The 57671-nt window shown below is 55.3% G+C and carries 47 protein-coding genes and 1 riboswitch (2 of these 48 cut by a window edge); of the genes, 27 read left to right on the forward strand and 20 right to left on the reverse strand.

Annotated elements, in window-relative coordinates; all coding sequences use genetic code 11:
- The 5 genes in view from apaG to lptD are tightly spaced (at most 53 nt apart) and all read right to left on the reverse strand, a layout consistent with a single transcriptional unit that may run on beyond the window.
- On the reverse strand, nt 1–109 hold the 5' end (the start) of the coding sequence (gene apaG / locus F384_RS00270; RefSeq protein WP_046475370.1) for a Co2+/Mg2+ efflux protein ApaG. Its footprint begins 269 nt before the window's first position; only the first 109 of its 378 coding nucleotides appear in the window; the start codon lies at nt 107–109; its stop codon lies beyond the left edge, outside the window.
- A gap of 2 nt (nt 110–111) precedes the next feature.
- Nucleotides 112–933: a 16S rRNA (adenine(1518)-N(6)/adenine(1519)-N(6))-dimethyltransferase RsmA gene (gene rsmA, locus F384_RS00275; RefSeq protein ID WP_046475372.1), complete on the reverse strand. Its 822-nt coding sequence runs from the start codon at nt 931–933 to the stop codon at nt 112–114.
- On the reverse strand, nt 930–1919 hold the full coding sequence (gene pdxA, locus F384_RS00280) for a 4-hydroxythreonine-4-phosphate dehydrogenase PdxA (protein WP_046475375.1): 990 nt from the start codon (nt 1917–1919) through the stop codon (nt 930–932). Before pdxA ends, rsmA begins: the two co-directional genes overlap by 4 nt.
- Nucleotides 1919–3205, reverse strand: coding sequence for a peptidylprolyl isomerase SurA (gene surA / locus F384_RS00285; protein WP_046475377.1), 1287 nt, complete (start codon nt 3203–3205; stop codon nt 1919–1921). Before surA ends, pdxA begins: the two co-directional genes overlap by 1 nt.
- A 53-nt stretch (nt 3206–3258) precedes the next feature.
- Nucleotides 3259–5613, reverse strand: a complete 2355-nt coding sequence (gene lptD / locus F384_RS00290; protein WP_046475380.1) for an LPS assembly protein LptD — start codon at nt 5611–5613, stop codon at nt 3259–3261.
- A 255-nt stretch (nt 5614–5868) separates the two neighbouring features.
- Here lptD and djlA point away from each other — a divergent pair, with 255 nt between their 5' ends.
- Nucleotides 5869–6684, forward strand: coding sequence for a co-chaperone DjlA (gene djlA / locus F384_RS00295; RefSeq protein WP_046475383.1), 816 nt, complete (start codon nt 5869–5871; stop codon nt 6682–6684).
- A 91-nt stretch (nt 6685–6775) separates the two neighbouring features.
- Here the strand turns inward: djlA and rluA are convergent, their stop codons facing one another.
- The 6 genes from rluA to araB all read right to left on the reverse strand — a co-directional run bounded on the left by rluA (nt 6776) and on the right by araB (nt 16942).
- Nucleotides 6776–7435: a bifunctional tRNA pseudouridine(32) synthase/23S rRNA pseudouridine(746) synthase RluA gene (rluA, locus tag F384_RS00300; protein WP_046475384.1), complete on the reverse strand. Its 660-nt coding sequence runs from the start codon at nt 7433–7435 to the stop codon at nt 6776–6778.
- A gap of 11 nt (nt 7436–7446) precedes the next feature.
- Nucleotides 7447–10353, reverse strand: a complete 2907-nt coding sequence (rapA, locus tag F384_RS00305) for an RNA polymerase-associated protein RapA (RefSeq protein WP_046475387.1) — start codon at nt 10351–10353, stop codon at nt 7447–7449.
- A gap of 134 nt (nt 10354–10487) precedes the next feature.
- Nucleotides 10488–12839, reverse strand: coding sequence for a DNA polymerase II (gene polB / locus F384_RS00310; protein ID WP_046475390.1), 2352 nt, complete (start codon nt 12837–12839; stop codon nt 10488–10490).
- Nucleotides 12840–12923: 84 nt separating this feature from the next.
- Entirely contained in the window at nt 12924–13619 is a 696-nt protein-coding gene (araD, locus tag F384_RS00315) for an L-ribulose-5-phosphate 4-epimerase (RefSeq protein ID WP_046475393.1), read from the reverse strand.
- Nucleotides 13620–13719: 100 nt separating this feature from the next.
- Nucleotides 13720–15222: an L-arabinose isomerase gene (araA, locus tag F384_RS00320; RefSeq protein WP_046475396.1), complete on the reverse strand. Its 1503-nt coding sequence runs from the start codon at nt 15220–15222 to the stop codon at nt 13720–13722.
- 10 nt (nt 15223–15232) lie between these two features.
- The gene (gene araB / locus F384_RS00325) at nt 15233–16942 is read right to left on the reverse strand and encodes a ribulokinase (RefSeq protein WP_046475398.1); all 1710 of its coding nucleotides are present in this window, start codon (nt 16940–16942) and stop codon (nt 15233–15235) included.
- A 339-nt stretch (nt 16943–17281) separates the two neighbouring features.
- Here araB and araC point away from each other — a divergent pair, with 339 nt between their 5' ends.
- Nucleotides 17282–18160: an arabinose operon transcriptional regulator AraC gene (gene araC, locus F384_RS00330; RefSeq protein WP_046475401.1), complete on the forward strand. Its 879-nt coding sequence runs from the start codon at nt 17282–17284 to the stop codon at nt 18158–18160.
- Between the two features lie 85 nt (nt 18161–18245).
- Nucleotides 18246–19013 carry a DedA family protein gene (locus tag F384_RS00335; RefSeq protein WP_046475404.1) on the forward strand — a complete coding sequence of 256 codons (768 nt, stop codon included), beginning with the start codon at nt 18246–18248 and terminating at the stop codon, nt 19011–19013.
- A 65-nt stretch (nt 19014–19078) separates the two neighbouring features.
- Here F384_RS00335 and thiQ read toward each other — a convergent pair whose 3' ends face one another.
- The 4 genes from thiQ to sgrR form a co-directional block, all read right to left on the reverse strand.
- Nucleotides 19079–19780, reverse strand: a complete 702-nt coding sequence (thiQ, locus tag F384_RS00340) for a thiamine ABC transporter ATP-binding protein ThiQ (RefSeq protein WP_046475407.1) — start codon at nt 19778–19780, stop codon at nt 19079–19081.
- The gene (thiP, locus tag F384_RS00345; RefSeq protein ID WP_046475408.1) at nt 19764–21374 is read right to left on the reverse strand and encodes a thiamine/thiamine pyrophosphate ABC transporter permease ThiP; all 1611 of its coding nucleotides are present in this window, start codon (nt 21372–21374) and stop codon (nt 19764–19766) included. The genes thiQ and thiP overlap by 17 nt, the downstream gene beginning before the upstream one ends.
- On the reverse strand, nt 21350–22333 hold the full coding sequence (gene thiB / locus F384_RS00350; protein WP_046475411.1) for a thiamine ABC transporter substrate binding subunit: 984 nt from the start codon (nt 22331–22333) through the stop codon (nt 21350–21352). The genes thiP and thiB overlap by 25 nt, the downstream gene beginning before the upstream one ends.
- A 32-nt stretch (nt 22334–22365) precedes the next feature.
- Nucleotides 22366–22466, reverse strand: a riboswitch (TPP riboswitch).
- 35 nt (nt 22467–22501) lie between these two features.
- Nucleotides 22502–24157 (reverse strand): HTH-type transcriptional regulator SgrR, encoded by a 1656-nt coding sequence (sgrR, locus tag F384_RS00355; RefSeq protein WP_046475413.1) that lies wholly within the window; start codon nt 24155–24157, stop codon nt 22502–22504.
- Nucleotides 24158–24250: 93 nt separating this feature from the next.
- Here sgrR and sgrT point away from each other — a divergent pair, with 93 nt between their 5' ends.
- Together sgrT and F384_RS00365 are read left to right on the forward strand one after the other, a co-directional pair.
- A complete protein-coding gene (gene sgrT / locus F384_RS00360) occupies nt 24251–24373 on the forward strand; it encodes a glucose uptake inhibitor SgrT (protein WP_046475415.1) in 123 nt (40 codons plus the stop codon).
- Between the two features lie 104 nt (nt 24374–24477).
- Nucleotides 24478–25656 carry a sugar efflux transporter gene (locus F384_RS00365; RefSeq protein ID WP_046475418.1) on the forward strand — a complete coding sequence of 393 codons (1179 nt, stop codon included), beginning with the start codon at nt 24478–24480 and terminating at the stop codon, nt 25654–25656.
- Between the two features lie 89 nt (nt 25657–25745).
- Here the strand turns inward: F384_RS00365 and leuD are convergent, their stop codons facing one another.
- The 5 genes from leuD to leuL all read right to left on the reverse strand — a co-directional run bounded on the left by leuD (nt 25746) and on the right by leuL (nt 30603).
- Nucleotides 25746–26351 (reverse strand): 3-isopropylmalate dehydratase small subunit, encoded by a 606-nt coding sequence (leuD, locus tag F384_RS00370; RefSeq protein ID WP_046475421.1) that lies wholly within the window; start codon nt 26349–26351, stop codon nt 25746–25748.
- Nucleotides 26352–26361: 10 nt separating this feature from the next.
- Nucleotides 26362–27762 (reverse strand): 3-isopropylmalate dehydratase large subunit, encoded by a 1401-nt coding sequence (gene leuC / locus F384_RS00375; protein ID WP_046475423.1) that lies wholly within the window; start codon nt 27760–27762, stop codon nt 26362–26364.
- A 2-nt stretch (nt 27763–27764) separates the two neighbouring features.
- Nucleotides 27765–28856 (reverse strand): 3-isopropylmalate dehydrogenase, encoded by a 1092-nt coding sequence (gene leuB / locus F384_RS00380; RefSeq protein WP_046475426.1) that lies wholly within the window; start codon nt 28854–28856, stop codon nt 27765–27767.
- Nucleotides 28856–30427, reverse strand: a complete 1572-nt coding sequence (leuA, locus tag F384_RS00385) for a 2-isopropylmalate synthase (RefSeq protein WP_046475428.1) — start codon at nt 30425–30427, stop codon at nt 28856–28858. Before leuA ends, leuB begins: the two co-directional genes overlap by 1 nt.
- A gap of 89 nt (nt 30428–30516) precedes the next feature.
- Complete coding sequence (gene leuL, locus F384_RS28335; protein ID WP_052746863.1) at nt 30517–30603, reverse strand: leu operon leader peptide; 87 nt, start codon at nt 30601–30603, stop codon at nt 30517–30519.
- 659 nt (nt 30604–31262) lie between these two features.
- Here leuL and leuO point away from each other — a divergent pair.
- The 22 genes from leuO to secA form a co-directional block, all read left to right on the forward strand.
- Entirely contained in the window at nt 31263–32213 is a 951-nt protein-coding gene (gene leuO / locus F384_RS00390) for a transcriptional regulator LeuO (RefSeq protein ID WP_046475430.1), read from the forward strand.
- 318 nt (nt 32214–32531) lie between these two features.
- Nucleotides 32532–34256 carry an acetolactate synthase 3 large subunit gene (ilvI, locus tag F384_RS00395; protein WP_052746864.1) on the forward strand — a complete coding sequence of 575 codons (1725 nt, stop codon included), beginning with the start codon at nt 32532–32534 and terminating at the stop codon, nt 34254–34256.
- Nucleotides 34257–34258: 2 nt separating this feature from the next.
- Nucleotides 34259–34750 carry an acetolactate synthase small subunit gene (ilvN, locus tag F384_RS00400; RefSeq protein WP_046475433.1) on the forward strand — a complete coding sequence of 164 codons (492 nt, stop codon included), beginning with the start codon at nt 34259–34261 and terminating at the stop codon, nt 34748–34750.
- Between the two features lie 180 nt (nt 34751–34930).
- Nucleotides 34931–35935, forward strand: a complete 1005-nt coding sequence (gene cra, locus F384_RS00405; protein ID WP_046475435.1) for a catabolite repressor/activator — start codon at nt 34931–34933, stop codon at nt 35933–35935.
- Nucleotides 35936–36544: 609 nt separating this feature from the next.
- Complete coding sequence (gene mraZ, locus F384_RS00410; protein WP_044255498.1) at nt 36545–37003, forward strand: division/cell wall cluster transcriptional repressor MraZ; 459 nt, start codon at nt 36545–36547, stop codon at nt 37001–37003.
- Nucleotides 37004–37005: 2 nt separating this feature from the next.
- Nucleotides 37006–37947: a 16S rRNA (cytosine(1402)-N(4))-methyltransferase RsmH gene (gene rsmH, locus F384_RS00415; protein WP_046497544.1), complete on the forward strand. Its 942-nt coding sequence runs from the start codon at nt 37006–37008 to the stop codon at nt 37945–37947.
- Nucleotides 37944–38309 carry a cell division protein FtsL gene (ftsL, locus tag F384_RS00420; protein WP_046475442.1) on the forward strand — a complete coding sequence of 122 codons (366 nt, stop codon included), beginning with the start codon at nt 37944–37946 and terminating at the stop codon, nt 38307–38309. The genes rsmH and ftsL overlap by 4 nt, the downstream gene beginning before the upstream one ends.
- Nucleotides 38310–38324: 15 nt before the next feature.
- The gene (gene ftsI, locus F384_RS00425; protein ID WP_046475445.1) at nt 38325–40091 is read left to right on the forward strand and encodes a peptidoglycan glycosyltransferase FtsI; all 1767 of its coding nucleotides are present in this window, start codon (nt 38325–38327) and stop codon (nt 40089–40091) included.
- On the forward strand, nt 40078–41565 hold the full coding sequence (gene murE / locus F384_RS00430; RefSeq protein WP_046475447.1) for a UDP-N-acetylmuramoyl-L-alanyl-D-glutamate--2,6-diaminopimelate ligase: 1488 nt from the start codon (nt 40078–40080) through the stop codon (nt 41563–41565). The genes ftsI and murE overlap by 14 nt, the downstream gene beginning before the upstream one ends.
- Nucleotides 41562–42920: a UDP-N-acetylmuramoyl-tripeptide--D-alanyl-D-alanine ligase gene (gene murF / locus F384_RS00435; protein ID WP_046475450.1), complete on the forward strand. Its 1359-nt coding sequence runs from the start codon at nt 41562–41564 to the stop codon at nt 42918–42920. Before murE ends, murF begins: the two co-directional genes overlap by 4 nt.
- On the forward strand, nt 42914–43996 hold the full coding sequence (gene mraY / locus F384_RS00440) for a phospho-N-acetylmuramoyl-pentapeptide-transferase (protein WP_042323857.1): 1083 nt from the start codon (nt 42914–42916) through the stop codon (nt 43994–43996). Before murF ends, mraY begins: the two co-directional genes overlap by 7 nt.
- Nucleotides 43997–43998: 2 nt before the next feature.
- Nucleotides 43999–45315 (forward strand): UDP-N-acetylmuramoyl-L-alanine--D-glutamate ligase, encoded by a 1317-nt coding sequence (gene murD / locus F384_RS00445; protein ID WP_046475453.1) that lies wholly within the window; start codon nt 43999–44001, stop codon nt 45313–45315.
- On the forward strand, nt 45315–46559 hold the full coding sequence (gene ftsW, locus F384_RS00450) for a cell division protein FtsW (RefSeq protein ID WP_046475456.1): 1245 nt from the start codon (nt 45315–45317) through the stop codon (nt 46557–46559). Before murD ends, ftsW begins: the two co-directional genes overlap by 1 nt.
- Nucleotides 46556–47623 carry an undecaprenyldiphospho-muramoylpentapeptide beta-N-acetylglucosaminyltransferase gene (gene murG / locus F384_RS00455; RefSeq protein ID WP_046475459.1) on the forward strand — a complete coding sequence of 356 codons (1068 nt, stop codon included), beginning with the start codon at nt 46556–46558 and terminating at the stop codon, nt 47621–47623. Before ftsW ends, murG begins: the two co-directional genes overlap by 4 nt.
- A gap of 53 nt (nt 47624–47676) precedes the next feature.
- A complete protein-coding gene (gene murC / locus F384_RS00460) occupies nt 47677–49152 on the forward strand; it encodes a UDP-N-acetylmuramate--L-alanine ligase (RefSeq protein ID WP_046475461.1) in 1476 nt (491 codons plus the stop codon).
- Complete coding sequence (locus F384_RS00465) at nt 49145–50065, forward strand: D-alanine--D-alanine ligase (RefSeq protein ID WP_046475463.1); 921 nt, start codon at nt 49145–49147, stop codon at nt 50063–50065. Before murC ends, F384_RS00465 begins: the two co-directional genes overlap by 8 nt.
- Nucleotide 50066: 1 nt before the next feature.
- Nucleotides 50067–50897, forward strand: coding sequence for a cell division protein FtsQ (ftsQ, locus tag F384_RS00470; RefSeq protein ID WP_046475466.1), 831 nt, complete (start codon nt 50067–50069; stop codon nt 50895–50897).
- Nucleotides 50894–52156 (forward strand): cell division protein FtsA, encoded by a 1263-nt coding sequence (gene ftsA / locus F384_RS00475; protein ID WP_003018755.1) that lies wholly within the window; start codon nt 50894–50896, stop codon nt 52154–52156. The genes ftsQ and ftsA overlap by 4 nt, the downstream gene beginning before the upstream one ends.
- Nucleotides 52157–52217: 61 nt before the next feature.
- Nucleotides 52218–53369, forward strand: a complete 1152-nt coding sequence (gene ftsZ, locus F384_RS00480) for a cell division protein FtsZ (RefSeq protein WP_004857884.1) — start codon at nt 52218–52220, stop codon at nt 53367–53369.
- A 100-nt stretch (nt 53370–53469) separates the two neighbouring features.
- Complete coding sequence (gene lpxC / locus F384_RS00485; protein ID WP_046475491.1) at nt 53470–54387, forward strand: UDP-3-O-acyl-N-acetylglucosamine deacetylase; 918 nt, start codon at nt 53470–53472, stop codon at nt 54385–54387.
- Between the two features lie 275 nt (nt 54388–54662).
- Nucleotides 54663–55169 carry a secA translation cis-regulator SecM gene (gene secM, locus F384_RS00490; RefSeq protein ID WP_046475494.1) on the forward strand — a complete coding sequence of 169 codons (507 nt, stop codon included), beginning with the start codon at nt 54663–54665 and terminating at the stop codon, nt 55167–55169.
- A 63-nt stretch (nt 55170–55232) separates the two neighbouring features.
- Nucleotides 55233–57671: the 5' portion of a preprotein translocase subunit SecA gene (gene secA / locus F384_RS00495; protein WP_046475497.1), read on the forward strand. It continues 267 nt past the right edge of the window; only the first 2439 of its 2706 coding nucleotides appear in the window; its start codon is at nt 55233–55235; the stop codon falls past the right edge of the window.

The raw sequence follows: 57671 nt of genomic DNA on the forward strand, positions 1-57671 counted from the left end.
TGCGGATGGTTACGGTGTAGGCAAAAACGTAACGTTCATCATCAGGTGAGGATTGCGCCTCAATATAGACGCTCTGGACCTGAATACACACTCGGGGCGAATTGATCATGCTTAACTCTCCTTCGATGGCGCATTTTCTGACAGATAGTTCGCCATCTGGCAGTACTGCGCGACAGAGATATTTTCCGCTCGCATTGCCGGGTCAATACCCAGTTCCGTTAAGACCTCGACGCTGAACAGATTGCCGAGGCTATTACGAATCGTTTTACGACGCTGGTTGAACGCTTCTGTGGTAATGCGGCTCAACAGGCGAATATCTTTTACCGGGTAGGGCATCGTGGTGTGCGGCACCAGGCGCACCACGGCGGAATCCACTTTTGGCGGCGGTGTAAAGGCGGATGGCGGCACTTCAAGCACCGGGATCACGTTGCAATAATATTGCGCCATCACACTTAAGCGACCATACGCCTTACGGTTTGGTCCTGCAACCAGACGATTCACCACCTCTTTCTGCAACATAAAGTGCATATCGGCGATGGCATCAGTATAGCTAAACAGGTGGAACATCAGCGGTGTAGAGATGTTATAGGGCAGGTTGCCGAACACGCGTAGCGGTTGTCCCATCTTTTCAGACAACTCGCCAAAATTCATGGTCATGGCGTCCTGCTGATAGATGGTCAGCTTGGGGCCCAGGAAGGGATGTGTTTGCAGACGCGCGGCCAGATCGCGGTCAAGTTCAATGACCGTCAACGCATCCAGACGTTCGCCAACCGGCTCCGTCAGCGCAGCCAGACCGGGGCCGATTTCGACCATCGCCTGACCCTTTTGCGGGTTAATGGCGGAGACAATACTGTCGATCACAAACTGATCGTTGAGGAAGTTTTGCCCGAAGCGTTTACGGGCTAAGTGGCCCTGATGGACTCGATTATTCATTGGGTATTAACAATCATTTTGATGGCGAGATTAAGCGCCGTAATAAAACTGCCGACATCAGCTTCACCCCGACCCGCCAGTTCAAGCGCGGTGCCGTGATCAACCGAGGTACGAATAAAGGGCAGGCCCAGCGTGATATTCACGCCACGACCAAATCCCTGGTATTTTAGCACGGGGAGACCCTGATCGTGGTACATTGCCAACACCGCATCGGCATGTTGCAGATATTTAGCCTGAAACAGCGTGTCGGCCGGAAGCGGACCCACCAATTTCATCCCCTGCGCGCGTAGCGTGTCGAGCACCGGAATGATCGTGTCATTCTCCTCGCTGCCCATATGCCCCCCTTCACCGGCATGTGGGTTCAGACCACAGACCAACACGCGCGGATCGTCCACACCAAATTTGGTGCGCAGATCGTGATGCAAAATGCCAATCACTTCATGCAGCAGCGCGGGGGTAATCGCGTCAGCGACGTCGCGCAGCGGCAGATGGGTGGTCGCCAGCGCCACGCGTAACTCCTCGGTCGCCAGCATCATCACCACTTTTTTCGCCTGCGCGCGTTCTTCAAAAAACTCGGTGTGACCAGTGAAAGGCACGCCCGCGTCGTTGATAACGCCTTTATGCACGGGACCCGTAATCAGCGCGGCAAATTCACCCTGCAAACAGCCGTCACAGGCGCGAGCCAGCGTTTGCACCACATACTCGCCATTCTCCACGGCTAGCTGTCCAGGAAAGACAGGCGCACGAAGCGCGACCGGTAACAGCGTGAGCGTGCCGGCAGCCTGCGGTTTGGCAGGGTTTTGTGGGGAGTAGGGGAGTAGCGTGAGGGGGAGACCGAGCATTGCCGCCCGGTCGACCAGTACCGTGGCGTCAGCACAGACCACCAGTTCAACGGGCCAGTCGCGCTGGGCAAGTTGAACGACGAGATCCGGACCAATCCCGGCGGGCTCGCCGGGAGTGATCGCGACACGTTGAGTAACGGCCATTAATTGCTCAGGATTTTAACGTAAGCGCTGGCGCGCTGTTCCTGCATCCAGGTTGCGGCTTCTTCCGAGAACTTCCTGTTCATCAGCATACGGTAAGCCCTGTCTTTCTGCGCGGCGTCGGTTTTATCAACGTTACGCGTATCCAGCAGTTCGATCAGGTGCCAGCCGAAGGAGGAGTGCACGGGGGCGCTCATCTGGCCTTTGTTCATGCGGGTTAACGCATCGCGGAAGGCCGGATCGAAAATATCCGCTGCCGCCCAGCCCAGATCGCCGCCCTGGTTAGCAGAGCCCGGATCCTGAGAGAACTCTTTCGCTGCGGCAGCAAAGGTGGTTTTACCGCTCTTGATATCTGCCGCGATCTGCTCAAGCTTCAGACGCGCCTGCTGATCGGTCATGATCGGCGACGGCTTCAGCAGAATATGACGAGCATGCACTTCGGTCACGGAGATGCTCTGGCTCTGGCCGCGCAAATCGTTCACTTTCAGGATATGGAAACCGACACCGGAACGAATCGGGCCAATAATGTCGCCTTTCTTCGCGGTGCTCAGCGCCTGGGCAAAAATGCCCGGCAGTTCCTGAATACGCCCCCACCCCATCTGGCCGCCTTTCAGCGCCTGTTGGTCAGCCGAGTAGGTGATCGCCAGTTTGCCAAAGTCGCTGCCGTTACGGGCCTGATCCACAATGGAACGCGCCTGAGATTCTGCGTCGTTCACCTGATCAGACGTTGGATTTTCCGGCAGTGGGATCAGGATGTGGCTCAGGTTCAGCTCCGTGCTGGCATCATTTTGATTGCCAACCTGCTGCGCCAGCGCATCGACTTCCTGCGGCAGGATCGTCACGCGGCGGCGCACTTCGTTGTTACGCACTTCAGAGATAGTCATCTCTTTACGGATCTGATTACGATAGGTTGAGTAGCTCAGACCATCGTAAGCCAGACGGCTGCGCATCTGATCCAGCGTCATGTTATTCTGTTTAGCGATATTGGCAATCGCCTGATCAAGCTGTTCATCAGAGATTTTTACGCCCATCTTCTGACCCATTTGCAGGACAATCTGATCCATGATCAGACGTTCCAGGATCTGATGACGCAGCGTCGCGTCGTCCGGAAGTTGTTGACCTGCCTGGTTGGCGTTCAGTTTGACAGACTGCATCAGGCCATCAACGTCGCTTTCCAGTACGACACCGTTATTTACGACGGCTGCGACTTTATCGACTACCTGTGGGGCAGCGAAACTGGTATTCGCGATCATGGCGATACCGAGAAGCAGCGTTTTCCAGTTCTTCATACTTTTTCCATTTCAATTAACCGCACTGCGGATTACGTGGTAAATCAATCAGATCACAAAGAGTTTTGATATGGCAAAATGTTGGAACGCAACATCTCGCTCGTGCCGAGACCATAGTTGGAGCTCAGACCACGAAGTTCGATGTTAAAGCCAATCACGTTGTCATATATCGCGTGTTCTTTATCGCTATCCCAACCGTTCAGCTTACGCTCGTACCCGACGCGGATTGCATAACAGCAGGAGTTGTACTGCACGCCCAACATCTGGTCGGCAGGTTTATTCACATTCGTATCAAAATAATATGCGCCAACAATGGACCAGCGGTCAGCAATTGGCCAACTGGCGACGGTACCTATCTGGCTGATCCCGTTTTTGTACTGTTCCGCCGTAGAATATCTCGCTGGCAATGTCGCCTGAATATACTCCGGGCTGGCGTAACGGTAGTTCAACTGAACCAGACGGTCTTCATCGCGACGGTATTCAAGACTGGAGCTGCTGGTGGCGACGCTATCCAGACGGGTGTCGTACTGAATGCCGCCACGCAGACCCCATCGATCCGATATACGCCAGTAGGTATCTCCAGCCCACACCAGCGAGCCGGTTTGGTCATCGTTCTCCCATTTAATGTTGTCATCGCCAGTGCGAGACTCCGTGAAATAGTAGATTTGACCAACAGAAACGTTAAAACGTTCAACCGCAGCGTCATCATAAACGCGAGATGTGACGCCGGTCGTGACCTGGTTGGCGGAAGCAATGCGGTCCAGACCGCCATAAGTACGATCGCGGAACAGGCCGGTATAGTCAGATTGCAGCAGGGAAGAGTCATAGTTGTAAATGCCGCTCTGGTCGCGATATGGCACGTACAGGTACTGCGCGCGCGGCTCCAGCGTCTGGGTATAACCCGGCGCGAGCATATTCATATCACGTTCAAACACCATCTTACCGTCGACTTTAAACTGCGGCATCACGCGGTTGGCGGAATCATCCAACTGGTTTGTGTAAATGCTGTTATACCAGTCCAGATTGGTCTGCTGATAATGGGTCGCCAGCAGTTTCGCTTCGGTGTTGATGCTGCCCCACTGGTTCGACAGCGGCAGACTGACGGTCGGCTCCAGGTGCAGACGCGTCGCTTCCGGCATGTTGTCTCTGGTATTTACAAAGTGCACGGCCTGACCGTAAATACGGGTATCAAACGGCCCCAGATCGTTCTGGTAGAAGTTGACGTCTAACTGCGGTTCAGCGGAGTAGCTGCTGGTGCTCTGATCGCTGAATACCTGGAACTGCTTGGTTGAGACCGTGGCGTCAAAGTTCTGCACCACGTAGCCAACGCTGAATTTCTGCGTGGCGTAACCGTCGGTACTGGAACCGTACTTGTTATCGAAATCATTAAAGTAACTGGAGTCACTGACCTTGGTGTAGTTGACGTTGAAGCGCCACACCTGATCCATTACCCCTGAGTGTTGCCAGAAGAATAACCAGCGGCGTGAATTGCTATCGTTCGGATGTTCATCGTCATAGACGCGGTCGGAATTCAGATAGTCGAATTCCATTATGCCAGCGCCTGCCCGGCTCAGGTACCGGAATTCGTTCTCCCACATCACGCCGCCGCGGCGGTGCATATAGTGTGGCGTCAGGGTCGCATCCATGTTAGGTGCGATGTTCCAGTAATACGGCAGATAGAACTCAAAATAGTTCTTTGTGGTGTACTTGGCATTGGGGATCAGGAAACCGGAGCGGCGTTTATCCCCCACCGGCAACTGCAAATACGGACTGTAAAAGATCGGAACCGGACCCAGCTTAAAGCGGGCGTTCCAGATTTCCGCGACCTGTTCTTCGCGGTCGTGAATCACTTCGCTACCGACGACGCTCCAGGTATCAGAACCCGGCAGACAGGAGGTGAAGCTCCCGTTCTCAAGAATGGTATAGCGGTTCTCGCCGCGCTGTTTCATCAGGTCGGCTTTACCCCGGCCCTGACGGCCCACCATCTGGTAGTCACCTTCCCAGACGTTGGTGTCTTTGGTATTCAGGTTCGCCCAGCCTTTCGGTCCTTTCAGGATAACCTGGTTGTCATCATAATGGACGTTGCCGAGCGCATCGACGGTACGCACGGGCTCAGGCTGACCCTGAGCCTCTTTCTGATGAAGTTGCACCTCATCGGCCTGCAGACGACTGTTGCCCTGCATGATGTCCACATTGCCGGTAAACACCGCGTCATCGGGATAATTCCCTTTCGCGTGATCGGCATTAATTGTGACGGGGAGTTCATTTGTCTCGCCCTGCACCAGAGGACGGTCATAGCTTGGCACGCCTAACATACATTGTGAGGCGAGACTGGCTGCCAGACCCTGTTGACTGTAAAGGGCAGTGGCAATCATGGTGGCCAGGAGGGTGGGAATACGTTTTTTCATACGTTGTATTTTATTGTTCCATCATCAGTAGCGTCGCGCGTGACAAACCGCCACAGCCTAACTTACTCATGTTCGTAGCGCTAGTGTTAATCCTGCCGCTATAGCGTCTGTGGTGTTAGTCACGGCTGTGAATGACAGGTATGATAATGCAAATTATAGGCGATGTCCCACAATTGACCGTAGGCGTAAGATCGTAAAAAGCCGCTTATTTTGTGGGACCTGGCCTCACCGGGAGTGAGACAAATTGGGGAGTCTATGCAGTACTGGGGAAAAATAATTGGCGTGGCCATGGCTCTGCTCATGGGCGGCGGCTTTTGGGGCGTGGTTCTGGGGCTGTTGATCGGTCACATGTTCGACAAGGCCCGCAGCCGAAAAATGGCGTGGTTTGCCAACCAGCGTGAGCGTCAGGCGCTGTTTTTTGCCACCACCTTTGAGGTGATGGGGCACTTAACGAAATCGAAAGGGCGCGTCACCGAAGCGGATATCCATGTCGCTAATGTATTGATGGACCGGATGAATTTGCACGGTGAATCGCGATCGGCTGCGCAAAATGCGTTCCGCATCGGAAAATCAGATAATTACCCGTTACGTGAAAAAATGCGCCAGTTTCGTAGCGTCTGTTTTGGTCGCTTTGATCTTATTCGCATGTTTCTCGAAATTCAGATTCAGGCGGCCTTTGCCGACGGGTCGCTGCATCCCAACGAGCGAGAAGTGCTGTACGTGATTGCCGAAGAGTTGGGCATTTCCCGTACTCAGTTCGATCAGTTCCTGCGAATGATGCAGGGGGGCGCGCAGTTTGGCGGCGGCTATCAGCAGCAGTCCGGCGGCGGTGGCTGGCAGCAGGCGCAGCGTGGCCCGACGCTGGAAGACGCCTGCAACGTACTGGGGGTTAAACCCACCGACGATGCGACCACCATCAAACGCGCTTACCGTAAACAGATGAGCGAGCACCATCCGGATAAGCTGGTGGCGAAAGGTCTGCCACCTGAAATGATGGAGATGGCGAAGCAAAAAGCGCAGGAAATTCAGAAGGCATACGAGCTGATCAAAGAACAGAAAGGTTTTAAATAATGGTTTTGCCGGATGGCGACGCAACGCGTCTTATCCGGCCTACCAAGCCCGGGCGTAGGCCTGATAAGCGTAGCGCCATCAGGCATTATTGTTAAAAATCCGCCGGTGCTTTAAACGTCATGCTGTTGCCGTACGCGGGGTGGGTGATGGTCAGCATCTCGGCATGCAGTTGCAGTCGGGGGGCCACCGCCAGCGCGTCGGCTGACGCATAAAAGCGGTCACCGAGAATCGGATGACCTAACGCCAGCATATGGACACGCAGTTGATGCGAACGTCCGGTGATGGGCTTCAACACCACTCGCGCGGTGTTATCTGCCGCAAACTCCACCACTTCATATTCGGTCTGCGCCGCTTTGCCGGTTTCATAGCACACTTTCTGTTTCGGGCGATTCGGCCAGTCGCAGATCAGCGGTAAATCCACCAGTCCCTCTGCGGGAGCGGGATGTCCCCATACCCGCGCCACATACTGTTTTTTCGGCTCGCGCTCGCGAAACTGACGCTTCAACTCCCGCTCTGCCGCTTTGGTGAGGGCCACGACAATCACACCGCTGGTCGCCATATCCAGACGATGCACAGATTCTGCCTGCGGATAGTCGCGCTGAATACGCGTCATCACGCTGTCTTTATGTTCTTCAAGACGCCCCGGCACGGACAACAGGCCGCTCGGCTTGTTGACCACCATAATGTGCTCATCCTGATACAGGATAACCAACCAGGGATCCTGCGGCGGATTGTAGTTTTCCATCGCCATAGTCGACTCCGTTACTGATGCGTGACGACGATAAGACGCAGCGCATCCAGACGCCATCCCGCCTGATTCAGGCTTTCCAGCACCTGCTGACGGTTGCTTTCAATCGCCGCGAGTTCGTCATCACGTATGTTCGGGTTGACGGCGCGCAGCGCTTCCAGACGAGACAGTTCGCCAGACAGTTTTTCATCCGCTTCATTACGCGCAGCGTCAATCAGGGCGCGGGCAGACTTCTCAACCTGCGCCTCACCCAGTTGCAGAATCGCATGAACATCCTGCTGCACCGCGTTAACCAGTTTGCTACCGGTGTGGCGGTTAACGGCGCTCAACTGGCGGTTGAAGGTTTCAAACTCCACCTGTGCGGCGAGATTATTGCCGTTTTTATCCAGCAGCATGCGTATCGGCGTCGGCGGCAGGAAGCGGTTAAGCTGAAGCTGTTTCGGTGCCTGGGCTTCCACAACGTATACCAGTTCCAGCAGCAGCGTTCCAACCGGCAAGGCTTTGTTCTTCAGCAACGAAATGGTGCTGCTGCCGGTATCACCGGAGAGGATCAGATCCAGACCGTTACGAATCAGGGGGTGTTCCCAGGTAATAAACTGGGCATCTTCACGCGACAGCGCCACGTCACGTTCAAAGGTAATGGTGCAGCCGTCTTCCGGCAGGCCCGGAAAATCCGGGACCAGCATGTGATCGGACGGGGTGAGCACAATCAGGTTTTCGCCGCGATCGTCCTGATTAATCCCCACGATATCAAACAGGTTCATGGCAAAGGCAATAAGGCTGGTGTCGTCATCCTGCTCTTCAATGCTTTCAGCCAGTTGCTGCGCCTTTTCGCCACCGTTGGAATGGATCTCCAGCAGGCGGTCACGGCCCTGCTCCAGTTGCGACTTCAGCGCTTCATGCTGTTCGCGACAGGTTTTGATCAGCTCATCAAAGCCGTCGGTCTCTTCGGGTGCCGCCAGATAGTTGATCAGGTTGCTGTAGACCGTGTCATAGATGGCGCGACCGGTCGGGCAGGTATGTTCGAACGCATCCAGGCCTTCGTGATACCAGCGAACCAGCACCGACTGGGCGGTTTTCTCTAAATACGGGACATGGATTTGGATATCGTGCGCCTGACCAATACGGTCGAGACGGCCAATACGCTGCTCCAGCAGGTCCGGGTTGAACGGCAGGTCGAACATCACCAGGTTGCTGGCAAACTGGAAGTTACGCCCTTCCGAGCCGATTTCTGAACACAACAGCACCTGCGCGCCGCTGTCCTCTTCACCAAACCAGGCGGCGGCGCGGTCGCGTTCGATAATCGACATGCCTTCATGGAAGACGGCGGCGCGGATACCTTCACGTTCACGCAGCACTTGCTCCAGTTGCAGGGCGGTTGTCGCTTTCGCGCAGATCACCAGCACTTTCTGCGAGCGATGGCTGGTCAGGTAGCCCATCAGCCACTCAACGCGCGGGTCGAAGTTCCACCATGTGCCGGTATCACCTTCAAATTCCTGATAAATCTGTTCCGGATAGAGCATATCGCGCGCTCTGTCTTCGGCGTTTTTGCGGGCACCCATGATGCCGGACACTTTAATGGCAGTCTGATACTGCGTCGGCAGCGGCAGCTTAATGGTGTGCAGTTCGCGTTTCGGGAAGCCCTTCACGCCATTACGGGTGTTGCGGAACAGCACGCGGCTGGTGCCGTGGCGGTCCATCAGCATGGAGACCAGTTCCTGACGCGCGTTCTGCGCGCCGTCGCGGTCGCTATTCGCGGTTTGCAGCAGCGGCTCTATATCCTGCTCGCCGATCAGTTCACCCAGCATGTTGAGTTCTTCATTGCTGAGTTTGTTACCGGCCAGCAGCATGGCGACGGCGTCGGCAACCGGACGATAGTTTTTCTGCTCTTCAACAAATTGCGCGAAATCGTGGAAACGGTTGGGATCCAGCAGGCGCAGACGCGCAAAGTGGCTTTCCATACCCAGTTGTTCCGGGGTGGCGGTCAGCAACAGTACGCCTGGCACACGTTCCGCCAGTTGTTCAATCGCCAGATACTCGCGACTCGGTGCCTCTTCGCTCCAGACAAGGTGGTGGGCTTCATCGACAACCAGCAGGTCCCACTCGGCATCACACAGATGTTCCAGGCGCTGTTTGTTGCGGCGGGCGAAATCCAGTGAGCAGATAACCAGTTGTTCGGTTTCAAACGGGTTTAGCGCGTCGTGCTGTGCTTCGGCGTAGCGCTCGTCGTCAAACAGGGCGAAATGCAGATTAAAACGGCGCAGCATTTCGACCAGCCACTGATGCTGTAAGGTTTCCGGCACAATAATCAGCACGCGTTCTGCCGCGCCGGAAAGCAGTTGTTGATGCAGGATCATCCCGGCTTCAATGGTTTTCCCCAGCCCCACTTCATCCGCCAGCAGCACGCGCGGTGCATGACGACGACCCACGTCGTGGGCGATGTTTAACTGGTGAGGGATCAGACTGGTGCGCTGTCCGCGCAGGCCGCTCCACGGCATACGGTACTGTTCGCTCTGAAATTTACGCGCGCGATAGCGCAGCGCAAACCGGTCCATGCGGTCAATCTGACCGGCAAACAGACGATCCTGCGGTTTACTGAACGTCAGCTTACTGTCGAGCAGAACCTCACGCAGCGTCACGCCGGTTTCTTCGGTATCAAGACGGGTACCAATGTAGGCAAGCAAACCGTTTTCTTCTTTTACTTCATCGATTTGCAGTTGCCAGCCTTCATGACTGGTAATGGTATCGCCAGGGTTGAACATCACGCGGGTCACGGGGGAGTCACTGCGCGCATACAGACGGTTTTCGCCAGTGGAGGGAAAAAGCAAAGTGACGGTGCGCGCATCCATGGCGACGACGGTTCCAAGTCCCAGTTCGCTTTCTGTATCGCTGATCCAGCGTTGACCAAGTGTAAAAGGCATATTTGTTCGGCTCTATTTCTTTAATTGCAGGCAATAATCACCCTCTGCCAGGGAGATGCTATGGCAGAACGGTAAATTGGGTCCAGGAATGGAAAGGGCGCTATGGTAATGGATGGCGATGGATTCGTCACGCGTCAAAATAACCCTAATTGGCCTGTCAGTAGTGTAGCAAAGTTATCATCAATAAAGGGAAGAATTCCTTCCGCGACGGGCTGAAGCTGGCGCGTCAGGTAATGTTCATAATCCAGCGGCGAGTGTTGATAATCCTTTGGCTCCGGGCCATTCAACGTCCAGACATAGTGGATAGTGCCTCGGTTCTGGTACTGCGCCGGACGTCCCCGCTTCTGGTTTTCTTCGTCAGCCAGTCTGGCGGCGCGCACGTGCGGCGGAACGTTACGCTGATATTCGCTCAACGGTCGACGCAGGCGCTTGCGATAGACCAGACGATCGTCCAGTTCGCCTGCCATCAGTCGATCAATGGTGTCGCGAACGTAATCCTGATACGGTTCGTTACGAAAAACGCGCAGATACAACTCCTGCTGGAACTGTTGCGCCAGCGGCGTCCAGTCGGTGCGCACGGTTTCCAGACCTTTAAACACCATCCGCTGGCGCTCTCCTTCCTGAATCAGGCCCGCATAGCGTTTTTTGCTGCCGGTATCCGCCCCACGGATGGTGGGCATCAGAAAGCGGCAGAAATGCGTTTCATACTCCAGTTCCAGCGCGCTGGTGAGATTCTTCTCTTGTAGTGACTGCGTCCACCAGGCGTTGACATGTTCCACTAACGCGCGGCCAATCTTCGCCGCGTCCTCTTCCGTGTGGGCGCGTTTCAGCCAGACGAAGGTGGAATCGGTGTCACCATAAATCACGTCATACCCCTGGGCTTCAATGAGCGCTTTGGTCTGGCGCATGATCGCATGACCACGCATGGTGATCGACGAGGCCAGGCGGGGATCGAAGAAGCGGCAGGCCGTCGTGCCGAGCACACCGTAAAAGGCGTTCATGATGATCTTCAGCGCCTGAGAAAGTGGTTTGTTGCCGTGCCGTTTGGCGTCGTCGCGACCGTGCCAGATATTCGTCACGATCTCCGGCAGGCAGTGCTTTTCCCGCGAGAACCAGGCGTCGAGGAATCCTTCAGTGCTGTGTTCGGGATCCGGATGTGCCATCCCTTCCACCAGACCGACGGGGTCTATCAAAAAGGTGCGAATGATCGAGGGGTACAGGCTTTTATAGTCCAGCACCAGCACGGAGTCATACAAACCGGGACGCGAATCCATCACGTAACCGCCGGGACTGGCGTGAGGCGGGACTTCACCGAGGTTCGGCGCAACGTACCCGACGCGGTGCATGCGCGGAAAATAGAGGTGGCCGAATGCGGCGACTGAACCGCCGTGACGATCGACCGGTAATCCGTTAACCGTGGCACGTTCTAACAGGAACGGCACAATCTCGGTTTTATGAAAGATTCGCGTCACCAGCTCACAATCTTTCAGGTTATACGTAGCGAGGGCGGGTTTATCCTCGGCAAAACGTCTGTCGATCTCATCCATGCGATCCCACGGATTATCGATTGATTTGCCCTCTCCGAGCAGTTCCTGCGAAACGGTCTCCAGCGAAAACGACGAGAAATTCCAGAAGGCAGACTTCAGCGCCTCAATGCCGTCAATAATCAGCCGACCTTTGGCCTGGGCGAAAAAAACGCCATTTTTAAAACCGTGTTCACGCCATTCGATTTCGCTGTTATCGCGGCCAAAACGCAGCGGGATACGGTAGCGCTCAGCATGTTTTTGCAACACGCGCAGGTCGAACTGCACCAGATTCCAGCCGATGATGAGGTCGGGATCGTGGCGGGCAATCCACTCGTTCAGCTTTTCCAATAGTTGTGGGCGGCTGTTGACGTACTCAAGCTGGAAATCGAGCGCTGACGCCTCGCCATTTTCGGGGCCGAGCATATAGACAACGCGCTGCCCGCAGCCTTCAAGCCCAATGCAGTACAGCTCGCCGTGGCGGGTGGTCTCAATATCCAGAGAAAGCCACTTGAGCGGCGGGCGATAGTCGGGATGGGGTTTTAATCGCGCGTTAACGATAGCGCCGTTGCGCGCCTCACCTTCGACCCACACCGGCGAGGTGATAAAGCGCTCCATCAGATAGCGCTCCGGCGGGCGAACATCGCCTTCATAAACCGTCACGCCGTTCTCACGCAACAGCTTTTCCAGACGCATCAACTGGCGGTGCGAGCGACAGTAAAGACCCGAAACCGGCTGACGATGAAAATCTTTGAGGTCGAGCGGCGTCAGGCGGTAGCCATTTTCAGTGCGTAATAGCGACGTGGCGCGGGCGGTAAGCGCGGTGGGGATAAACGCAACGGATTCCTGCGGCGCAAGCGTAACCTGCAAAGGCCCGCTGTCTGTTGCCAGCCAGAAGGAAACTTCTGTTCCCTGCGACGTATCCCGCCAGTGCCGGGTTAAGATAAAACCTGCCTGCGCCACGCTGTTTATCCATCAAAAAAACCAGGCATGATTATAGCCTGGTTCAACGTGTTTTGCTGGGGTTTTATACAGTTATTGGTGCTGCTACTGCCCGTAATAGGCTTTAGCCCCGTGCTTGCGCAGGTAATGCTTGTCCAGCAGCGTTTGCTGCATGTCCGGTAGCTGCGGCGCGAGCTGGCGGCAAAAAATGCCCATATAGGCGACCTCTTCTAAGACGATGGCGTTATGCACGGCGTCTTCGGCATTTTTTCCCCACGCGAAGGGGCCGTGTGAATGCACCAGCACCCCAGGCATCTGTGCGGCATCGATGCCCTGTTTTGCAAAAGTTTCGACAATCACGTTGCCGGTTTCCCACTCATATTCGCCGTTGATTTCGCTGTCGGTCATTTTGCGGGTGCAGGGAATTGAGCCATAGAAATAGTCGGCGTGCGTCGTCCCCGTTGCCGGAATGGGCTGTCCGGCCTGCGCCCAGATGGTCGCGTGGCGCGAATGGGTATGCACGATACCGCCAATAGTGGGAAAAGCCTGGTACAGCAGGCGGTGCGTCGGCGTATCGGACGACGGCTTTTTCTTGCCTTCAACCACTTCCCCTGTCGTGATGCTGACAACCACCATATCTTCTGCGGTCATCACGCTGTAATCGACGCCGGAAGGTTTGATAACAAAGACGCCGCGCTCGCGATCGACCGCGCTGACGTTCCCCCAGGTGAGGGTGACCAGGTTGTGCGTTGGCAGCGCCAGATTCGCTTCCAGCACCTGACGTTTGAGATCTTCTAGCATGTTTTTCTCCCTGCCTGATGACAGCGTAAACGCCTTATCAGGCCTACGCAGAGAGGTAGGCCTGATAAGGCGTTTACGCTGTCATCAGGCAACCATTCGCTTAACGTTTAAAGCCGTAATACACCTCGTTCCAGCGCAGCGCGTCTTTGAAGGCGGGCAGGCGGGTGTCGTTATCAATCACGGTGATTTCGATATCGTGCATTTCGGCGAACTGACGCATGTCGTTCAGATCCAGCGCATGACTGAAGACGGTATGGTGCGCGCCGCCGGCCAGGATCCACGCTTCAGACGCGGTCGGTAGATCCGGCTGCGCTTTCCACAGCGCGTTCGCGACAGGCAGTTTTGGCAGCGCGTGCGGGGTCTTCACGGTATCGATGCTGTTGACCAGCAGACGGTAGCGATCGCCCAGATCGATCAGGCTGGCAACGATCGCCGGACCGGTTTGGGTGTTGAAGATCAGGCGAGCCGGGGCGTCTTTACCGCCAATGCCGAGATGCTGAACATCGAGGATCGGTTTGTCTTCCACGGCGATCGTCGGGCAGACTTCCAGCATATGGGAGCCGAGTACCAGATCGTTGCCTTTTTCGAAGTGATAGGTGTAATCCTCCATAAAAGAGGTGCCGCCCTGCAGACCGGTTGACATCACCTTCATGATGCGAAGCAGAGCGGCGGTTTTCCAGTCGCCTTCGCCAGCAAAGCCATAGCCCTGCTGCATCAGACGCTGTACGGCCAGACCCGGAAGCTGTTTCAGACCGTGCAAATCTTCAAAGGTGGTAGTAAACGCGTGGAAGCCGCCCTGTTCCAGAAAGCGCTTCATGCCTAACTCGATCCGCGCCGCTTCCAGTACGTTCTGGCGTTTTTCGCCGTGAACCTGAGTGGCGGCGGTCAGGGTATAGCTGCTTTCGTATTCATCAATCAGGGCGTTGATGTCACCGTCGCTGATGGAATTGACCACCTGTACCAGATCGCCGACCGCCCAGGTGTTGACCGAGAAGCCGAACTTGATCTGCGCAGCGACTTTATCGCCATCGGTGACCGCCACTTCACGCATGTTATCGCCAAAGCGGCAGACTTTCAGATGACGGGTATCCTGTTTCGATACCGCATGACGCATCCAGGAACCGATGCGCTGTTGCGCCTGCGCGTCCTGCCAGTGACCGGTGACTACCGCGTGCTGTTGACGCATACGCGCGCCGATGAAGCCAAACTCACGACCGCCGTGCGCGGTCTGGTTCAGGTTCATAAAGTCCATATCGATGCTGTCCCACGGCAGGGCGGCATTGAACTGGGTGTGGAATTGCAGCAGTGGCTTGTTGAGTGTCGTCAGGCCGTTGATCCACATTTTGGCCGGAGAGAAGGTATGCAGCCAGACCACCAGACCCGCACAGCGTTCGTCATAGTTTGCGTCACGGCAAATGGCGGTGATCTCATCCGGTGTGGTCCCCAGCGGTTTTAATACCAGCTTGCAGGGCAGTTTGGCTTCGCTATTCAGCGCTTTGACGACGTGTTCAGCGTGCTGAGTCACCTGACGCAGCGTCTCAGGGCCGTACAAATGCTGGCTGCCAATTACAAACCACACTTCATAGTTATCAAAAATAGTCATTGTCGTGTCCTTAGTGAGTCAGGGTTGCCTGGTCAGCCGGCGCAGTATTTACCGGGGTGGCAGTCGGAAGATAATGTTGCTCAGCGCTTACCGCCCACTGCTGGTAGCGGCGATAGAGCTGTTCAAAACGTTGCGCTTGTTCGGGGCGAGGTTGTAGCGTGTTTTCCACCGCACTGGCCATTTTCTGCTGGGCCGCCGGGATATCGGCATGTACGTTGGCCGCCACGGCGGCGAAAATGGCCGCACCGAGTGCGCAGCACTGATCGGAGGCGACGATTTGTAGCGGACGGTTCAGCACATCGCAGCAGGCCTGCATAATGACCTTGTTTTTCCGGGCGATACCGCCCAGCGCCATCACGTTGTTGACCGCAATGCCTTGTTCGGTAAAGCATTCCATAATGGCCCGCGCGCCAAAGGCGGTCGCCGCGATCAGCCCGCCAAACATCGCTGGGGCGTCTGTGGCCAGATTCAGATCGGTCATCACCCCTTTCAGACGCTGGTTTGCGTTCGGCGTACGGCGACCGTTAAACCAGTCAAGCACCACCGGCAGGTGATCCAGCGACGGGTTCTTCGCCCAGGCTTCGGTTAATGCCGGCAGCAGTTGCTTCTGGCTGGCGCTAATCTGGGCTTTCAGCTCCGGGTGCTGCGCGGCGAGTTGCTCCAGCGGCCAGCCAAGAATGCGGCCGAACCAGGCGTAGATATCGCCAAAGGCAGACTGGCCCGCCTCCAGGCCGATAAATCCAGGCACCACGCTGCCGTCGACTTGCCCGCAAATGCCTTTCACGGCGCGCTCGCCGACGCTCTGTTTATCCGCAATCAGGATGTCGCAGGTTGAGGTACCAATCACTTTCACCAGCGCGTTGGGCTGCGCACCCGCGCCGACGGCGCCCATGTGGCAGTCGAACGCGCCGCCGGAGATGACGACGTTTTGCGGCAGACCGAGGCGCTGGGCCCACTCGGCGCACAATGTCCCAACCGGCAGATCGGCGGTGAACGTGTCTGTAAACAGGGGATACGGCAAATGCTGGTTAATCAGTGGATCGAGTTCGTCGAAGAAACTGGCGGGCGGCAGACCGCCCCAGCTTTCATGCCACAGCGATTTATGCCCGGCGCTGCAGCGACCCCGGCGGATGTCCTGTGGACGCGTGGTGCCAGAAAGCAGGGCTGGCACCCAGTCGCACAGTTCAATCCAGGAGACGGCGGCCTGGGCGACCGCGCTGTCTTCGCGGGTAACATGAAGGATCTTTGCCCAGAACCATTCGCTGGAGTAAATGCCGCCGATGTAGCGGGAGTAATCGACCTTGCCCGGCGTATGGCACAGACGGGTTATCGCTTCGGCTTCTTCCACCGATGTGTGATCTTTCCACAGGACGAACATCGCGTTCGGGTTTTCCGCAAATTCTTCCCGGAGCGCCAGCACGTTGCCATCGGCGTCAATCGGCGCTGGCGTTGAGCCCGTACTGTCGACGCCAATCCCAACGACCTCCGCGCGCTGCGCCTCGCTCAGTTCAGCCAGCACGCTTTTCAGCGCCGCTTCCATCGATTCCATGTAGTCGCGCGGATGATGGCGGAACCGGTTGTTCGGCGCGTCACAAAAACGTCCTTCCTGCCAGCGTGGGTACCACTCTACGCTGGTGGCGATCTCTTCGCCGGTGGCGCATTCCACTGCCAGCGCGCGCACTGAATCACTGCCAAAATCGAGGCCAATTGCAATTGCCATCCTCTTACTCCATCCAGAAATACGGGTATGGAGAAACAGTAGTGAGTGGGGATAAAAACCGTCAGGTAGGATTCGCTAATCTTATGGATTAAAATGCTATGACATCGCAAAGTGTGACGCTGTGCAAATAATCAATGTGGACATTTCTGCTCTAGTTATAGACACTTTTGTTACCCGTTTTTGTCGCAGTCACCGCGTGGAGTGGTTACATAATGCTTTTCACACGCGGGATTGATGGTTTGCCAATGACATTGCGGCGGCGAAGCAGGGCGCAAACAATGCCGCCTTGCGTAATATGGACAATTTGTTTCCTCACTGAACCTCGGGAGTCGTGAAATTATGGCTGAACCGCAAAATGACCCTCTCCTGCCGGGGTACTCGTTTAACGCGCATCTGGTTGCCGGTTTAACGCCGATAGACGCCAACGGATATCTGGATTTTTTTATCGACAGGCCGTTGGGGATGAAAGGTTACATCCTTAACCTTACGATTCGGGGGGAAGGGGTGATCAAAAATCACGGCAGGGAATTTGTCTGCCGACCGGGGGATATTTTGCTGTTCCCGCCAGGCGAAATTCATCACTACGGGCGTCACCCGGATGCCAGCGAGTGGTATCACCAGTGGGTTTACTTTCGTCCTCGCGCTTACTGGCAGGAGTGGCTGACCTGGCCGTCCATCTTTGCGCAGACCGGTTTTTTTCGCCCGGACGAGACGCACCAGCCGCACTTTAATGAACTGTTCGGTCAGATCATCAGCGCCGGACAGGGAGAAGGCCGCTACTGCGAGCTGCTGGCGATCAACCTGCTGGAGCAGTTACTGCTGCGGAGAATGGAAGCAATCAACGCATCGCTGCACCCGCCGATGGATAACCGCGTGCGCGATGCCTGCCAGTATATTAGCGACCATCTGGCGGACAGCCATTTTGATATTGCAAGCGTAGCCCAGCACGTCTGCCTGTCGCCGTCGCGCCTGTCGCACCTGTTCCGTCAGCAACTGGGCATCAGCGTGTTGAGCTGGCGTGAGGATCAGCGCATCAGCCAGGCGAAGCTGCTGCTCAGTACGACACGCATGCCGATTGCCACCGTCGGACGCAACGTTGGGTTCGACGATCAGCTCTATTTCTCCCGCGTCTTTAAAAAATGCACCGGCGCCAGTCCAAGCGAATTCCGCGCTGGTTGTGAAGAAAAAGTGAATGATGTGTCCGTAAAGATGTCATAGCCTGTAACTATTCAGACAATTGATGGCTTGACGAAGCAGGGATGGGTTAGCAGAATCCCTGTTTCGTAAATCTGACGGACGCATTATGCAAGCATTGCTGGAACATTTCATTCTCCAGTCCGCCATGTACTCTTTGATTGCTGTGGCGCTGGTGGCCTTCCTGGAATCGCTGGCGTTGGTGGGGTTGATTTTACCGGGAACGGTAATGATGGCCGGGCTGGGCGCCCTGATCGGTAGCGGGGAGCTTAATTTCTGGCATGCCTGGCTGGCGGGAATTATCGGCTGTCTGCTTGGCGACTGGATCTCGTTCTGGCTGGGCTGGCGCTTCAAAAAGCCGCTGCATCGCTGGTCGTTCATGAAAAAGAACAAGGCGCTGTTAGATAAAACCGAGCACGCGCTGCATCAGCACAGTATGTTCACGATTCTGGTGGGACGTTTTGTCGGACCGACGCGCCCGCTGGTGCCGATGGTCGCCGGGATGCTGGATCTGCCGGTGGCGAAATTCATCACGCCAAATATTATTGGTTGCGTTCTCTGGCCGCCGTTTTACTTTCTGCCGGGGATTCTGGCTGGCGCGGCAATTGATATTCCGGCGGGAATGCAAAGCGGCGAGTTTAAGTGGCTGCTGCTGGCGACGGCCATTCTGCTGTGGCTTGGCGGCTGGCTCTGCTGGCGGCTGTGGCGCAGCGGAAAGGCCGCGACGGACCGTTTAACGCACTACCTGCCAAAAGGACGCCTGCTCTGGCTGGCGCCAACGGTGCTGGGGATGGGGATTGTCGCGCTGGTGACGTTGATTCGCCACCCGCTGATGCCGGTGTATATCGATATTCTGCAAAAAGTGGTGGGCTACTGATATTCCTGCTGGATGGCGTGTATCTCGTAGGCCGGATAAGCGTCAGCGCCATCCGGCAACACCATTCAGTTAGCCTTAATCCCCAACAGCGCTGAGGCGCTGGCTCTGCCACTCAGCAATTCATCCGTTTTACCCTGCCACGCGATGCGACCATCGGCGACGACGACAGCGCGCGGGGCGATGCGCGCCGCATCTTCGACGCTGTGTGAAACCATCAGCAGCGTCAGTTGGCGGGCGTGACAGATATCGCTTACCAGCGTCAACATCTCCTGGCGCAGCGCGGGGTCGAGGGCTGAAAAGGGTTCATCCAGCAACAGGACCGGCTGTTCGCGCACCAGACAACGAGCCAGTGCCACACGCTGGCGCTGACCGCCGGAAAGCTCGCCGGGCAGGCGAGCCATCAACGTCTCGATCCCCATTTGCTGCGCGATATGCCGGCGCTTCTCTTTCTGTTCGGCGCTCAATTTCAGTCCGGGATCCAGCCCCAGCCCGATGTTTTGCTCAACGTTTAAATGGCTGAACAGATTGTTTTCCTGAAACAGCATCGAAACCGGACGGCGTGACGGCGGCGTGGTGGTGTGGTCTTCCCCTTCGATCAGCAGGGTGCCGCGGGCAGGCGTGAGAAAACCCGCGATCAGACTCAGCAACGTACTTTTCCCTGCGCCGCTTGGCCCCAGAATCGCCACCTGTTCACCGCGTGCCACGGACAGCGTAAAGCGCATGGGCAGATGGTGATAAAGCCAGGTGATATCAGTCAGTTTTAGCATTTCGCCCCGGTAACGTCTCAATAACGGTAAATAAAATAAAGCACAGGATCAGCAGTAAGAGCGCAGTGACGGCACCGTCCTGGCTGCGATAAGAGCCAATCTGCTGATACAGATAAAACGGCAGGGTGCGGAAGTCATCGTTGCCAAACAGCGCCACCACGCCAAAATCACCGATCGACAGCACGCTGGCAAAGGCCAGCGCCTGCGCCAGCGGGCGTTTCAATGCCCGCAGTTCTACGACTTTTAGCCGCTGCCAGCCTTCAATCCCCAGCGACTGACACAGCATCGTGTAGCGGGTGGTAATATCGCGCATCGGGTTTTCCAGCACTTTCAGGGCGTAGGGAATGGCCATCAGCGCATTGGTGAAAATGACGATGCCGTCAGCGGACTCCGGCAGGCCGATGCTGTTGTTGAGCAACAGGAAGAAGCCGGTGGCCAGCACAATGCCCGGCATCGCCAGAATAAGCATACCGCTTAGCTCCAGCGCTTGTCCTGCCAGCAGGTGCTGACGGGCGCGCAGTTCGCGACTGCTCCACAACAACATCATCGTCAGGATCACACACAGCAGACCCGCCGCCAGCGCAATGCGCAGCGAAGTCCACACCGCCTGCCACAAAATGGGCTGAGCAAGCACGTCCAGCAGATGGCGATTCACCCCGTCGACCATCACGGCCAGCAGGGGGGGGAGCAACAGCAGAAGCGCAATAACGATCAGCAGGACATCGGTTAAACGGCTGTATAGCCGATCGTCCGGATCGCGCCAACCCTGAACCAGCGTAGTACCCGGAGCGATAGCTTTACTTAATCGTTGACTGAGCAGCACCAGCCCCAGACAGCACACCATCTGGATCAGCGCCAGCATGGCGGCGCGGGCGGGATCGTAGTCGAAATTCAGCGCCTGATAAATCGCGAGCTCAATGGTCGTTGCCTGCGGCCCGCCGCCCAGCGACAGGACAGTCGCGAAGCTGGCAAAACAGAGCATAAAAATCAACGCGGCGACCGGCGGTATCTGGCGGCGCAGCCACGGCCACTCGACAAAACGGAAAAACTGCCAGCCGCGAATACCCAATTGTGCGGCCAACTGACGCTGCTCGCCGGGGATATTTTCCAGCGACTGCAACAGCAGGCGGCTTGCCATCGGCATATTAAAAAAGACGTGGGCCAGCAGAATGCCCTGCAAGCCGTAAGGCGAAAAGGTCCACTCCATCCCAAGCATGTGCCAGAGCGAGGCCAGCCAGCCCTGGCGTCCGTAGACGCTGAGAATACCAAACACCGCGACCAGCACCGGGAGGATGAGCGTCATGGCACACAGGCGCAGCAGAGCCAGACGCCCCGGAAAGCGGCGTCGGTACAGCGCGCGAGCAAGGAAGATGGCCGGAACGACAGAAAGCACCGCCGACAGGAAGGCCTGCCAGAAGGAGAAGCGCACCACGTGCCACAGGTAGCTGTCCTGCCAGAGCGAGGACCACGCCGCCTGCGGCGCGTTGAACCACAGTGCGAGAAAGGCGGCCACCGCCACCGCCGCCATCAGCGTGGCGGCGAAAAGGCCTGGGATCAGCCAGCCAGCAATTAACGGCTGACGGCGCGTTGCCATTCGCTAATCCATGCCTGACGTTGTGCCGCCACTTCTGCGGGGGTGAACTCCAGCGTGGCCGCGGGTTTAGTCAGTTGTTCGAACCCGGCGGGCAGGGGGACATTCACCACCGGATACATCCAGTTGCCGGTCGGGATAGCATTCTGAAATGCGGGCGAGACCATGAATTTGAGAAACTTTTCCGCCAGTTCAGGTTGCTTACTGGCCGCGGTACGCGCGGCGACTTCCACCTGCAGGTAATGGCCTTCGCTAAAGTTGGCCGCTGCGTAGTTCTCTTTTTTCTCTTCGATGATGTGATACGCCGGGGAGGTGGTATAGCTCAGCACCAAATCGCTTTCACCTTTCAGGAACAGGCCATAGGCTTCGCTCCAGCCTTTGGTGACGGTGACGGTTTTTGCCGCCAGCTTCTGCCATGCCTGCGGCGTTTTATCGCCATACACTTTCTGCATCCACAGCATCAGCCCAAGCCCTGGCGTACTGGTGCGTGGATCCTGATAAATCACCCGCCATTTCTGGTCGCTCTCGACCAGTTCCTTCAGGCTCTTCGGTGGATTTTTGAGTTTGTTTTTGTCATACACGAAAGCGAAGTAGCCGTAATCAAACGGAACGAAGGTGTCATTCTTCCAGCCGCCAGGCACATTGACTGCTTCGCTGGCGACACCGCTTTTCGCGAATAACTGGGTTTGCGTCGCCGCTTCCAGCAGGTTGTTATCCAGCCCAAGCACCACGTCGGCCTTACTGTTTTTCCCTTCCATGCGCAGGCGGTTGAGTAGTGAAACGCCATCTTCCAGCGCCACCAGTTTCAGTTCGCAGTTACAGTCGGCTTCAAAGGCTTTTTTCACCGCCGGGCCAGGGCCCCAGTCTGCGGCAAATGAGTCGTAGGTATAGACGGTCAGGACCGGTTTTGCGAAGGCCGGCGCTGCGCACAGCACCAGTAAAGGAAGACATTTTTTTAACACTTTGCACCTCAGTAAAAGAGTGGCAAAGGATTTTGAGCGGTAGCCTCAAATCCCTTCGCCGGCGTTATCCGGATCAGGTTCGACGGGTATTTTCTCAGCCCACGCCTCTGGCGCAGCACCCCGTTGAGAACGGCACATTGTAATGATTACGTGAAGAGATCAAAAGGATTAAGGATCCGGCGGGGCAAACCACGCGGATTTAAAGTCGAACCAGCCGAGGGTGTTCATGCGCAAGCCGCGCATACTGCGCTGCCCCTGAATAATCAGCCAGTGGTGAATCAGCGGCACAATCGCTTTACTGGCGAGCAGTTGCTGGCACCACGCGGCCAGATTCATCTCGCCGGTGCGCCAGCGGGCGGCGTCGGCTTCCCAGTCCAGCGGAATGCAGTGCTGCAACAGCGGGACTTCGCACAGATGCGCGAACAAAGAGAAGTCGAGCGGCAGGGTGAAATTGGCGCTGTTAAGCCAGATGTCGCTCTCAATTTCTCCGGCATGCCATTGATCGTAGTCGATCTCCTGAATGTCCAGCTTTACCTGATGTTCAGCCAGCAACTGACTCATGATCTGCGCAATCACCTGGTGTTCGATGTGTTCGTGATAATAGGTCAGCGTGAGCGTCTCCAGCCCGGCGGGTTTCTCGCCGTGGCCCGGTCGCGCGTGATGCCAACGGGGCAGCAAACCGTAGGCCGGGAACCAGTGGCGCTGATACTGCTCATCGGCGTAGTAAAGCAGGTTGCTCGGTGACAGTACGCGACTGACCCACTCTCTGACCTCCTGATTGGCACCGCGATGGGTCCGGCCGTCGAACAGCAGGTAATAGCACCCCTCTTCCAGGCGGCTTTCGATCGCCTTCTCACCTTCCGTGGGGCCTTTCAGCGTCAGGCCGCCGTTCGGCTCGTCGCCGATATCCGGCAGTACCCAGACATTCACTTCATCAATCAGTGCCCGAAAACCGAAGAAATCGTCAAAGGCGTGTATTTTTAGCTGATTACGTGTATTTCGTATCACGGCGTAAGGGCCGGTGCCAATCGGATGGCTGGAGAAATTGCTCAGGGTTTCCCATTCGCGTGGCAGGATCATCGCCGGGACCTGGCCCAGTAGCCATGGTAGCCAGCGATCGGGTTGCGAAAGGTGAATGTCCAGCGTCCAGGGCGTTGGCGAGACGATCTCGCTGATGTGCGAATAGAGCGGTAAGACGTTAATGCGCGTCAGTGATGACACCACATCGTCCATTTCCAGTTCACGACCATGATGAAAATGGATCCCCGGACGCAGGAAAAAGCGCCAGTGCAGGGGAGTAATTTGTTGCCAGTGGTGGGCGATATCCGCTTCCAGTTCCCCATTTTCCTCATTTACGCGGGTCAGGGCGCTGAAGATTTGGCGGGCAATATGGGTTTCTGAGCGCCGCAGCGCACTGCCAGGCAGCAGATTTTGCATTGGACGATAGTAAAGAACACGCAGGATGTGGCGACCCTGGCGGAAACTGCGGCCCAGATGGGAAACCAGCATCTGCCGCACGGCCGTTTTGTCACCCACCAGTTGCACCAGTTGATCGATGCGATCCTGCTCCAGCAGATCTTCCGCGCGCTGCTGCTGGAGCGCCAGTCCGGTATACAGAAAGGTTAAGCGTGAACGTTTTCCGCGTCCAACCTCGGCCTCCCACGTCAGCCAGCCGCGTTCCTGCATGGTATTGAGCAGCGTACGCATATGACGACGGGAGCAGCTCAGGAGCTCCGCCAGTTCGTTAAGCGTGGTGTCCTGTGTTTTGCCGTCGCAGCATTGCCACAAGCGGATGAACTGTTGTTGCAGACGGCCAGAAGACATAAAAGGGGAACTCCTGCGGAAAACTCAGCAATTTTATTATCCCTATATTAGGCCAATAATACCTTCCGATGAAGCACTATGAAGGGGTCATCTATGCGCCAGTTTTATCAGAAGTACTTTGCCGCGACAGAAGGGGTGTCCTGGTTGGCTTGCCTGAGCGCGCCGCAGCGCTTAAAGATGCTGGAAGAACTGATGCAGTGGGAGGTGACAGCCTGACCCTGGAGTAGCAGACATCATGTGTGACTGAGTATTGGTGTTAATCGCCGCGCCAGCAGGTATCATCTGCTGGCTTTTTTTATTCTTTCGCGAAAGGATTTCAGATGCTCTGGATTATGACGATGGGACGACGTCTCAACGGTGTGTACGCGGCATTTATGCTGGTTGCCTTTATGATGGGCGTGGCGGGGGCGCTACAGGCCCCGACGCTGAGCCTGTTTCTCAGTCGCGAGGTCGGGGCGCAGCCGTTCTGGGTGGGGCTGTTTTACACCGTTAACGCCATCGCCGGGATTGGCGTGAGCCTTGCGCTGGCAAAACGCTCCGACAGCCAGGGAGACCGCCGCAAGCTGATTCTGTTCTGTTGCCTGATGGCAGTCGGTAATGCGCTGTTGTTTGCCTTTAATCGCCACTACCTGACGCTGATTACCTGCGGCGTACTGCTGGCGTCGCTGGCAAATACCGCGATGCCGCAACTGTTCGCCCTGGCACGGGAATATGCCGACAGCTCAGCGCGTGAAGTGGTGATGTTCAGTTCGGTGATGCGAGCACAGCTTTCGCTGGCGTGGGTGATTGGCCCGCCGCTGGCCTTTATGTTGGCGCTCAATTATGGCTTTACGATGATGTTTTCGATTGCCGCCACCATTTTTGCGCTCAGTTTCATCCTGATAGCCTTCATGCTGCCGTCCGTCGCCCGTGTTGAACAACCGGCGGATGTGCCGGTGAGCCAGGCAGGCGGCTGGCAGGATAAAAACGTCCGCATGTTGTTTATTGCCTCCACGCTGATGTGGACCTGCAATACCATGTACATCATCGATATGCCGTTATGGATTAGCGCAGAGCTTGGGTTGCCGGATAAACTTGCCGGGATCCTGATGGGCACCGCGGCAGGGCTGGAAATCCCGGCGATGATCCTTGCCGGCTTCTACGTCAAACGTTTCGGCAAACGACGGATGATGGTTACCGCCGTGGCGGCGGGCGTGCTGTTTTATCTCGGGCTGATTTTCTTCCATAGCCGCCAGGCGCTGCTTATCCTGCAACTGTTCAATGCTGTGTATATCGGCATTATTGCGGGTATTGGAATGCTCTGGTTTCAGGATCTGATGCCGGGCAGGGCCGGTTCGGCGACGACGCTATTTACCAACAGCATTTCGACTGGCGTCATTCTGGCTGGGGTTATCCAGGGGGCTGTCGCGCAGAGTTACGGTCACTTCGCGGTGTACTGGGTGATTGCGGCGATTTCGCTGGTGACGCTGGTGATGACCGGGCGGGTGAAGGACGTTTGATTTATGGATTGCCGGATGGCGGCTAACGCCTTATCCGACCTACAGAAATTCGTAGGCCGGATAAGCGCAGCGCATCCGGGATGGCGGGCTTAGCGCATAAACGCGGGCTGTTTCTCTTCGTAGGTGGCAATCGCATCTTCGTGCTGCAGCGTCAACCCGATGCTGTCCAGACCGTTCAGCATGCAATGGCGGCGGAATGCGTCGATGTTAAAGTGATACGTTTTCTCGCCTGCTTTCACGACCTGCGCTTCCAGATCCACTTCGAAGTGAATACCTGGATTCGCCTGCACCAGTTTAAACAGTTCATCCACCTCGTCGTCACTCAACTTCACCGGCAACAACTGGTTGTTAAAGCTGTTGCCATAGAAGATGTCCGCGAAGCTCGGCGCAATCACCACTTTGAAGCCATAATCCGTCAGTGCCCACGGCGCGTGCTCACGGGAAGACCCGCAGCCGAAGTTCTCACGCGCCAGCAGAATCGAAGCTCCCTGGTATTCAGGGAAGTTCAGGACGAACTCCGGATTCGGCTGTTGGCCGTTCTCATCCAGAAAACGCCAGTCATTGAACAGGTGCGCGCCAAAACCGGTGCGGGTGACCTTCTGCAAAAACTGCTTAGGAATGATGGCGTCGGTATCGACGTTGGCGGCATCCAGCGGGACAACCAGGCCTTTATGTTGGGTAAATTTCTCTGCCATGGGAGTTTCCTTATTTGATGCTGCGAATGTCGGCGAAATGACCGGTAACGGCAGCCGCAGCGGCCATCGCCGGGCTGACCAGATGGGTACGCCCACCGCGGCCCTGACGCCCTTCGAAGTTACGGTTGCTGGTCGATGCGCAGCGCTCACCTGGATTCAGGCGGTCATTGTTCATTGCCAGACACATGGAGCAACCCGGCAGACGCCACTCGAAACCGGCTTCGATAAAGATTTTATCCAGCCCTTCCGCTTCTGCCTGCGCCTTCACCGGACCGGAGCCGGGAACCACCAGCGCCTGAACGCCCGGCGCGACTTTACGGCCTCTGGCGACTTCTGCGGCGGCGCGCAAATCTTCAATACGCGAGTTGGTGCATGAGCCGATGAACACTTTATCGATCGCCACTTCCGTTAACGGTACACCTGGCTTCAGACCCATATAGGCCAGTGCTTTTTCGGCGCTGGCGCGTTCAACCGGATCGGTAAACGAGGCCGGATCGGGAATATTGTCGGTAACGGAAATGACCTGACCCGGGTTGGTTCCCCAGGTCACCTGCGGGGCAATCTCTTCAGCCCGTAAGGTCACAACGGTATCAAAGTTGGCGTCGGCGTCGGTTTGCAACGTTTTCCAGTACGCGACAGCATCATCAAAATCTTTGCCTTTCGGCGCGTGCAGACGGCCTTTGACGTAATTAAAGGTGGTTTCATCCGGGGCAACTAATCCGGCTTTGGCACCCATTTCGATAGCCATGTTGCACAGGGTCATGCGGCCTTCCATGCTCAGGGCACGGATGGCATCGCCGCAAAACTCAACGACGTGACCGGTACCGCCGGCGCTACCGGTTTTTCCGATGATCGCCAGCACGATATCTTTCGCGGTGATCCCCGGTGCGGCGACGCCGTTGACTTCAATCTTCATGGTTCTGGCGCGGCCCTGTTTCAGGGTTTGGGTCGCCAGGACGTGCTCTACTTCGGAGGTGCCAATACCGAACGCTAATGCACCGAAGGCGCCGTGGGTTGCGGTATGCGAGTCGCCACAGACGATGGTCATCCCTGGCAGGGTAACGCCTTGTTCCGGCCCCATCACGTGAACGATACCCTGATACGGATGGTTCAGATCGTACAACTCCACGCCAAACTCGCTGCAGTTCTTAATCAGCTCCTGCATCTGGATGCGCGCCATCTCGCCGGACGCATTGATATCTTTGGTCTGCGTGGAGACGTTGTGATCCATCGTGGCAAAGGTTTTACCCGGCTGACGAACCGGACGTCCATGCGCACGCAGGCCGTCGAACGCCTGCGGGGAAGTCACTTCATGCACCAGATGTCGGTCGATATACAGCAGTGGGGTTTCGTTGTGCGCTTCATAGACGACGTGCGCATCAAACAATTTTTCGTATAACGTTTTAGCCATGATTACACCCCTTGTGCGACGTAGCGAGCAATGATGTCGCCCATCTCATCGGTACCGACGGCGGCCGCGCCACGGGCTAAATCACCGGTGCGGATACCTTCTTCTAATGCGCGATTAACCGCACGTTCAATGGCAGATGCCGCATCATCGGCATTCAGGCTGTAGCGCAGCAGCAGCGCCAGCGACAAGATCTGCGCAATCGGGTTGGCGATATTCTTGCCGGCAATATCCGGCGCGGAGCCGCCCGCCGGTTCATACAGACCAAAGCCCTGCTCGTTCAGACTGGCGGAGGGCAACATGCCCATTGAGCCGGTGATCATTGCGCATTCGTCAGACAAAATGTCGCCAAACAAGTTGGAGCACAGCAGCACGTCGAATTGTGACGGGTCTTTAATCAACTGCATGGTGGCGTTGTCGATGTACATATGCGCCAGCTCAACGTCCGGATACTCTTTGGCAATTTCATTGACGATTTCGCGCCACAATATAGAGGTTTGCAGAACGTTCGCTTTGTCGATAGAGGTCACCTTATGGCGGCGTTTGCGCGCAGATTCAAACGCGATACGTGCGATACGTTCAATTTCAAAGCGGTGATAGACCTCGGTATCGAACGCTTTTTCATGCTGACCGCTGCCTTCGCGACCTTTTGGCTGACCGAAATAGATCCCACCGGTCAGTTCGCGAACGCACAGGATGTCGAAGCCATTAGCGGCGATGTCGGCGCGCAGTGGACAGAAGGCTTCCAGTCCCTGATACAGTTTTGCCGGGCGCAGGTTGCTGAACAGTTTGAAGTGTTTACGCAGCGGCAGCAGCGCGCCGCGCTCTGGCTGACTGTCAGGCGGCAGATGTTCCCATTTCGGGCCGCCGACGGATCCAAACAGAACGGCGTCGGCCTGTTCGCAGCCTTCCACCGTCGCCTTCGGCAGCGGTTGACCGTGGTTGTCGATCGCCGCGCCGCCGACGTCATAACGACTGGTGGTAATGCGCATCTCAAATCGATGGCGAACCGCTTCCAGGACTTTCAGTGCTTGCGCCATCACTTCCGGACCAATACCGTCGCCCGGCAAAACAGCAATATGGTAATTCTTCGACATCACACGGTTTCCTTGTTGTTCTCGTTGTTCTGAGCTTTACGTTGCAACTCTTTTTCGACTTCTGCCGCACGCCAGATGTTGTTCAGCACGTGCACCATCGCTTTCGCGGAAGATTCAACAATGTCTGTCGCCAGTCCGACGCCGTGGAAGCGACGTCCGTTATAGTTCGCGACGATATCCACCTGACCCAGTGCATCTTTACCGTGCCCTTTGGCGGACAGGCTGTATTTCACCAGCTCAATGTCGTAATCGGTAATGCGGTTGATTGCCTGGTAAATGGCATCGACCGGGCCGTTACCGTTAGCCGCTTCGGCTTTTACGTCATTGCCGCAGGCCAGTTTGACCGAGGCGGTGGCAATGTCGTTAGAACCAGACTGGACGCTGAAATAATCCAGGCGGAAGTGCTCGGGTTCTTCCTGTTGCTTGCCAATAAACGCCAGCGCTTCCAGATCGTAATCGAACACCTGACCTTTCTTATCGGCCAGCTTCAGGAAGGCGTCGTACAGATTGTCCAGGCTGTATTCACTCTCTTTATAGCCCATCTCATCCATACGGTGTTTCACCGCCGCGCGCCCGGAACGGGAGGTCAGGTTCAGTTGCACCTGATTCAGACCGATGGATTCCGGCGTCATGATTTCGTAGTTTTCACGGTTCTTCAGCACGCCATCCTGGTGGATCCCGGAGGAGTGGGCAAACGCGCCGCTACCGACAATGGCTTTGTTCGCCGGGATCGGCATGTTGCAGATCTGGCTGACCAACTGACTGGTACGCCAGATCTCCTGATGGTTAATGCGGGTGTTGACGTTCAGGATGTCCTGGCGAACTTTAATCGCCATGATCACCTCTTCCAGCGAGCAGTTGCCTGCACGTTCACCAATCCCGTTCATCGCGCCTTCTACCTGACGCGCACCTGCGTGGACCGCAGCCAGCGCGTTGCCGACGCCCAGCCCTAAGTCGTCATGGGTATGAACGGAGATGATCGCTTGATCGATGTTTGGCACGCGCTCATACAGACCGGAGATAATGCCGGCGAACTCGAAGGGCATGGTGTAGCCGACGGTGTCAGGAATATTGATGGTTTTTGCGCCAGCATTAATGGCGGCTTCCACGACGCGAGCCAGATCGGCGATAGGCGTACGGCCTGCATCCTCACACGAGAATTCGACGTCGTCGGTGTAATTACGTGCGCGTTTCACCATATAGATAGCACGCTCAATCACGTCGTCCAGCGTGCTGCGCAGTTTGGTGGCGATGTGCATCGGTGAGGTGGCAATAAAGGTATGAATACGGAAGGCTTCGGCGACCTTCAGCGACTCCGCCGCCACGTCGATATCTTTTTCCACGCAGCGGGCTAATGCGCAAACCCGGCTGTTCTTGACCTGACGGGCGATGGTTTGTACGGATTCGAAGTCGCCGGGAGAGGAAACAGGGAAGCCGACTTCCATGACGTCAACACCCATACGCTCAAGGGCCAGCGCGATCTGCAGCTTCTCTTTCACACTCAGGCTTGCCTGTAACGCCTGTTCACCGTCGCGTAAAGTGGTATCGAAAATAATGACTTGCTGGCTCATGTGTTAGGTCCTTAGTCTTTAGGGCGCCTTGCTTCGAGCATAAAAAAACCCGCGCAACGGCGCGGGTTTTTTATCTTACTGGATACGACTTAATGCTGAATGCCGTTCACCAGTCTACCGCGCAACGAAGATGCGTTTAGTAGTAGTAGACCGTTAAAGCGAGCGATACGAATCATTAAATCAACTCCAGGCGAATGCGATATGCTTTTAGTGGTACTGGATACGATGACTGATGTCAACCCCGCAGCGCGAAAACAGCCTCGAGGGAAGAAAGAAACGAACAGGGTGCTTTAGCTAATTGTGCTGAACTTTTTGCATTATCCCATATTAAAAGATGAGGCGTTATTCACACATGTCATCGTTTGACATAATTAAACATGTGTTTTTGTATTTGATAACAAACCCCGAAGGCGAAAAATGACGGCAATGCTGTTGTTATCTGTATGATTTCAATGAAAATGTAAAGATTTTGTATTGACCAGAATTAAAAATAACTGTGATATTGATAAGCGAGTGTTAAGAGTTAAAGCATAAATGATATAAATATTTAATCAAAACTTAAGTCATTATTAACCTGGTGCATGATTGTTTATTTGCAGTGCTTATGTGTATATTGCCTACGTCATTAAAACTTTATGATTTATCGTGCTGTGAAGGATACCACATCACGCAGGTGCCCGTTTCCCCATTTTTGTTCTGGTACCTTTATGTTTTCCTAATTTTAGCCTCTACTCTGTTTCTTGTTTTATATGCATGGTAAATCATATTTTCTGAGATTATTTCTCTGCATTCCGACAAAAAAAGGGAGTTAAGCGTGACAGTGGAGTTAATCAGTATGCCAGAAGTAATTGTAGATAAACCTACCCCCCATCTTTTATCGATGGATAAACCGCAACTTCGTATGGTTGATCTTAATCTATTGACTGTATTTGATGCGGTCATGCAGGAGCAGAATATCACCCGCGCCGCGCATGCCCTCGGGATGTCGCAGCCAGCCGTAAGTAACGCCGTGGCGCGTCTTAAGGTCATGTTTAATGATGAGCTTTTTGTGCGTTACGGTCGTGGGATCCAACCGACTGCGCGTGCTTTTCAGCTTTTCGGTTCCGTCCGTCAGGCTCTGCAATTAGTACAGAATGAATTACCCGGTTCCGGCTTTGAACCCGGCAGCAGTGAACGCGTGTTTCATCTTTGCGTTTGCAGTCCGCTGGATAATATCCTGACCTCTTTAATTTATAATCGTGTTGAAAAAATCGCCCCTAATATTCACGTCGTATTTAAGTCATCTTTAAATAAGGACACTGAACACCAATTACGTTATCAGGAAACTGAGTTCGTTATTAGTTATGAAGAGTTCCGTCGCCCAGAATTTACGAGTATTCCATTGTTTAATGATGAAATGGTGCTGGTCGCCAGTCGTAAACATCCTCGTATTAACGGGCCACTGCTGGAAAGTGACATCTATAATGAACAGCACGCTGTTGTTTCACTTGATCGTTTCGACTCGTTTAGCCAACCCTGGTACGACACGGTTGATGCACAAACGTGTGTGGCCTATCAGGGGATGGCGTTAATCAGTGTCCTTAATGTCGTTTCACAAACGCATCTGGTGGCTATTGCACCGCGTTGGTTGGCTGAAGAGTTCACCACCTCTCTGGATCTACAAATATTACCGCTACCTTTAAAACTGAATAGCAGAACCTGTTATCTTTCATGGCATGAAGCTGCCGGTCGGGACAAAGGGCATCAATGGATGGAAGAGTTGTTAGCTTCTGTCTGCAAGCGTTAGGCGCGAATGAGATAAACCGGGTGCGAACATCCGGTTTATCCTGTCTCAGTTTTATTCACTGGCATTTTGTCCTGAATTAGGATGAGCGTTCTTTTTTCTATCCGCGAAAAAATTGATGATTCGCTGTATGTGCCCATTTCCAACCGATTAATTATCAATACCTGAGTGAAATTTAGTTTTATTCGCCGTTTCTCCGTCACTTTCCTCTCATTTATGCTTATTTCCCGGCGTCTTTGTCCCTTTCTCTGAATTGCCTGCATCCTGGGGAGCGGTTAAGGTGTTTTACACATCATTAATCGTCATTCAGTGAGGCAAGCCATGGAGATGTTGTCTGGAGCCGAAATGGTCGTCCGATCGCTTATTGATCAGGGCGTTAAGCAGGTATTCGGTTATCCCGGGGGCGCAGTCCTCGATATTTATGATGCGTTGCATACGGTGGGTGGTATCGATCACGTGCTCGTCCGCCATGAACAGGCGGCTGTGCATATGGCCGATGGCCTGGCGCGAGCAACGGGGGAAGTGGGTGTGGTACTGGTGACTTCGGGTCCTGGAGCCACCAATGCGATTACCGGAATCGCGACGGCATATATGGATTCTATTCCGTTAGTGATTCTTTCCGGCCAGGTCGCGACGTCGTTGATTGGCTATGACGCCTTTCAGGAGTGCGACATGGTGGGGATATCCCGCCCGGTCGTGAAACACAGTTTTCTGGTTAAGCAGACGGAAGACATTCCGCAGGTGTTGAAAAAAGCCTTCTGGCTGGCGGCGAGCGGCCGTCCCGGACCGGTAGTGGTGGATTTGCCGAAGGATATTCTCAATCCTGGCAAAAAACTGCCTTATTCCTGGCCCGAGTCGGTCAGCATGCGATCGTATAACCCGACCACTGCGGGCCATAAAGGGCAGATTAAGCGCGCCCTGCAAACGCTGGTTACGGCAAAAAAACCGGTTGTCTATGTTGGCGGTGGGGCCGTGACGGCAGGTTGTCATGAACAACTGCGCCAGACCATCGAAACGCTCAACCTGCCAGTGGTCTCTTCGCTGATGGGGCTGGGGGCATTTCCCGCGACGCACCGTCAGTCGCTCGGAATGCTGGGCATGCATGGCACTTACGAAGCCAACATGACGATGCATAACGCCGACGTGATTTTTGCCGTCGGGGTACGTTTCGACGATCGTACGACGAATAATCTGGCCAAGTATTGTCCGAATGCGACGGTGTTGCACATTGATATCGACCCGACTTCAATCTCCAAAACGGTGACGGCGGATATCCCTATTGTCGGTGATGCGCGTCAGGTGCTGGAACAGTTACTGGAGTTATTGCCGCAGGAATCTGCCCAACAACCGTTAGATGATATTCGTGACTGGTGGCAACAGATTGAACGCTGGCGCGCTCGTCAGTGCCTGAAATATGACACGCACAGTGAGAGTATCAAACCGCAGGCGGTCATTGAGGCTATCTGGCGTCTGACCAACGGTGATGCTTATGTGACCTCAGATGTGGGACAGCATCAGATGTTTGCCGCTCTCTATTACCCCTTCGATAAACCACGCCGTTGGATCAACTCTGGCGGTCTCGGCACGATGGGCTTTGGCCTGCCTGCGGCCCTGGGGGTGAAAATGGCGCTGCCCGAAGAAACGGTGGTCTGCGTGACAGGTGACGGCAGTATTCAGATGAACATTCAGGAGTTGTCGACCGCGCTGCAGTATAAGCTGCCGGTGCTGGTGCTAAACCTGAACAACCGTTATCTGGGCATGGTGAAGCAATGGCAGGACATGATCTACTCGGGACGCCACTCTCAATCCTATATGCAGTCGCTGCCTGATTTTGTTCGCCTGGCGGAGGCCTACGGACACGTTGGCATTCAGATTTCTCGTCCTGATGAGCTGGAAAACCAATTGAGTGAAGCGCTGGCGCAAGTGAAGAACGGTCGTCTGGTGTTTGTCGATGTCACCGTTGATGGCAGCGAACACGTCTACCCGATGCAGATTCGCGGCGGCGGGATGGATGAAATGTGGTTAAGTAAAACGGAGAGGACCTGATTATGCGCCGGATATTATCAGTACTGCTGGAGAACGAATCCGGTGCGTTGTCGCGCGTGATCGGCCTTTTTGCGCAGCGCGGTTACAACATTGAGAGCCTGACCGTCGCGCCGACGGACGATCCCACGCTCTCTCGCATGACCATCCAGACGGTGGGCGACGAGAAAGTGCTGGAGCAAATTGAAAAGCAACTGCACAAACTGGTCGATGTGTTGCGGGTCAGTGAACTCGGGCACGGTGCGCACGTCGAGCGCGAAATCATGTTGGTGAAGATTCAGGCCAGCGGCTATGGCCGGGAAGAGGTGAAACGCAACACGGAGATCTTTCGTGGGCAGATTATTGATGTCACGCCAAGTTTCTATACCGTTCAACTGGCAGGGACCAGCGATAAGCTGGATGCTTTTCTGGCGACGTTGCGTGACGTGGCGAAAATCGTTGAGGTCGCCCGTTCCGGTGTGGTGGGGTTATCCCGCGGCGACAAAATAATGCGCTAATCATGCTCTTTTCGTTAATTCACATGCCCAACGTCTTCCGTTGGGCATTTTTTTGCGAAATCCGTGGTAACCCGGAATAAAAGCGGTTGCCGCAGTGACTATTCTGCGCTTAGATGTTACCGATTTTAACCCATGCCGTTACAATGGTTATGGTTTGTACATTTTACGCAAGGGGCAATTGTGAAACTGGATGAAATCGCTCGGCTGGCTGGTGTATCGCGAACGACTGCAAGCTACGTAATTAACGGAAAAGCAAAGCAATACCGCGTGAGCGACAAGACTGTCGAAAAAGTCATGGCGGTGGTGCGTGAGCATAATTACCACCCGAATGCTGTGGCTGCCGGGCTGCGTGCTGGACGCACACGTTCTATCGGTCTGGTGATCCCGGATCTGGAGAACACGAGCTATACCCGCATTGCAAATTATCTTGAGCGCCAGGCGCGCCAGCGTGGTTATCAACTGCTGATTGCCTGTTCAGAAGATCAGCCCGATAACGAAATGCGCTGCATTGAACATCTTTTACAGCGCCAGGTTGATGCGATCATTGTCTCTACGTCGTTGCCGCCGGAACATCCGTTCTATCAGCGTTGGGCTAATGACTCTTTCCCCATTGTGGCGCTGGATCGCGCATTAGATCGTGAGCATTTTACCAGTGTCGTGGGGGCCGATCAGGACGATGCCGAAATGCTGGCCGGAGAATTGCGTAAGTTTCCGGCTGACAGCGTGCTCTATCTGGGCGCGCTACCGGAGTTGTCCGTCAGCTTCCTGCGCGAGCAGGGCTTCCGTGCCGCCTGGAAAGACGATCCGCGTGAAGTGAATTTCCTGTATGCCAACAGCTATGAGCGCGAAGCGGCGGCACAGCTATTTGAAAAATGGCTGGAAACGCATCCGATGCCGCAGGCGCTGTTTACCACCTCATTTGCCCTGTTGCAGGGGGTGATGGATGTGACGCTGCGTCGCGACGGTAAACTGCCTTCCGATTTGGCGATTGCGACCTTTGGCGACAACGAACTGTTGGATTTCCTCCAGTGCCCGGTCCTGGCAGTAGCGCAGCGCCATCGTGATGTTGCAGAGCGCGTACTGGAAATCGTACTGGCGAGTCTGGATGAACCGCGTAAACCAAAACCGGGGTTAACGCGCATCAAGCGCAACCTCTATCGTCGGGGCGTATTGAGCCGCAGCTAGTCATTATCTGAATTGTTGCGCCAGAAATCCTCCTTCTGGCGCGGCAAATAATCCTCTTCCAACAATACCCACAACATAATCCAGATTTATTCCTTAGAATTATCTCAATTTTAGAAAAATAAACACTTTTTAAACGAAACGGCCCGACTGAAGGATATTGCGGGGTAATGCCGGTTTACTTTGTATTATTTTGTTACATGCCTGGTGCGAATTGCCGAATTAACAAACACTTCATGCCGCAACTGCGCGAAAGTCTCGGCAGGCTTGCCAGCTCAGGGTGAAGACCGCGAGAAACAGGGGCTGTATTCACGATGCATTATGTCTTAAAATGCCGCTCGCGTCGCAAACTGACACTTTATATTCCCTCCTGAGAATAATTGTTCGTTTTAAAACGGTGATGAGTTTTTGGATTTTTTTCTTACAAATATTCATGACGTTAATTTGCTTCGTTCGTTGGACAGAATTTAATCAACGCTGATATTAGCCGTAAACATTGGGTTTTTTACTCAGGTAAGCGTTGTGACTCGCTTGACAAGCTTTTCCTCCGCTCCGTAAACTCCTTTGAGTGGGAATTTGTGGGGCAAAGTGGTAATGAGGGGGGAGACTGGCATGTTCCGGGGAGCAACGTTAGTCAATCTCGACAGTAAAGGGCGCTTATCTGTGCCTACCCGTTACCGGGATCAACTGATCGAGAGCGCTACCGGTCAAATGGTTTGTACCATTGACATTCATCACCCGTGCCTGCTGCTTTACCCCCTGCCTGAATGGGAAATTATCGAGCAAAAATTATCGCGTCTGTCGAGCATGAACCCGGTAGAGCGCCGCGTGCAGCGTTTACTGTTGGGGCATGCCAGCGAATGTCAGATGGACAGCGCCGGGCGATTGCTGGTTGCGCCTGTCCTTCGCCAACATGCCGGGCTGACAAAAGAAGTGATGCTGGTTGGACAGTTCAACAAGTTTGAACTGTGGGATGAAACGACCTGGTATCAACAGGTCAAGGAAGATATCGACGCTGAGCAGAGTGCGACCGGGACGTTGTCGGAGCGCCTGCAGGACTTGTCTCTATAATGATGATGGAAAATTTTAAACACACCACGGTGCTGCTGGACGAGGCCGTAAACGGCCTGAATATTCGCCCTGATGGCATCTACATCGATGGGACATTTGGTCGCGGTGGTCACTCGCGTCTCATTCTCTCGCAGCTTGGCGAAGAGGGACGTCTGCTGGCTATCGATCGCGATCCGCAGGCGATCGCCGTCGCCCAGACCATCAATGATCCCCGCTTCTCCATCATTCATGGACCTTTCTCTGCGCTGGCTGATTATGTCGGCGAGCGCAAACTGACCGGCAAGATCGACGGGATTCTTCTCGATCTTGGCGTCTCGTCACCGCAGCTTGATGACGCTGAGCGCGGTTTCTCTTTCATGCGCGATGGCCCGTTGGATATGCGCATGGATCCCACACGCGGCCAGTCGGCTGCCGAGTGGCTGCAAACCGCAGAAGAAGCCGATATCGCCTGGGTGCTGAAGACCTTTGGCGAAGAGCGTTTTGCGAAACGTATTGCTCGCGCCATCGTTGAGCGCAACCGTGAACAGCCCATGACCCGCACCAAAGAACTGGCGGAAGTGGTCGCGGCGGCAACGCCGGTGAAAGACAAATTCAAACATCCCGCGACCCGTACCTTCCAGGCGGTGCGCATCTGGGTGAACAGTGAACTGGAGGAGATAGAGCAGGCGCTAAAAAGCTCGCTCAGCGTGCTGGCCCCGGGTGGGCGGCTTTCTATCATCAGTTTCCACTCGCTGGAAGACCGCATTGTGAAACGCTTTATGCGTGAACAAAGCCGCGGTCCGCAGGTTCCGGCCGGATTACCGATGACGGAAGAGCAGCTCAGAAAACTGGGCGGCCGTGAGTTAAGAGCACTAGGCAAGTTGATGCCGGGTGAAGAAGAGGTTGCAGAGAATCCTCGTGCCCGTAGTTCAGTTCTGCGCATTGCAGAGAGGACGAACGCATGATCGGCAGAGTGACAGAAGCCCTCAGCAAAGTTAAGGGATCGATTGGAAGCAACGAGCGCCATGCCTTGCCTGGCGTGATCGGTGACGATCTTTTGCGATTTGGGAAGCTGCCACTCTGCCTGTTCATTTGCATCATTGTGACGGCGGTGACGGTGGTCACGACCGCACACCACACACGATTACTGACCGCGCAGCGTGAACAACTGGTTCTGGAGCGTGATGCGCTGGATATCGAATGGCGCAACCTGATTCTTGAGGAAAATGCGCTCGGCGATCATAGCCGGGTGGAACGGATCGCAACGGAGAAGCTGCAAATGCAGCATGTTGATCCCTCACAAGAAAATATCGTAGTGCAAAAATAAGGAAAAACGCAACGCATGAAAGCAGCGGCAAAAACGCTAAAACCAAAACGTCAGGAAGAACAGGCCAACTTCATCAGTTGGCGTTTTGCGTTGCTGTGCGGCTGCATTTTACTGGCGCTGGGTTTCCTGCTGGGCCGTGTCGCCTGGCTGCAGATTATCGCGCCGGACATGCTGGTACGTCAGGGAGACATGCGCTCGCTGCGAGTCCAGGAAGTGGCGACCTCACGCGGCATGATTACCGACCGTTCGGGTCGTCCGCTGGCGGTCAGCGTACCAGTGAAGGCTATCTGGGCCGATCCGAAAGAAGTCCATGCCGCCGGGGGCGTTAGCGTTGGCGATCGCTGGAGAGCGCTCTCCACCGCGCTGAATATCCCTCTTGATCAACTGGCTGCCCGTATCAACGCCAACCCGAAAGGGCGCTTTATTTATCTGGCGCGCCAGCTAAACCCGGATATGGCGGATTACATCAAAAAGCTGAAGCTGCCGGGGATTTATCTGCGCGAAGAGTCCCGTCGGTACTATCCCTCCGGCGAAGTGACCGCTCACCTCATTGGTTTTACCAACGTGGATAGCCAGGGGATTGAAGGCGTTGAGAAGAGTTTTGACAAATGGCTCACCGGTCAACCGGGTGAACGTGTTGTGCGTAAAGACCGCTACGGTCGTGTCATTGAAGATATCTCTTCCACCGACAGTCAGGCTGCACATAACCTGGCGTTGAGCATTGATGAACGCTTACAGGCGCTGGTGTATCGCGAACTGAATAACGCCGTCGCCTTTAACAAGGCGGAGTCGGGTAGCGCGGTGCTGGTGGATGTGAGTACCGGTGAAGTGCTGGCAATGGCGAACAGCCCGTCCTACAACCCGAACAACCTGAGCGGCACGCAGAAAGATGTCATGCGTAACCGTACCATCACCGACGTGTTTGAGCCGGGTTCTACCGTCAAACCGATGGTGGTAATGACCGCGCTCCAGCGTGGCGTGGTGCGGGAAAACAGCGTACTCAATACCGTTCCCTACCGAATTAACGGCCACGAAATCAAAGACGTGGCGCGCTACAGCGAATTGACCCTGACCGGGGTTTTACAGAAGTCGAGTAACGTCGGTGTTTCTAAGCTGGCGTTAGCGATGCCGTCCTCAGCGTTAGTAGATACTTACTCACGTTTTGGGCTAGGAAAGGCGACCAATTTGGGGTTGGTCGGAGAACGCAGTGGCTTATATCCTCAAAAACAACGGTGGTCTGACATAGAGAGGGCCACCTTCTCTTTCGGCTACGGGCTAATGGTAACGCCGTTACAGTTAGCGCGAGTCTACGCAACGATTGGCAGCTATGGCGTTTATCGTCCGCTGTCGATCACCAAAGTTGATCCCCCGGTTCCCGGTGAGCGTATTTTCCCGGAGTCGACCGTACGTACCGTTGTGCACATGATGGAAAGCGTGGCGCTGCCGGGCGGCGGCGGCGTGAAGGCGGCGATTAAAGGCTATCGCATCGCCATTAAAACCGGTACGGCGAAAAAAGTGGGCCCCGATGGTCGCTACATCAACAAATACATTGCTTATACCGCAGGCGTTGCGCCTGCGAGTCAGCCGCGCTTCGCGCTGGTTGTTGTGATCAACGATCCGCAGGCGGGTAAATACTACGGCGGCGCCGTTTCCGCGCCGGTATTTGGTGCCATCATGGGTGGCGTTCTGCGCACCATGAACATCGAACCGGATGCGCTGGCAACGGGCGAAAAAAGTGAATTCGTAATTAATCAAGGCGAGGGAACAGGTGGCAGATCGTAATTTGCGCGACCTTCTTGCTCCGTGGGTATCAGGTTTACCTGCGCGAGAACTGCGAGAGATGACACTCGACAGCCGTGTGGCTGCGTCGGGCGATCTCTTTGTGGCAGTGGTTGGTCATCAGGCGGACGGGCGTCGATATATCCCGCAGGCGATAGCGCAAGGTGTGGCTGCCATTATTGCAGAGGCGAAAGACGAGGCAACCGACGGTGAAGTGCGTGAAATGCACGGCGTACCGGTTATCTATCTCAGCCAGCTTAACGAGCGTTTATCTGCACTGGCAGGCCGCTTTTATCACGAGCCATCTGAAAATATGCGTCTGGTCGGCGTAACCGGTACGAACGGTAAAACTACCACGACTCAGTTGCTGGCGCAGTGGAGCCAACTGCTCGGCGAAACCAGCGCAGTGATGGGCACGGTTGGCAACGGCCTGCTCGGTAAAGCGATCCCAACGGAAAATACCACCGGCTCGGCCGTTGACGTTCAGCAGGTGCTGGCGGGACTGGCCGATCAGGGTGCGACCTTATGCGCGATGGAAGTCTCTTCCCACGGTCTGGTCCAGCATCGTGTTGCGGCGCTGAAATTTGCCGCCTCGGTGTTTACCAATTTAAGCCGCGACCATCTGGACTATCACGGCGACATGGAGCATTACGAAGCCGCGAAATGGCTGCTTTTTTCCACGCATCATTGCGGGCAGGCGATTATCAACGCGGATGATGAAGTTGGTCGCCGCTGGCTGGCGAATCTGCCGGATGCCGTGGCCGTCTCAATGGAAGACCATATCAACCCTGACTGCCACGGCCGCTGGCTGAAGGCGGTTGAGGTGAATTATCACGACAGCGGCGCGACCATCCGCTTTGCTTCAAGCTGGGGCGAGGGTGAGATTGAAAGCCGTCTGATGGGCGCGTTTAACGTCAGCAATTTGCTGCTGGCGCTGGCCACGCTGCTGGCGTTGGGCTATCCACTGGCTGACCTGCTGAAAACCGCCGGGCGTCTGCAACCGGTTTGCGGGCGCATGGAAGTCTTTAGCGCACCGGGTAAAACCACCGTCGTTGTTGACTACGCCCATACCCCTGACGCGCTGGAAAAAGCGTTGCAGGCGGCGCGTCTGCACTGTACCGGGCAACTGTGGTGCGTATTTGGTTGCGGCGGCGATCGCGACAAAGGGAAGCGCCCGCTGATGGGGGCGATTGCCGAAGAGTTCGCTGACGTCGTGGTTGTGACGGACGACAACCCACGTACTGAAGAACCCCGCGCCATTATCGACGACATTCTGGCTGGCATGCTGGACGCCGGTCGGGCAAAAGTGATGGAAGGCCGCGCTGAAGCGGTGACCAACGCCATTATGCAGGCGAAAGATAACGATGTGGTGCTGGTAGCCGGCAAAGGCCATGAGGATTACCAGATTGTCGGTACTCAGCGTCTGGACTATTCCGACCGTGTGACCGCAGCGCGTCTGCTGGGGGTTATCGCATGATTCGCGTAACGCTCAGCCAACTTGCCGGTATTCTCGGCGGCGAACTGAAAGGGAACGATCTGTCCCTTGATGCCGTTACCACCGATACGCGTAAGCTGACGCCAGGCTGCCTGTTTGTGGCGCTCAAAGGCGAACGTTTTGATGCTCACGATTTTGCCATTCAGGCAAAAGAGGGGGGGGCGGGTGCGCTGCTGGTCAGCCGTCCGCTGGCCATTGATTTACCGCAGGTGATTGTGAAAGACACCCGTCTGGCCTTTGGCGAACTGGCCGCCTGGGTGCGCGCGCAGGTTCCGACGCGCGTGGTGGCATTAACCGGTTCATCCGGTAAAACCTCGGTGAAAGAGATGACGGCGGCGATCCTTAGCCAGTGTGGCAACACGCTCTATACCGCCGGCAACCTGAATAACGACATCGGTGTGCCGATGACGCTGCTGCGCTTAACCCAGGATGATGACTACGCCGTGATTGAATTAGGCGCCAACCATCAGGGCGAAATTGCCTGGACCGTCGGCCTGACGCGTCCGGAAGCGGCGCTGGTTAACAACCTGGCGGCGGCGCATCTGGAAGGCTTTGGCTCTCTGGCGGGAGTGGCGAAAGCGAAAGGTGAAATTTTTACCGGTCTGCCTGAAAACGGCATTGCCATTATGAATGCCGATAACAATGACTGGCTGAACTGGCAGAGCATCATCGGCGATCGTAAAGTCTGGCGTTTTTCACCAAATGCCGCCAACAGCGATTTCACGGCGACCAATGTGCATGTGACGTCACACGGCACTGAATTTTTACTGCAAACGCCTGGCGGGAGCATTGATGTACTGCTGCCGTTGCCGGGGCGTCACAACATCGCCAATGCACTGGCTGCGGCGGCGCTGTCGATGGCCGTTGGCGCGACGCTGGAGGCGATTAAAACCGGTCTGGCGAAGGTAAAAGCGGTACCAGGACGTCTGTTCCCTGTCCCGTTGGCGGAAAATCAACTGCTGCTCGATGACTCGTATAACGCCAACGTCGGGTCCATGACTGCCGCGGTACAAGTGCTGTCCGAAATGCCGGGTTACCGTGTGCTGGTTGTTGGTGATATGGCCGAACTGGGCGCAGAGAGCGAAGCCTGTCATGTGCAGGTTGGTGAGGCGGCGAGAGCGGCGGACATCGACTGTGTATTGAGTACCGGGAAACTGAGCAAGGCTATCAGCGATGCGAGCGGCGTCGGCGAACATTTTGCGGATAAACCCGCGCTGATCGCACGTCTGCAGGCGCTGATTGCAGAGCAACAGATCATTACTATTTTAGTGAAGGGTTCACGTAGTGCCGCCATGGAAGAGGTCGTACGCGCATTACAGGAGAAAGGATCATGTTAGTTTGGCTGGCCGAACATTTGGTCAAATATTATTCCGGCTTTAACGTCTTTTCCTATCTGACGTTTCGCGCCATTGTCAGCCTGCTGACCGCGCTGTTCATCTCATTGTGGATGGGACCGCGCATGATCGCCCGCCTGCAAAAGCTTTCTTTCGGTCAGGTCGTGCGTAACGACGGTCCGGAGTCCCACTTCAGCAAACGCGGTACGCCGACGATGGGCGGGATCATGATCCTCACCGCGATCGTCATTTCTGTTCTGTTGTGGGCCTATCCGTCAAACCCATACGTCTGGTGCGTGTTGGTGGTGCTGATTGGCTACGGCATTATCGGCTTCGTCGATGACTACCGCAAAGTGGTCCGCAAAGACACCAAGGGGCTCATCGCGCGCTGGAAATACTTCTGGATGTCGGTCATTGCGCTGGGTGTTGCTTTCGCACTGTACCTCGCCGGGAAAGACACGCCAGCGACGGAACTGGTCGTACCGTTCTTCAAAGACGTCATGCCACAACTGGGGCTGTTCTACGTTCTGCTGGCGTACTTTGTGATTGTCGGCACCGGCAACGCGGTGAACCTGACCGACGGTCTGGATGGCCTGGCGATTATGCCAACTGTCTTCGTCGCGGGTGGCTTTGCGCTGGTGGCGTGGGCGACCGGGAACATGAATTTTGCCAGCTATCTGCATATTCCATACTTACGCCATGCTGGCGAACTGGTGATTGTCTGTACGGCGATTGTTGGCGCGGGCTTAGGCTTTCTGTGGTTTAACACCTATCCGGCGCAGGTCTTCATGGGTGACGTCGGATCGCTGGCGCTGGGCGGCGCGCTCGGTATTATCGCCGTGCTGCTGCGCCAGGAGTTCCTGCTGGTGATTATGGGCGGGGTGTTTGTGGTGGAGACCCTGTCGGTCATATTACAGGTCGGCTCCTTCAAGCTGCGCGGACAACGTATCTTCCGTATGGCACCGATTCATCATCACTATGAACTGAAAGGCTGGCCGGAACCGCGCGTGATCGTGCGCTTCTGGATTATTTCGCTGATGCTGGTCCTGATTGGCCTGGCAACGCTGAAGGTACGTTAATCATGGCTGATTACCAGGGTAAAAACGTCGTCATTATCGGTCTGGGGTTAACCGGACTCTCTTGCGTGGACTTTTTCCTCGCCCGCGGCGTAACCCCTCGTGTGATGGATACCCGTGCGACACCGCCGGGACTGGATAAGTTACCGGAAGCGGTAGAGCGCCATGTCGGCAGTCTGAACGATGACTGGTTGCTGGCAGCGGATCTAATTGTGGCAAGCCCTGGTATCGCCCTCGCGCATCCGTCACTGAGCGCTGCGGCTGATGCGGGCGTTGAGATCGTGGGTGATATCGAACTGTTCTGCCGTGAAGCGCAGGCGCCGATTGTCGCGATTACCGGCTCGAACGGGAAAAGCACCGTCACGACGCTGGTGGGTGAAATGGCGAAAGCGGCCGGTGTGAACGTCGGCGTTGGCGGCAACATTGGTTTGCCCGCGCTGATGCTGCTGGATGCAGAACGTGAACTGTATGTCCTTGAACTCTCCAGCTTCCAACTGGAAACCACGTTCAGCCTGCAGGCAGCGGCTGCCACTATTCTGAACGTCACCGAAGACCATATGGACAGGTATCCATTTGGTTTACAACAGTATCGTGCTGCAAAACTGCGCGTTTACGAGAATGCAAAGGTCTGCGTGGTCAATGCCGATGATGCGTTGACGATGCCGATTCGTGGTGCCGATGAGCGCTGTGTGAGCTTTGGCGTCAACATGGGTGATTATCACCTTAACCGTCAACAGGGCGAAACCTGGCTGCGGGTGAAGGGTGAGAAAGTGTTGAATGTGAAAGAGATGAAGCTTTCCGGTCAGCATAACTACACCAACGCCCTGGCGGCGCTGGCGCTGGCAGATGCGGTAGGTTTACCGCGCGCCAGCAGCCTGAAAGCGCTGACGACGTTTACCGGTCTGGCGCATCGTTTCCAGTTAGCGCTGGAGCATAACGGTGTGCGCTGGATTAACGACTCGAAGGCGACCAACGTCGGCAGCACTGAAGCCGCGCTGAACGGCCTGCACGTTGACGGTACGCTGCATCTGCTGCTGGGCGGCGATGGTAAATCGGCGGACTTCTCTTCGCTGAGTCGCTATCTGGAAGGCGATCGCGTGCGCTTGTACTGCTTTGGTCGCGATGGTGCGCAACTGGCGGCGCTGCGTCCGGAAATTGCGGAGCAAACCGAAACAATGGAAGAGGCGATGCGTCTGCTGGCGCCGCGTCTGCAGTCGGGCGATATGGTGCTGCTGTCTCCGGCCTGCGCCAGCCTCGATCAGTTTAAGAATTTTGAGCAACGGGGCGATGTCTTTACCCGTCTGGCGAAGGAGTTGGGTTGATGCGTTTATCTCTCCCTCGCCTGAGACTGCCGCACCTGCCGGGATTTGGCATCCTGGGATGGATCTTTGCGGCGCTCAAGGGCTGGGTGATGGGCTCGCGGGACAAAGATTCCGACAGTCTGATCATGTACGATCGCGTGCTGCTGTGGTTGACGTTAGGCCTCGCAGCGATCGGTTTTGTCATGGTGACGTCGGCATCCATGCCGGTAGGGCAACGTCTGGCGGGCGATCCGTTCCTGTTTGCCAAGCGTGATGCGCTCTATATTTTTCTGGCATTTTGTCTGGCGATGATCACGCTGCGTCTGCCTATGGAGTTCTGGCAGAAGTACAGCACCACGATGCTGATCGCCTCGATAATCATGCTGCTGATCGTCCTGGTAGTGGGGAGTTCGGTGAACGGGGCATCGCGTTGGATCGCATTAGGTCCTCTGCGTATTCAGCCAGCGGAATTTACTAAGCTGTCGCTGTTCTGCTATCTCGCGAACTATCTGGTGCGCAAGGTTGACGAAGTTCGTAATAACCTGCGTGGCTTCCTCAAGCCGATGGGCGTGATTTTGGTTCTGGCGATCCTGCTACTGGCGCAGCCCGATCTCGGTACGGTGGTGGTGCTGTTCGTGACCACGCTGGCGATGCTGTTTCTGGCCGGGGCGAAGCTGTGGCAGTTCATTGCCATCATCGGCATGGGAATTTCAGCGGTCGTGCTGCTGATCCTCGCCGAGCCTTATCGTATTCGCCGTGTGACCTCCTTCTGGAACCCGTGGGAGGATCCGTTTGGTAGCGGATACCAGCTTACCCAGTCGCTGATGGCATTCGGTCGCGGTGAAATGTGGGGGCAAGGGCTGGGCAACTCGGTGCAGAAACTGGAGTATCTGCCGGAAGCACATACCGACTTCATCTTCGCCATCATTGGGGAAGAACTGGGTTATATCGGTGTGGTATTGGCGCTTTTAATGGTATTCTTCGTCGCTTTTCGTGCGATGTCGATTGGCCGCAAAGCGCTGGAGATCGACCACCGTTTTTCCGGATTTTTGGCCTGTTCCATCGGTATTTGGTTTAGTTTTCAGGCACTGGTGAACGTCGGCGCGGCGGCAGGCATGCTGCCAACCAAAGGTCTGACGCTGCCGCTCATCAGTTACGGTGGCTCGAGTTTGCTGATTATGTCGACGGCCATCATGTTTTTGTTGCGAATTGATTATGAAACGCGTCTGGAAAAAGCGCAGGCGTTTACACGAGGTTCACGATGAGTGGTCAAGCGAAGCGGTTAATGGTGATGGCGGGCGGTACTGGCGGACACGTGTTCCCAGGACTGGCGGTCGCGCACCATTTAATGGCTCAGGGCTGGGAAGTTCGCTGGCTGGGCACCGCAGACCGTATGGAAGCGGATTTAGTCCCTAAGCATGGCATCGACATTGACTTCATCCGTATCTCAGGACTGCGCGGAAAAGGCGTGAAAGCGCTGTTGGCCGCCCCTTTGCGTATTTTCAACGCATGGCGTCAGGCGCGCGCAATCATGAAAAGTTTTAAACCCGACGTTGTGCTGGGGATGGGCGGTTATGTTTCCGGTCCCGGCGGTCTGGCCGCGTGGTCTCTGGGGATTCCGGTCGTGCTGCACGAGCAAAACGGTATCGCCGGGTTAACCAACAAATGGCTGGCGAAAATTGCCGCTAAGGTCATGCAGGCGTTTCCTGGCGCGTTTCCGAATGCGGAAGTGGTCGGTAACCCTGTACGCACCGACGTGCTGGCGCTGCCGCTACCGCAGGCGCGTCTGGCCGGACGTGAAGGTCCGATTCGCGTGCTGGTGGTTGGGGGATCGCAGGGCGCTCGCGTGCTGAATCAGACCCTGCCGCAGGTTGCCGCCAGACTGGGCGATGCGGTGACTATCTGGCATCAGAGCGGGAAAGGCTCGCAGCAGACCGTAGAACAGGCCTATGCCGACGCGGGACAACCGCAGCATAAGGTGACGGAATTTATTGATGACATGGCGGCCGCCTATGCGTGGGCCGATGTGGTGGTTTGTCGTTCTGGCGCATTAACGGTGAGTGAAATTGCCGCCGCCGGTTTACCAGCGCTGTTTGTGCCATTTCAACATAAAGACCGACAGCAGTACTGGAATGCGCTGCCGCTGGAAAAAGCGGGCGCAGCCAAAATTCTCGAGCAGCCGCAGTTTACGGTGGATGCCGTCGCCAACACCCTGTCCGGGTGGTCGCGAGAAAGCTTGTTAACCATGGCAGAACGTGCCCGCGCTGCATCCATTCCGGATGCCACCGAGCGTGTTGCAACTGAAGTGAGCCGGGCTGCCCGGGCGTAATTGTAGCGGTGCCTTTTGCATCGCAGAATTTAGTGAAGTTAATGGCGTAAAGAATGAATACACAACAATTGGCAAAACTGCGTTCCATCGTGCCCGAAATGCGTCGCGTTCGGCACATTCACTTTGTCGGCATCGGTGGTGCCGGTATGGGCGGTATTGCCGAAGTTCTGGCCAATGAAGGGTATCAGATCAGTGGTTCCGATTTAGCGCCAAACCCGGTGACGCAGCAGTTGATGAACCTGGGCGCGACGGTTTATTTCAACCATCGCCCGGAAAACGTGCGTGATGCGAGCGTGGTTGTGGTCTCCAGCGCTATCTCTGCCGATAACCCGGAAATTATAGCGGCGCACGACGCGCGTATTCCGGTGATCCGTCGTGCGGAGATGCTGGCGGAGCTGATGCGTTTTCGTCACGGCATCGCGATTGCCGGGACGCACGGCAAAACGACCACCACGGCGATGGTCTCCAGTATTTACGCGGAAGCGGGACTGGATCCGACCTTCGTTAACGGCGGTCTGGTGAAAGCGGCAGGTGTGCATGCGCGTCTGGGCCATAGCCGTTACTTAATTGCGGAAGCGGATGAGAGCGACGCGTCGTTCCTGCATCTGCAGCCGATGGTGGCGATTGTCACCAACATCGAAGCCGATCACATGGATACCTACCATGGCGACTTCGAGAATCTAAAGCAGACGTTTATTAATTTCCTGCATAACCTGCCGTTTTATGGTCGTGCGGTGATGTGTGTTGACGACCCGGTGATCCGCGAGCTACTGCCGCGCGTGGGCCGTCAGACCACGACGTACGGCTTTAGCGATGATGCCGATGTTCGCGTTGAAGATTATCAGCAGGTGGGTCCGCAGGGGCACTTCACCCTGCTGCGCCAGGGGATGCCCGATCTGCACGTAACGCTGAATGCTCCAGGTCGTCATAACGCCCTGAACGCGGCGGCGGCCGTGGCGGTGGCGACGGAAGAAGGTATTGCAGACGACGCAATCCTGCGCGCGCTGGAAAGCTTCCAGGGTACCGGTCGTCGTTTCGACTTCCTCGGTGAATACTCGCTTGAGCCGGTTAACGGCAAAGCCGGTACGGCAATGCTGGTGGATGATTACGGTCATCACCCAACGGAAGTGGATGCGACAATTAAAGCCGCACGTGCGGGCTGGCCGGACAAAAATCTGGTGATGCTGTTTCAGCCGCACCGTTTCACGCGTACGCGTGACCTGTATGACGATTTTGCCAACGTGCTGACCCAGGTTGATACGTTGCTGATGCTGGATGTGTACGCGGCGGGTGAAGCGCCGATTCCGGGAGCGGACAGCCGCTCGCTGTGTCGCACCATTCGCGGTCGCGGTAAAATCGACCCGATTCTGGTTTCCGATCCAGCGCAGGTTGCACAAATGCTGGCGCCGGTATTAACCGGCAACGATTTGATTCTGGTGCAGGGCGCGGGAAATATCGGCAAAATCGCGCGTTCCTTAGCTGAAATCAAATTGAAGCCGCAAATTCAGGAGGACGAACAACATGGCTGATAAAATCGCGGTCCTGCTGGGCGGTACCTCCGCTGAACGTGATGTGTCGCTGAATTCCGGTGCGGCGGTGCTGGCCGGATTACGTGAAGGTGGCGTGGATGCGCATCCGGTCGATCCGAAAGAGGTTGACGTTACGCTGCTGAAGTCGATGGGCTTTCAGAAAGTCTTTATCGCCCTGCATGGTCGCGGCGGGGAAGATGGAACCTTACAGGGGTTACTGGAACTGGTTGGCTTGCCTTATACCGGCAGCGGTGTGATGGCATCAGCAATCTCAATGGACAAACTGCGCAGCAAGTTACTGTGGCAAGGCGCGGGGTTACCCGTTGCGCCGTGGGTCGCGCTTACGCGGTCTCAGTTTGAAAAAGGCCTTAACGAAGAACAGGTTACAAAAATTTCTGCGCTGGGTTTACCGCTGATTGTGAAGCCCAGCCGTGAAGGGTCCAGCGTGGGAATGTCGAAAGTGTCAGAATATGACGCTTTACAGGATGCACTAACGCTGGCTTTTCAGCATGATGAAGACGTTCTGATCGAAAAATGGCTCAGCGGACCGGAATTTACAGTAGCGATACTGGGTGAAGAAATTTTACCCGCAATTCGTATCCAACCCGCTGGAACCTTCTATGATTATGAGGCGAAGTATCTGTCTGATGAGACACAGTATTTCTGTCCGGCAGGTCTGGAAAGCGAACAAGACGCTATTTTGCAGTCATTAGTGCTGAAAGCGTGGACAACCCTGGGTTGTAAAGGCTGGGGACGCATTGACGCGATGCTGGATAGCGATGGCCAGTTTTATCTGCTGGAAGCGAATACCTCTCCGGGGATGACCAGCCACAGCCTGGTGCCAATGGCGGCGCGTCAGGCGGGCATGAGCTTCTCGCAGTTGGTGGTACGAATTCTGGAGTTGGCGGACTGATATGTCGCAGGCAGCGCTGAACACGCGAAACAGTGAAGAAGAGGTTTCTTCCTCACGTCGCAATAATGGAATGCGTCTTGCAGGTATTTTCTTCCTGCTGACGGTGCTGTGTACCGTGCTGGTCAGCGGCTGGGTTGTGTTGGGGTGGATGGAAGATGCGCAGCGTTTGCCGCTGTCAAAGCTGGTGTTAACCGGTGAACGCCATTACACGAAGAATGATGATATTCGCCAGTCGATTCTGGCGCTGGGCGCACCTGGCACGTTTATGACCCAGGACGTGAATATCATCCAGAGTCAGATCGAACGCTTGCCGTGGATTAAGCAGGCCAGCGTCAGAAAGCAGTGGCCTGATGAATTGAAGATTCATCTGGTTGAATATGTGCCGATTGCGCGTTGGAATGATCAGCATATGGTAGACGCCGAAGGAAATGCCTTCAGCGTGCCGGCCGATCGCACCAGTAAGCAGGTTTTACCCATGTTATCTGGCCCGGAAGGCAGCGCGAGTGAGGTGTTGCAGGGGTATCGTGACATGTCGCAGGTGCTGGCGAAGGACCGGTTTACCCTGAAGGAAGCGGCAATGACCGCCCGTCGTTCCTGGCAGTTGACGCTCAATAACGATATTAAGCTCAATCTTGGCAGGGGCGACACGATGAAACGTTTGGCTCGCTTTGTAGAACTTTACCCGGTTTTACAGCAGCAGGCGCAAACCGATGGCAAACGGATTAGCTACGTTGATTTGCGTTATGACTCAGGAGCGGCAGTAGGGTGGGTTCCCTTACCTCCTGAGGAATCTAATCAGCAACAGAATCAGGTACAGGCAGAACAACAATGATCAAGGCGACGGACAGAAAACTGGTAGTTGGACTGGAGATTGGCACTGCGAAGGTTGCTGCTTTAGTAGGGGAAGTTCTGCCCGACGGTATGGTCAATATCATTGGCGTGGGTAGTTGTCCGTCACGGGGGATGGATAAAGGCGGGGTTAATGACCTCGAATCCGTGGTGAAATGCGTGCAGCGCGCCATTGATCAGGCAGAGCTGATGGCGGATTGCCAAATCTCCTCGGTCTACCTGGCGCTTTCGGGCAAACATATTAGCTGTCAGAATGAAATCGGCATGGTGCCGATTTCGGAAGAAGAAGTGACGCAGGAAGACGTGGAAAACGTCGTGCATACCGCGAAATCAGTGCGCGTTCGCGATGAGCACCGGGTTCTGCACGTGATCCCGCAGGAATATGCGATTGACTACCAGGAAGGCATCAAAAATCCTGTCGGTCTTTCCGGCGTACGTATGCAGGCAAAGGTGCATTTGATCACCTGCCACAACGATATGGCGAAAAACATTGTCAAAGCCGTTGAACGTTGTGGTCTGAAAGTTGACCAATTGATATTTGCCGGACTGGCGGCCAGTTATTCCGTGTTGACGGAAGATGAGCGTGAACTGGGCGTCTGCGTCGTGGATATTGGTGGTGGTACAATGGATATCGCCGTTTATACTGGCGGGGCTTTGCGCCACACCAAAGTGATCCCTTATGCCGGGAATGTGGTCACCAGCGACATCGCGTATGCCTTCGGCACGCCGCCGAGTGACGCCGAAGCGATTAAAGTTCGCCACGGCTGCGCGCTGGGATCCATTGTCGGCAAAGACGAAAGTGTTGAAGTGCCAAGCGTCGGTGGACGTCCGCCGCGCAGTCTGCAACGACAGACGCTGGCAGAGGTGATTGAGCCGCGTTATACCGAACTGCTCAACCTGGTCAACGAAGAGATATTGCAATTACAGGAACAGCTTCGCCAGCAGGGTGTGAAACATCATCTGGCGGCGGGGATTGTACTGACCGGTGGCGCGGCGCAAATTGAAGGTCTTGCTGCCTGTGCCCAGCGCGTGTTCCATACGCAAGTGCGTATCGGTGCGCCGCTGAATATTACCGGTCTGACGGATTACGCTCAGGAGCCGTATTACTCAACGGCGGTGGGGCTGCTTCACTACGGGAAAGAGTCCCATTTAAGTGGCGAAGCTGAAGTAGAGAAACGTGTTACGGCTTCAGTTGGCTCTTGGATTAAACGTCTTAACAGCTGGCTGCGAAAAGAGTTTTAATTTTTTATGAGGCCGGCGAAAATTACGGCCTCAGGCGACAGGCACAACGGAGAGAGAAACTATGTTTGAACCTATGGAACTGACCAACGACGCGGTGATTAAAGTCATCGGCGTCGGTGGCGGCGGCGGTAATGCCGTTGAACACATGGTGCGCGAGCGCATTGAGGGTGTTGAATTCTTCGCGGTAAATACCGACGCTCAGGCGTTGCGAAAGACGGCGGTTGGCCAGACTATCCAGATCGGTAGCGGTATTACCAAAGGTCTGGGTGCGGGTGCGAACCCGGAAGTCGGTCGCAATGCAGCGGATGAAGATCGTGAAGCTCTGCGTGCAGCGCTTGACGGTGCAGACATGGTGTTTATCGCAGCAGGCATGGGCGGCGGTACCGGTACCGGTGCAGCGCCAGTGGTTGCTGAAGTGGCTAAAGATTTAGGGATCCTGACCGTTGCGGTCGTGACCAAGCCTTTCAATTTTGAAGGCAAAAAGCGTATGGCTTTCGCGGAGCAGGGGATCACTGAGCTGTCCAAGCATGTGGACTCGCTGATCACTATCCCGAACGACAAACTGCTGAAAGTACTGGGTCGCGGTATCTCTCTGCTCGACGCATTTGGCGCGGCGAACGACGTGCTGAAAGGCGCAGTGCAGGGTATCGCTGAACTGATTACCCGTCCGGGTCTGATGAACGTCGACTTTGCTGACGTGCGTACCGTGATGTCCGAAATGGGCTACGCGATGATGGGTTCCGGCGTGGCGAGCGGTGAAGACCGTGCGGAAGAAGCCGCTGAAATGGCGATCTCTTCTCCATTGCTGGAAGATATCGATCTGTCTGGCGCGCGTGGCGTGCTGGTCAACATCACGGCGGGCTTCGACCTGCGTCTGGATGAGTTCGAAACCGTGGGTAACACCATCCGTGCTTTTGCATCGGATAACGCGACTGTGGTTATCGGTACTTCCCTGGACCCGGATATGAACGACGAGCTGCGTGTCACCGTGGTGGCAACCGGTATTGGTATGGACAAACGTCCTGAAATCACTCTGGTCACCAACAAACAGGTGCAGCAGCCGGTGATGGATCGTTACCAGCAGCACGGCATGGCGCCGTTGACGCAAGAGCAGAAACCGGTCGCAAAAGTGGTGAACGACAATACGCCGCAAACCGCGAAAGAGCCGGATTATCTGGATATCCCTGCGTTCCTGCGTAAGCAAGCTGATTAAGAATCGGCTGGAATTTGGGATTCGAGGCTCTTTGTGCTAAACTGGCCCACCGAATGTATAGTACACTTCGGTTGGATAGGTAATTTGGCGAGATTATACGATGATCAAACAAAGGACACTTAAACGTATCGTTCAGGCGACTGGCGTCGGTTTGCATACCGGCAAGAAAGTCACCCTGACATTACGCCCTGCGCCGGCCAACACCGGGGTCATCTATCGTCGCACCGACTTGAATCCACCGGTAGATTTCCCGGCCGATGCCAAATCTGTGCGTGATACCATGCTCTGTACGTGTCTGGTTAACGAGCATGATGTACGGATTTCGACCGTAGAGCACCTTAATGCTGCTCTGGCGGGTCTGGGTATCGATAACATTGTTATCGAAGTCGATGCTCCGGAAATCCCGATCATGGATGGCAGTGCTGCTCCGTTCGTCTACCTGCTGCTTGACGCCGGTATTGAAGAACTGAACAGCGCCAAGAAATTTGTTCGCATCAAAGAGACCGTTCGGGTCGAAGATGGTGACAAGTGGGCCGAGTTCAGACCGTACAATGGTTTTACGTTGGATTTCACCATCGACTTTAACCATCCGGCGATCGACTCCAGCACGCAGCGCTATGCGATGAATTTCTCAGCTGATGCATTCATGCGCCAGATTAGCCGCGCGCGTACTTTCGGTTTCATGCGTGATATCGAATATCTGCAGTCCCGTGGCCTGTGCCTGGGCGGCAGCTTCGATTGTGCCATCGTTGTTGACGATTATCGCGTACTGAACGAAGACGGCCTGCGTTTTGAAGATGAATTCGTTCGTCACAAAATGCTCGACGCCATTGGCGACCTGTTCATGTGTGGTCACAACATTATCGGTGCATTTACCGCGTATAAATCCGGTCATGCACTGAATAACAAACTGTTACAGGCAGTCCTGGCAAAACAGGAAGCCTGGGAATTTGTGACCTTCCAGGACGACGCAGAACTGCCGCTGGCTTTCAAAGCGCCTTCGACCGTACTGGCATAACGACACAGGTAGTCGCATAAATTCGACTGGTTAATCTGGCACTCTCTCCGGCCAGGTGGGCCAGTCGTTTTTTTTGGCATTTTTTGCCCTGTCTGGCGCCAACGCCGCCATTCCGTATCATTCTTTAGCATACTGAATCGCGATGCTGTGCGAACGCTGCTTTCTTAAGCACTTTTACCTGCAACTTCTCATCAATACTGCTGTAGTGCCTGCGCATTAATGATAAGATTTGTGCGCAAAAACGTTTTGAATAACACGATTGGGAAGGCAATAACGTGAGTGGAATACTGACGCGCTGGCGACAGTTAGGTAGACGCTACTTCTGGCCGCATCTCTTATTAGGGATGGTCGCGGCGAGTTTTGGCATGCCTGCGCTCGGAAACACCGTTGAGCCGACGACGCCTGCAAAGGCGGCAGCAAGCAGCCACGAGCAGCGTGTTAAAGTCAATTTCAGTCAACTGGCGCTGCTGGAAACGAGCAATCGCCGACCCAATTTCACCGTCGACTACTGGCATCAGCATGCTATTCGCACGGTCATCCGTCATCTTTCCTTCGCAATGGCCCCGCAGGCGCTGCCCGTTGCTGAAGAACCGTTACCGCTTCAGGCACACCATTTAGCCTTACTGAACACGCTCAGCGCGATGCTGACTCAGGAAGGTACGCCTTCGGCAAGTGCGCCGCGCATAACGTATGCCCATTTTACGCCTCAGGCCGTATTCACCGTTCCCGCCTGGATCAGTCAGGCGCAGGGGATTCGCGCCGGCCCTCAACGCCTCAGCTAAAAAAACCAATAAACTTCAACTAATTATTATGACCCCACATCGCGGGGCGTTTGAGATTTTAATATGCTAATCAAATTATTAACCAAAGTATTCGGTAGCCGTAACGATCGTACGTTGCGTCGTATGCGTAAAGCGGTTGTAGCGATCAATGCCATGGAACCGGAGATGGAAAAACTCTCCGATGACGAACTGAAAGCAAAAACCAGTGAATTCCGCGCGCGTCTGGAAAAAGGCGAAACCGTGGAAAGCCTGATCCCGGAAGCCTTTGCCGTCGTACGTGAAGCCAGTAAGCGCGTCTTTGGTATGCGTCACTTCGACGTTCAGTTGCTCGGTGGGATGGTACTTAACGAGCGCTGCATCGCGGAAATGCGTACCGGTGAAGGTAAAACCCTGACCGCAACGCTGCCCGCTTACCTGAACGCGCTAAGCGGCAAAGGTGTTCACGTGGTTACCGTGAACGACTATCTGGCGCAGCGTGACGCCGAAAACAACCGTCCGCTGTTCGAATTCCTCGGTATGACCGTCGGCATCAACCTGCCGGGCATGCCTGCGCCAGCCAAGCGCGAAGCTTACGCCGCAGACATTACTTACGGCACCAACAACGAATATGGTTTTGACTATCTGCGTGACAACATGGCGTTCAGCCCTGAAGAGCGCGTACAGCGTAAACTGCACTATGCGCTGGTGGATGAAGTCGACTCCATCCTGATCGATGAAGCGCGTACGCCGCTGATCATTTCCGGCCCGGCTGAAGACAGCTCGGAAATGTACAAGAAAGTGAACAAAATCATCCCGTATCTGATTCGCCAGGAGAAAGAAGACTCCGACAGCTTCCAGGGGGAAGGTCACTTCTCTGTGGATGAAAAAGCGCGTCAGGTCAACCTGACCGAACGCGGTCTGGTGCTGATTGAAGAACTGCTGGTGAAAGAAGGCATTATGGATGAGGGTGAGTCTCTGTACTCTCCGGGTAACATCATGCTGATGCACCACGTGACGGCTGCGCTGCGCGCGCACGCGCTGTTCACTCGCGACGTTGACTACATCGTGAAAGACGGTGAAGTCATCATCGTTGACGAACATACCGGTCGTACCATGCAGGGCCGTCGCTGGTCTGATGGTCTGCACCAGGCGGTTGAAGCGAAAGAAGGTGTGGAAATCCAGAACGAGAACCAGACGCTGGCCTCGATCACCTTCCAGAACTACTTCCGTTTGTATGAAAAACTGGCCGGTATGACCGGTACCGCAGATACTGAAGCATTCGAGTTCAGCTCAATCTACAAACTGGATACCGTGGTGGTGCCGACCAACCGTCCGATGATCCGTAAGGACATGCCGGACCTGGTCTACATGACCGAAGCGGAAAAAATTCAGGCCATTATTGAAGATATCAAAGAGCGTAGCGCCAATGGTCAGCCGGTGCTGGTGGGGACTATCTCCATCGAGAAATCCGAAGTGGTTTCTAACGAACTGACCAAAGCCGGTATCAAACACAACGTTCTGAACGCCAAATTCCACGCCAACGAAGCGGCTATCGTCGCGCAAGCGGGCTATCCGGCGGCAGTGACCATCGCCACCAACATGGCCGGTCGTGGTACGGATATCGTGCTGGGCGGTAGCTGGCAGGCAGAAGTGGCCGCGCTGGAAGACCCAACGCCAGAGCAGATCGCACAGATTAAAGCTGACTGGCAGGTTCGTCATGAAGCCGTGCTGGCGTCCGGTGGTCTGCACATCATCGGTACTGAGCGTCATGAATCTCGCCGTATCGATAACCAGCTGCGCGGTCGTTCTGGTCGCCAGGGGGATGCGGGTTCTTCACGTTTCTACCTGTCGATGGAAGATGCGTTGATGCGTATTTTTGCCTCTGACCGCGTGTCCGGCATGATGCGTAAACTGGGGATGAAACCGGGCGAGGCCATTGAGCACCCGTGGGTCACTAAAGCCATTGCCAACGCGCAGCGTAAAGTGGAAAGCCGCAACTTCGATATTCGTAAGCAACTGCTGGAATATGATGATGTTGCCAACGATCAGCGTCGTGCGATCTATTCCCAGCGTAACGAACTGCTGGACGTGAGCGACGTTAGCGAAACCATCAACAGCATTCGTGAAGACGTGTTCAAAACCACCCTTGATGTTTACATTCCGCCGCAGTCTCTGGAAGAAATGTGGGATATCCCGGGGCTGCAGGAACGTCTGAAAAATGACTTCGATCTGGAAATGCCGATCGCTGAATGGCTGGATAAAGAGCCGGAGCTGCATGAAGAGACGCTGCGTGAGCGTATTCTGGCGCAGGCCATCGAAGTGTATCAGCGCAAAGAAGAGGTGGTTGGCGCAGAGATGATGCGTCACTTCGAAAAAGGCGTCATGCTGCAAACGCTTGATTCCCTGTGGAAAGAGCACCTGGCGGCAATGGATTACCTGCGTCAGGGTATCCACCTGCGCGGCTATGCGCAGAAAGATCCGAAGCAGGAATATAAGCGTGAATCCTTCTCGATGTTTGCCTCC

It is taken from the genome of Citrobacter amalonaticus Y19, from assembly GCF_000981805.1.
Taxonomy (GTDB): domain Bacteria; phylum Pseudomonadota; class Gammaproteobacteria; order Enterobacterales; family Enterobacteriaceae; genus Citrobacter_A; species Citrobacter_A amalonaticus_C.

What these genes read in the sequence shown, in the direction of transcription:
- rsmA (WP_046475372.1), bottom strand. Translation starts at nt 933, where the DNA reads ATGAATAATCGAGTCCATCAGGGCCACTTAGCCCGTAAACGCTTCGGG.
- pdxA (WP_046475375.1), bottom strand. Translation starts at nt 1,919, where the DNA reads ATGGCCGTTACTCAACGTGTCGCGATCACTCCCGGCGAGCCCGCCGGG.
- surA (WP_046475377.1), bottom strand. Translation starts at nt 3,205, where the DNA reads ATGAAGAACTGGAAAACGCTGCTTCTCGGTATCGCCATGATCGCGAAT.
- lptD (WP_046475380.1), bottom strand. Translation starts at nt 5,613, where the DNA reads ATGAAAAAACGTATTCCCACCCTCCTGGCCACCATGATTGCCACTGCC.
- djlA (WP_046475383.1), top strand. Translation starts at nt 5,869, where the DNA reads ATGCAGTACTGGGGAAAAATAATTGGCGTGGCCATGGCTCTGCTCATG.
- rluA (WP_046475384.1), bottom strand. Translation starts at nt 7,435, where the DNA reads ATGGCGATGGAAAACTACAATCCGCCGCAGGATCCCTGGTTGGTTATC.
- rapA (WP_046475387.1), bottom strand. Translation starts at nt 10,353, where the DNA reads ATGCCTTTTACACTTGGTCAACGCTGGATCAGCGATACAGAAAGCGAA.
- araD (WP_046475393.1), bottom strand. Translation starts at nt 13,619, where the DNA reads ATGCTAGAAGATCTCAAACGTCAGGTGCTGGAAGCGAATCTGGCGCTG.
- araA (WP_046475396.1), bottom strand. Translation starts at nt 15,222, where the DNA reads ATGACTATTTTTGATAACTATGAAGTGTGGTTTGTAATTGGCAGCCAG.
- araB (WP_046475398.1), bottom strand. Translation starts at nt 16,942, where the DNA reads ATGGCAATTGCAATTGGCCTCGATTTTGGCAGTGATTCAGTGCGCGCG.
- araC (WP_046475401.1), top strand. Translation starts at nt 17,282, where the DNA reads ATGGCTGAACCGCAAAATGACCCTCTCCTGCCGGGGTACTCGTTTAAC.
- F384_RS00335 (WP_046475404.1), top strand. Translation starts at nt 18,246, where the DNA reads ATGCAAGCATTGCTGGAACATTTCATTCTCCAGTCCGCCATGTACTCT.
- thiQ (WP_046475407.1), bottom strand. Translation starts at nt 19,780, where the DNA reads ATGCTAAAACTGACTGATATCACCTGGCTTTATCACCATCTGCCCATG.
- thiP (WP_046475408.1), bottom strand. Translation starts at nt 21,374, where the DNA reads ATGGCAACGCGCCGTCAGCCGTTAATTGCTGGCTGGCTGATCCCAGGC.
- sgrR (WP_046475413.1), bottom strand. Translation starts at nt 24,157, where the DNA reads ATGTCTTCTGGCCGTCTGCAACAACAGTTCATCCGCTTGTGGCAATGC.
- sgrT (WP_046475415.1), top strand. Translation starts at nt 24,251, where the DNA reads ATGCGCCAGTTTTATCAGAAGTACTTTGCCGCGACAGAAGGGGTGTCC.
- F384_RS00365 (WP_046475418.1), top strand. Translation starts at nt 24,478, where the DNA reads ATGCTCTGGATTATGACGATGGGACGACGTCTCAACGGTGTGTACGCG.
- leuD (WP_046475421.1), bottom strand. Translation starts at nt 26,351, where the DNA reads ATGGCAGAGAAATTTACCCAACATAAAGGCCTGGTTGTCCCGCTGGAT.
- leuC (WP_046475423.1), bottom strand. Translation starts at nt 27,762, where the DNA reads ATGGCTAAAACGTTATACGAAAAATTGTTTGATGCGCACGTCGTCTAT.
- leuB (WP_046475426.1), bottom strand. Translation starts at nt 28,856, where the DNA reads ATGTCGAAGAATTACCATATTGCTGTTTTGCCGGGCGACGGTATTGGT.
- leuA (WP_046475428.1), bottom strand. Translation starts at nt 30,427, where the DNA reads ATGAGCCAGCAAGTCATTATTTTCGATACCACTTTACGCGACGGTGAA.
- leuL (WP_052746863.1), bottom strand. Translation starts at nt 30,603, where the DNA reads ATGATTCGTATCGCTCGCTTTAACGGTCTACTACTACTAAACGCATCT.
- leuO (WP_046475430.1), top strand. Translation starts at nt 31,263, where the DNA reads ATGCCAGAAGTAATTGTAGATAAACCTACCCCCCATCTTTTATCGATG.
- ilvI (WP_052746864.1), top strand. Translation starts at nt 32,532, where the DNA reads ATGGAGATGTTGTCTGGAGCCGAAATGGTCGTCCGATCGCTTATTGAT.
- ilvN (WP_046475433.1), top strand. Translation starts at nt 34,259, where the DNA reads ATGCGCCGGATATTATCAGTACTGCTGGAGAACGAATCCGGTGCGTTG.
- mraZ (WP_044255498.1), top strand. Translation starts at nt 36,545, where the DNA reads ATGTTCCGGGGAGCAACGTTAGTCAATCTCGACAGTAAAGGGCGCTTA.
- rsmH (WP_046497544.1), top strand. Translation starts at nt 37,006, where the DNA reads ATGATGGAAAATTTTAAACACACCACGGTGCTGCTGGACGAGGCCGTA.
- ftsL (WP_046475442.1), top strand. Translation starts at nt 37,944, where the DNA reads ATGATCGGCAGAGTGACAGAAGCCCTCAGCAAAGTTAAGGGATCGATT.
- ftsI (WP_046475445.1), top strand. Translation starts at nt 38,325, where the DNA reads ATGAAAGCAGCGGCAAAAACGCTAAAACCAAAACGTCAGGAAGAACAG.
- murF (WP_046475450.1), top strand. Translation starts at nt 41,562, where the DNA reads ATGATTCGCGTAACGCTCAGCCAACTTGCCGGTATTCTCGGCGGCGAA.
- mraY (WP_042323857.1), top strand. Translation starts at nt 42,914, where the DNA reads ATGTTAGTTTGGCTGGCCGAACATTTGGTCAAATATTATTCCGGCTTT.
- murD (WP_046475453.1), top strand. Translation starts at nt 43,999, where the DNA reads ATGGCTGATTACCAGGGTAAAAACGTCGTCATTATCGGTCTGGGGTTA.
- ftsW (WP_046475456.1), top strand. Translation starts at nt 45,315, where the DNA reads ATGCGTTTATCTCTCCCTCGCCTGAGACTGCCGCACCTGCCGGGATTT.
- murG (WP_046475459.1), top strand. Translation starts at nt 46,556, where the DNA reads ATGAGTGGTCAAGCGAAGCGGTTAATGGTGATGGCGGGCGGTACTGGC.
- murC (WP_046475461.1), top strand. Translation starts at nt 47,677, where the DNA reads ATGAATACACAACAATTGGCAAAACTGCGTTCCATCGTGCCCGAAATG.
- F384_RS00465 (WP_046475463.1), top strand. Translation starts at nt 49,145, where the DNA reads ATGGCTGATAAAATCGCGGTCCTGCTGGGCGGTACCTCCGCTGAACGT.
- ftsQ (WP_046475466.1), top strand. Translation starts at nt 50,067, where the DNA reads ATGTCGCAGGCAGCGCTGAACACGCGAAACAGTGAAGAAGAGGTTTCT.
- ftsA (WP_003018755.1), top strand. Translation starts at nt 50,894, where the DNA reads ATGATCAAGGCGACGGACAGAAAACTGGTAGTTGGACTGGAGATTGGC.
- ftsZ (WP_004857884.1), top strand. Translation starts at nt 52,218, where the DNA reads ATGTTTGAACCTATGGAACTGACCAACGACGCGGTGATTAAAGTCATC.
- lpxC (WP_046475491.1), top strand. Translation starts at nt 53,470, where the DNA reads ATGATCAAACAAAGGACACTTAAACGTATCGTTCAGGCGACTGGCGTC.